The 56,552-nt window shown below is 69.0% G+C and carries 56 protein-coding genes, 1 tRNA gene, 1 other RNA gene and 1 pseudogene (1 of these 59 running past the window's edge); 46 read left to right on the top strand and 13 right to left on the bottom strand.

The window, feature by feature from the left end:
• The first annotated feature begins 174 nt into the window (after positions 1–174).
• From ACQY7V_RS07985 to ACQY7V_RS08075, 19 genes are all read left to right on the top strand, one after another.
• Positions 175–504 carry a hypothetical protein gene (locus ACQY7V_RS07985; RefSeq protein WP_320836348.1) on the top strand — a complete coding sequence of 110 codons (330 nt, stop codon included), beginning with the start codon at positions 175–177 and terminating at the stop codon, positions 502–504.
• A 48-nt stretch (positions 505–552) separates the two neighbouring features.
• Positions 553–1,770 (top strand): signal recognition particle-docking protein FtsY, encoded by a 1,218-nt coding sequence (gene ftsY / locus ACQY7V_RS07990; protein ID WP_320836349.1) that lies wholly within the window; start codon positions 553–555, stop codon positions 1,768–1,770.
• A 47-nt stretch (positions 1,771–1,817) separates the two neighbouring features.
• Entirely contained in the window at positions 1,818–3,113 is a 1,296-nt protein-coding gene (locus tag ACQY7V_RS07995; protein ID WP_320836350.1) for an ammonium transporter, read from the top strand.
• 30 nt (positions 3,114–3,143) lie between these two features.
• Entirely contained in the window at positions 3,144–3,482 is a 339-nt protein-coding gene (locus ACQY7V_RS08000; protein WP_277299451.1) for a P-II family nitrogen regulator, read from the top strand.
• Positions 3,479–5,296, top strand: coding sequence for a nucleotidyltransferase domain-containing protein (locus ACQY7V_RS08005; RefSeq protein ID WP_303777960.1), 1,818 nt, complete (start codon positions 3,479–3,481; stop codon positions 5,294–5,296). The genes ACQY7V_RS08000 and ACQY7V_RS08005 overlap by 4 nt, the downstream gene beginning before the upstream one ends.
• A 57-nt stretch (positions 5,297–5,353) precedes the next feature.
• Complete coding sequence (gene ffh, locus ACQY7V_RS08010) at positions 5,354–6,946, top strand: signal recognition particle protein (protein WP_428639719.1); 1,593 nt, start codon at positions 5,354–5,356, stop codon at positions 6,944–6,946.
• Complete coding sequence (locus ACQY7V_RS08015; protein WP_303775419.1) at positions 6,943–8,019, top strand: amidohydrolase family protein; 1,077 nt, start codon at positions 6,943–6,945, stop codon at positions 8,017–8,019. The genes ffh and ACQY7V_RS08015 overlap by 4 nt, the downstream gene beginning before the upstream one ends.
• A 232-nt stretch (positions 8,020–8,251) precedes the next feature.
• A complete protein-coding gene (gene rpsP, locus ACQY7V_RS08020; protein WP_277299454.1) occupies positions 8,252–8,707 on the top strand; it encodes a 30S ribosomal protein S16 in 456 nt (151 codons plus the stop codon).
• A gap of 2 nt (positions 8,708–8,709) precedes the next feature.
• Entirely contained in the window at positions 8,710–8,949 is a 240-nt protein-coding gene (locus tag ACQY7V_RS08025; RefSeq protein WP_154477396.1) for an RNA-binding protein, read from the top strand.
• Between the two features lie 105 nt (positions 8,950–9,054).
• Positions 9,055–9,576, top strand: a complete 522-nt coding sequence (rimM, locus tag ACQY7V_RS08030; protein WP_303772958.1) for a ribosome maturation factor RimM — start codon at positions 9,055–9,057, stop codon at positions 9,574–9,576.
• A complete protein-coding gene (gene trmD, locus ACQY7V_RS08035) occupies positions 9,573–10,937 on the top strand; it encodes a tRNA (guanosine(37)-N1)-methyltransferase TrmD (protein ID WP_320836351.1) in 1,365 nt (454 codons plus the stop codon). Before rimM ends, trmD begins: the two co-directional genes overlap by 4 nt.
• A 161-nt stretch (positions 10,938–11,098) precedes the next feature.
• Entirely contained in the window at positions 11,099–11,455 is a 357-nt protein-coding gene (rplS, locus tag ACQY7V_RS08040; protein WP_154477404.1) for a 50S ribosomal protein L19, read from the top strand.
• A gap of 126 nt (positions 11,456–11,581) precedes the next feature.
• Positions 11,582–12,265 (top strand): signal peptidase I, encoded by a 684-nt coding sequence (gene lepB, locus ACQY7V_RS08045; protein ID WP_320836437.1) that lies wholly within the window; start codon positions 11,582–11,584, stop codon positions 12,263–12,265.
• Positions 12,262–12,936, top strand: a complete 675-nt coding sequence (locus ACQY7V_RS08050; protein WP_320836352.1) for a ribonuclease HII — start codon at positions 12,262–12,264, stop codon at positions 12,934–12,936. Before lepB ends, ACQY7V_RS08050 begins: the two co-directional genes overlap by 4 nt.
• 34 nt (positions 12,937–12,970) lie before the next feature.
• The gene (locus ACQY7V_RS08055; RefSeq protein WP_115727455.1) at positions 12,971–13,270 is read left to right on the top strand and encodes a DUF2469 domain-containing protein; all 300 of its coding nucleotides are present in this window, start codon (positions 12,971–12,973) and stop codon (positions 13,268–13,270) included.
• Positions 13,271–13,383: 113 nt separating this feature from the next.
• Positions 13,384–13,794 (top strand): YraN family protein, encoded by a 411-nt coding sequence (locus ACQY7V_RS08060; RefSeq protein ID WP_320836353.1) that lies wholly within the window; start codon positions 13,384–13,386, stop codon positions 13,792–13,794.
• Positions 13,791–15,329, top strand: coding sequence for a YifB family Mg chelatase-like AAA ATPase (locus ACQY7V_RS08065; protein WP_428639722.1), 1,539 nt, complete (start codon positions 13,791–13,793; stop codon positions 15,327–15,329). The genes ACQY7V_RS08060 and ACQY7V_RS08065 overlap by 4 nt, the downstream gene beginning before the upstream one ends.
• Positions 15,316–16,458 (top strand): DNA-processing protein DprA, encoded by a 1,143-nt coding sequence (gene dprA, locus ACQY7V_RS08070; protein ID WP_303772962.1) that lies wholly within the window; start codon positions 15,316–15,318, stop codon positions 16,456–16,458. Before ACQY7V_RS08065 ends, dprA begins: the two co-directional genes overlap by 14 nt.
• A gap of 9 nt (positions 16,459–16,467) precedes the next feature.
• Positions 16,468–17,376, top strand: a complete 909-nt coding sequence (locus ACQY7V_RS08075) for a tyrosine recombinase XerC (RefSeq protein WP_320836355.1) — start codon at positions 16,468–16,470, stop codon at positions 17,374–17,376.
• 19 nt (positions 17,377–17,395) lie between these two features.
• On the opposite strand, the gene ACQY7V_RS08080 is transcribed toward ACQY7V_RS08075, so the two are convergent.
• Entirely contained in the window at positions 17,396–17,872 is a 477-nt protein-coding gene (locus tag ACQY7V_RS08080; protein WP_320836356.1) for a M23 family metallopeptidase, read from the bottom strand.
• A gap of 342 nt (positions 17,873–18,214) precedes the next feature.
• Between ACQY7V_RS08080 and rpsB the strand changes: the two genes are divergently transcribed.
• The 10 genes from rpsB to ACQY7V_RS08130 all read left to right on the top strand — a co-directional run bounded on the left by rpsB (position 18,215) and on the right by ACQY7V_RS08130 (position 27,499).
• Complete coding sequence (gene rpsB, locus ACQY7V_RS08085) at positions 18,215–19,063, top strand: 30S ribosomal protein S2 (RefSeq protein WP_277299460.1); 849 nt, start codon at positions 18,215–18,217, stop codon at positions 19,061–19,063.
• 27 nt (positions 19,064–19,090) lie between these two features.
• Positions 19,091–19,918: a translation elongation factor Ts gene (gene tsf, locus ACQY7V_RS08090; RefSeq protein ID WP_154477418.1), complete on the top strand. Its 828-nt coding sequence runs from the start codon at positions 19,091–19,093 to the stop codon at positions 19,916–19,918.
• A gap of 87 nt (positions 19,919–20,005) precedes the next feature.
• Positions 20,006–20,722 carry a UMP kinase gene (pyrH, locus tag ACQY7V_RS08095; RefSeq protein ID WP_154477420.1) on the top strand — a complete coding sequence of 239 codons (717 nt, stop codon included), beginning with the start codon at positions 20,006–20,008 and terminating at the stop codon, positions 20,720–20,722.
• 18 nt (positions 20,723–20,740) lie between these two features.
• Positions 20,741–21,298: a ribosome recycling factor gene (frr, locus tag ACQY7V_RS08100; protein ID WP_184452821.1), complete on the top strand. Its 558-nt coding sequence runs from the start codon at positions 20,741–20,743 to the stop codon at positions 21,296–21,298.
• Between the two features lie 5 nt (positions 21,299–21,303).
• Positions 21,304–22,176 (top strand): phosphatidate cytidylyltransferase, encoded by an 873-nt coding sequence (locus tag ACQY7V_RS08105; protein WP_154477422.1) that lies wholly within the window; start codon positions 21,304–21,306, stop codon positions 22,174–22,176.
• 7 nt (positions 22,177–22,183) lie between these two features.
• A complete protein-coding gene (gene rlmN / locus ACQY7V_RS08110; RefSeq protein ID WP_277299461.1) occupies positions 22,184–23,419 on the top strand; it encodes a 23S rRNA (adenine(2503)-C(2))-methyltransferase RlmN in 1,236 nt (411 codons plus the stop codon).
• Complete coding sequence (locus ACQY7V_RS08115; RefSeq protein ID WP_154477424.1) at positions 23,416–23,967, top strand: DivIVA domain-containing protein; 552 nt, start codon at positions 23,416–23,418, stop codon at positions 23,965–23,967. Before rlmN ends, ACQY7V_RS08115 begins: the two co-directional genes overlap by 4 nt.
• Positions 23,968–23,972: 5 nt before the next feature.
• On the top strand, positions 23,973–25,199 hold the full coding sequence (dxr, locus tag ACQY7V_RS08120; RefSeq protein WP_428639729.1) for a 1-deoxy-D-xylulose-5-phosphate reductoisomerase: 1,227 nt from the start codon (positions 23,973–23,975) through the stop codon (positions 25,197–25,199).
• Positions 25,196–26,437, top strand: a complete 1,242-nt coding sequence (locus tag ACQY7V_RS08125) for a M50 family metallopeptidase (protein WP_428639731.1) — start codon at positions 25,196–25,198, stop codon at positions 26,435–26,437. Before dxr ends, ACQY7V_RS08125 begins: the two co-directional genes overlap by 4 nt.
• Positions 26,438–26,446: 9 nt before the next feature.
• Positions 26,447–27,499: a threonine aldolase family protein gene (locus ACQY7V_RS08130; protein ID WP_428639733.1), complete on the top strand. Its 1,053-nt coding sequence runs from the start codon at positions 26,447–26,449 to the stop codon at positions 27,497–27,499.
• Between the two features lie 37 nt (positions 27,500–27,536).
• Here the strand turns inward: ACQY7V_RS08130 and ACQY7V_RS08135 are convergent, their stop codons facing one another.
• Positions 27,537–28,529 (bottom strand): aldo/keto reductase, encoded by a 993-nt coding sequence (locus ACQY7V_RS08135; protein ID WP_428639735.1) that lies wholly within the window; start codon positions 28,527–28,529, stop codon positions 27,537–27,539.
• A 106-nt stretch (positions 28,530–28,635) separates the two neighbouring features.
• Here ACQY7V_RS08135 and ispG point away from each other — a divergent pair, with 106 nt between their 5' ends.
• From ispG to ACQY7V_RS08195, 12 genes are all read left to right on the top strand, one after another.
• On the top strand, positions 28,636–29,811 hold the full coding sequence (ispG, locus tag ACQY7V_RS08140) for a flavodoxin-dependent (E)-4-hydroxy-3-methylbut-2-enyl-diphosphate synthase (RefSeq protein ID WP_154477432.1): 1,176 nt from the start codon (positions 28,636–28,638) through the stop codon (positions 29,809–29,811).
• A gap of 30 nt (positions 29,812–29,841) precedes the next feature.
• Positions 29,842–30,330 (top strand): hypothetical protein, encoded by a 489-nt coding sequence (locus ACQY7V_RS08145; RefSeq protein ID WP_154477434.1) that lies wholly within the window; start codon positions 29,842–29,844, stop codon positions 30,328–30,330.
• 89 nt (positions 30,331–30,419) lie between these two features.
• Entirely contained in the window at positions 30,420–30,872 is a 453-nt protein-coding gene (locus ACQY7V_RS08150) for a hypothetical protein (RefSeq protein WP_154477436.1), read from the top strand.
• Positions 30,873–30,928: 56 nt separating this feature from the next.
• Positions 30,929–32,743, top strand: a complete 1,815-nt coding sequence (locus tag ACQY7V_RS08155) for a proline--tRNA ligase (RefSeq protein ID WP_428639738.1) — start codon at positions 30,929–30,931, stop codon at positions 32,741–32,743.
• Complete coding sequence (gene def / locus ACQY7V_RS08160) at positions 32,740–33,231, top strand: peptide deformylase (RefSeq protein WP_154477438.1); 492 nt, start codon at positions 32,740–32,742, stop codon at positions 33,229–33,231. The genes ACQY7V_RS08155 and def overlap by 4 nt, the downstream gene beginning before the upstream one ends.
• 140 nt (positions 33,232–33,371) lie before the next feature.
• Complete coding sequence (locus tag ACQY7V_RS08165; protein ID WP_303777785.1) at positions 33,372–33,875, top strand: DUF3145 domain-containing protein; 504 nt, start codon at positions 33,372–33,374, stop codon at positions 33,873–33,875.
• Positions 33,875–34,216: a phosphopantetheine-binding protein gene (locus tag ACQY7V_RS08170; RefSeq protein WP_303773579.1), complete on the top strand. Its 342-nt coding sequence runs from the start codon at positions 33,875–33,877 to the stop codon at positions 34,214–34,216. Before ACQY7V_RS08165 ends, ACQY7V_RS08170 begins: the two co-directional genes overlap by 1 nt.
• Before the next feature lie 72 nt (positions 34,217–34,288).
• Positions 34,289–34,999, top strand: a complete 711-nt coding sequence (locus ACQY7V_RS08175; RefSeq protein WP_428639742.1) for a succinate dehydrogenase — start codon at positions 34,289–34,291, stop codon at positions 34,997–34,999.
• A 152-nt stretch (positions 35,000–35,151) separates the two neighbouring features.
• A complete protein-coding gene (locus ACQY7V_RS08180; protein ID WP_428639781.1) occupies positions 35,152–37,035 on the top strand; it encodes a fumarate reductase/succinate dehydrogenase flavoprotein subunit in 1,884 nt (627 codons plus the stop codon).
• Positions 37,032–37,781 (top strand): succinate dehydrogenase/fumarate reductase iron-sulfur subunit, encoded by a 750-nt coding sequence (locus ACQY7V_RS08185; protein ID WP_428639744.1) that lies wholly within the window; start codon positions 37,032–37,034, stop codon positions 37,779–37,781. The genes ACQY7V_RS08180 and ACQY7V_RS08185 overlap by 4 nt, the downstream gene beginning before the upstream one ends.
• Positions 37,782–37,925: 144 nt before the next feature.
• Positions 37,926–39,395 carry an aspartate ammonia-lyase gene (aspA, locus tag ACQY7V_RS08190; protein WP_303772206.1) on the top strand — a complete coding sequence of 490 codons (1,470 nt, stop codon included), beginning with the start codon at positions 37,926–37,928 and terminating at the stop codon, positions 39,393–39,395.
• Positions 39,396–39,512: 117 nt separating this feature from the next.
• Positions 39,513–40,139 carry a thymidine kinase gene (locus ACQY7V_RS08195; RefSeq protein ID WP_303772207.1) on the top strand — a complete coding sequence of 209 codons (627 nt, stop codon included), beginning with the start codon at positions 39,513–39,515 and terminating at the stop codon, positions 40,137–40,139.
• Positions 40,140–40,209: 70 nt separating this feature from the next.
• On the opposite strand, the gene aceE is transcribed toward ACQY7V_RS08195, so the two are convergent.
• A complete protein-coding gene (gene aceE / locus ACQY7V_RS08200) occupies positions 40,210–42,951 on the bottom strand; it encodes a pyruvate dehydrogenase (acetyl-transferring), homodimeric type (protein ID WP_320836363.1) in 2,742 nt (913 codons plus the stop codon).
• 281 nt (positions 42,952–43,232) lie between these two features.
• Between aceE and ACQY7V_RS08205 the strand changes: the two genes are divergently transcribed.
• The gene (locus tag ACQY7V_RS08205; RefSeq protein WP_320836364.1) at positions 43,233–43,631 is read left to right on the top strand and encodes a DUF3052 domain-containing protein; all 399 of its coding nucleotides are present in this window, start codon (positions 43,233–43,235) and stop codon (positions 43,629–43,631) included.
• Between the two features lie 66 nt (positions 43,632–43,697).
• Positions 43,698–43,771, top strand: a tRNA-Val gene (locus tag ACQY7V_RS08210).
• Positions 43,772–43,959: 188 nt separating this feature from the next.
• Here ACQY7V_RS08210 and ACQY7V_RS08215 read toward each other — a convergent pair.
• The 7 genes and pseudogenes from ACQY7V_RS08215 to lipB all read right to left on the bottom strand — a co-directional run.
• Positions 43,960–44,748 (bottom strand): annotated as a pseudogene (locus tag ACQY7V_RS08215) (LysR substrate-binding domain-containing protein); the annotation flags it as partial.
• Entirely contained in the window at positions 44,745–46,319 is a 1,575-nt protein-coding gene (gene ahpF, locus ACQY7V_RS08220; RefSeq protein WP_428639747.1) for an alkyl hydroperoxide reductase subunit F, read from the bottom strand. The gene ahpF and the pseudogene ACQY7V_RS08215, both read right to left, overlap by 4 nt.
• Before the next feature lie 10 nt (positions 46,320–46,329).
• Positions 46,330–46,893: an alkyl hydroperoxide reductase subunit C gene (gene ahpC, locus ACQY7V_RS08225; RefSeq protein WP_154477456.1), complete on the bottom strand. Its 564-nt coding sequence runs from the start codon at positions 46,891–46,893 to the stop codon at positions 46,330–46,332.
• A 152-nt stretch (positions 46,894–47,045) separates the two neighbouring features.
• Positions 47,046–48,419, bottom strand: a complete 1,374-nt coding sequence (locus ACQY7V_RS08230) for an NAD(P)/FAD-dependent oxidoreductase (RefSeq protein WP_154477458.1) — start codon at positions 48,417–48,419, stop codon at positions 47,046–47,048.
• Between the two features lie 85 nt (positions 48,420–48,504).
• Entirely contained in the window at positions 48,505–50,004 is a 1,500-nt protein-coding gene (locus ACQY7V_RS08235) for a class I adenylate-forming enzyme family protein (RefSeq protein WP_320836368.1), read from the bottom strand.
• Between the two features lies 1 nt (position 50,005).
• Positions 50,006–51,055: a lipoyl synthase gene (lipA, locus tag ACQY7V_RS08240; RefSeq protein WP_320836369.1), complete on the bottom strand. Its 1,050-nt coding sequence runs from the start codon at positions 51,053–51,055 to the stop codon at positions 50,006–50,008.
• On the bottom strand, positions 51,052–51,723 hold the full coding sequence (lipB, locus tag ACQY7V_RS08245; RefSeq protein ID WP_235360987.1) for a lipoyl(octanoyl) transferase LipB: 672 nt from the start codon (positions 51,721–51,723) through the stop codon (positions 51,052–51,054). Before lipB ends, lipA begins: the two co-directional genes overlap by 4 nt.
• A gap of 87 nt (positions 51,724–51,810) precedes the next feature.
• Here lipB and ACQY7V_RS08250 point away from each other — a divergent pair, with 87 nt between their 5' ends.
• A complete protein-coding gene (locus ACQY7V_RS08250) occupies positions 51,811–52,659 on the top strand; it encodes a Nif3-like dinuclear metal center hexameric protein (protein WP_320836370.1) in 849 nt (282 codons plus the stop codon).
• Positions 52,656–53,393, top strand: coding sequence for a zinc ribbon domain-containing protein (locus ACQY7V_RS08255; RefSeq protein WP_235360986.1), 738 nt, complete (start codon positions 52,656–52,658; stop codon positions 53,391–53,393). The genes ACQY7V_RS08250 and ACQY7V_RS08255 overlap by 4 nt, the downstream gene beginning before the upstream one ends.
• Positions 53,394–53,426: 33 nt before the next feature.
• Here ACQY7V_RS08255 and ACQY7V_RS08260 read toward each other — a convergent pair whose 3' ends face one another.
• A complete protein-coding gene (locus ACQY7V_RS08260) occupies positions 53,427–54,242 on the bottom strand; it encodes a YaaA family protein (RefSeq protein ID WP_235360985.1) in 816 nt (271 codons plus the stop codon).
• A gap of 42 nt (positions 54,243–54,284) precedes the next feature.
• Between ACQY7V_RS08260 and rnpB the strand changes: the two genes are divergently transcribed.
• An RNA gene (rnpB, locus tag ACQY7V_RS08265) (RNase P RNA component class A) lies at positions 54,285–54,636 on the top strand.
• A gap of 4 nt (positions 54,637–54,640) precedes the next feature.
• Here the strand turns inward: rnpB and ACQY7V_RS08270 are convergent.
• Together ACQY7V_RS08270 and ACQY7V_RS08275 are read right to left on the bottom strand one after the other, a co-directional pair.
• Positions 54,641–56,437 carry a chloride channel protein gene (locus tag ACQY7V_RS08270; protein ID WP_303843225.1) on the bottom strand — a complete coding sequence of 599 codons (1,797 nt, stop codon included), beginning with the start codon at positions 56,435–56,437 and terminating at the stop codon, positions 54,641–54,643.
• Positions 56,434–56,552, bottom strand: partial view of an alpha/beta hydrolase family protein gene (locus ACQY7V_RS08275; RefSeq protein WP_303772229.1) — the end only. It continues 1,882 nt past the right edge of the window; only the last 119 of its 2,001 coding nucleotides appear in the window; its start codon lies off the right edge, out of view; its stop codon occupies positions 56,434–56,436. Before ACQY7V_RS08275 ends, ACQY7V_RS08270 begins: the two co-directional genes overlap by 4 nt.

A 56,552-nucleotide genomic window follows, 5' to 3' on the forward strand; every position in this document is an offset into this window, starting at 1 on the left:
GACTGCGCCTCGACGGCGCCCCGCCCGAGCCGCGCCCTTGTCCTCGGGTCCGGGCGCTTCCCGGCGCATGCGGGATCGCAACCGTGCGCCGTGGTGAGGCATCTCATTGTCACGAAACGGCAAACGGCGTGTGCCCGACTCGACCTGCGGGGCGGGTGCGAGGACGATGGGGGCATGCTCGAGGGCTTCGCTGTCATCTTCTTCCTGCTCGCCGTCATCGTCATCGCGGCGATCGCGGTGATCGTCGGTCTGGCCCTCGTGCGCCGTCCTGCGCCCGACTGGCAGCGCCATCTGCGCGCGCAGGGGCAGGCGATCTCCGAGGAGCCCCCCTCGGAGGGCGTCGCCGCCCAGGAGACCACCCTGGGCGACATGCTCGATGCGAACAGGGTGCAGAAGAACGGCTACTTCGATCCGGACCGTCTTCCCGGTATCGATCGGATCGAGGGCGTCGCCGATCGGATCGAGCGCATTCAGGAGAACCGGCAGTCCGCGAAGGAGTCCTGACCGCTTCCCGGCTGGAGTCGCTCGCCCCGAATGGGGGATGATGGCCCCATGGACGCTGTTCTCACTTTCCTTTCCACGCCGCTCGGCATCGCGCTGGCGGTCCTCGTCGTCGCGGCGATCACCGCCCTCGTCGTGTTCGTCCTCCGTTCCCGGCCTTCGGCACCGGGTCCGCAGGCCGCGCCTGTCGCCCATCCGGAGGGGGAGGCGCAGCAGTCGCTCGAATCGGCGGAGTCCGGGGAGACTCCCGCGCGCGCCGGACCGGGGGAGATCGGAGATGATGACGCCGCCGCGCAATGCGCGGCCGTTGAGGCGCCTGCGGAGGCCGAGGTCCCCGAGTCGCTGCCCTCGCGCCTGCAGCGCCTGCGTTCGCGCCTGGCCGGCACGGGGGCCCTGGGCCGTGCGATCGTTGAGATCCTCGCCCGCGGCGATCTCAAGGCCACTGATTGGGAGGAGATCGAAGACACCCTCCTCGTCGCCGATCTGGGGCTGGAGGCGACCGATGAGCTCATCTCCTCCTTGCGCTCCAGGGTCGCCGTCGCGGGAACGAGCGACCCCGTGCAGATCCGCTCCCTCCTCGCCGAGGAGCTCCTCGTCCTCGTCGGTCCGGACATGGATCGCTCGCTCCGCCTCGAGCGCAGCGCGGGCGCCGAGGATCGCCCCGCCTCCGTGCTCGTGGTCGGCGTCAACGGGACCGGCAAGACGACGACGGTCGGCAAGCTCGCCCGTGTGCTCCTCGCCGAGGGCAGGAGCGTCCTGCTCGGTGCGGCCGACACCTTCCGCGCCGCCGCCGCCGATCAGCTGCAGACCTGGGGCGATCGCGTCGGCGTCGAGGTCGTGCGTTCGGACCGGGAGGGCGCCGACCCGGCTTCCGTGGCCTTCGATGCGGTGAAGGAGGGCGCGCTGCGGGGAGTCGATGTCGTGCTCGTCGATACCGCCGGCCGCCTTCAGAACAAGTCGGCGCTCATGGATGAGCTCTCCAAGGTCAAGCGCGTCATGGAGAAGCAGGCGCCGGTCTCGGAGGTCCTCCTCGTCCTCGATGCGACGACGGGGCAGAACGGCCTGAAGCAGGCGGAGGTCTTCGCCGAGGCCGCCGGTGTGACGGGCATCGTCCTGACGAAGCTCGACGGCTCGGCCAAGGGCGGGATCGTGGTCTCGGTTCAGCGGGCGCTCGGGGTCCCGGTGAAGTTCGTCGGCCTGGGTGAGGGGCCGGATGATCTCGCCCCCTTCGATCCGCGGGGCTTCGTCGACTCGATCATTAAAGGGTAAAGTCCAAGCCTTGAGAAGGTAAAAGTAAGGCAAAATTCTTGTCTAGAATGGGTCGCGTCGGTATCCCGATCGAAAGGCCCATCATGCAGCTCGATACCGGGGCGACCGCCTGGATGCTCATCTCGTCCTCGCTCGTCCTCCTCATGACAGTGCCCGGACTCGCCCTCTTCTACGGAGGGATGTCGCGGACGAAATCCGTGCTCAACATGTTCATGATGTCCTTCGGGGCCTTCGCCCTCGTCGGCGTGGTGTACCCCCTGTGGGGGTGGTCGATGACCTACGGAGGCCGGGACATCGCAGGCGTCTTCGCGAACCCCTTCAGCCAATTCGGCCTCGGAGGCGGCTTCGAGGGGACTCGCATCGACGACTTCGGAGTGCCCGCGTGGGTCTCGGTCGCCTTCCAGATGACCTTCGCGATCATCGCGGTCGCCCTCATCTCCGGATCCCTGGCCGAACGCGTGAAGTTCTCGACATGGATGGCCTTCACCGCGATCTGGGTCACCCTCGTCTACTTCCCGATGGCGCACATGGTGTGGGGCGGCGGACTCCTCAGCGGCGACGGACTGATCGCGCGCCTCATCGGTGTCGCGCCCATCGACTTCGCGGGCGGCACGGTCGTCCACATCAATGCGGGAGTCGCGGGACTCGTCCTCGCACTCATCATCGGTAAGCGCCCCGGATTCGGCCTCGAAGCAATGCGGCCCCATAACCTCCCCTTCGTCATGGCGGGCGCCGCCCTCCTCCTCTTCGGATGGTTCGGCTTCAACGCGGGCTCGGCCTTCAGCGCCAACGCCCTCGCGGGCATGGCCTGGGTCAACACCGCCGTCGCCGCGGCCGCCGCCTCCCTGGCCTGGATGGCCACCGAGAAGCTCCGCGACGGTTCGGCCACCTCGCTCGGCGCGGCATCGGGGATCGTCGCGGGCCTGGTCGCGATCACCCCGGGTGCGGGCGCCCTCGATCCGTTCGGCTCGATCCTCATCGGATTCATCGTCGGAGTGGCATGCGCCCACGCGGTGTCGCTGAAGCTCCGCTTCGGCTTCGACGACTCGCTCGACGTCGTCGGCGTCCACCTCGTCGGCGGCCTCATCGGAACGATCCTCATCGGCCTCCTCGCCCTCGACGGCGGTCTGCTCCACGGGGGCGGCTTCGGGCTCCTCATCGTCCAGACCCTCGTCGCCCTCATCGCCCTCGCCTTCTCCGGCGCCGTCACCGCGCTCATCGCGCTCGTCCTCGGCGCGACTCTCGGCTGGCGGGTCGCCCCTCAGATCGAATCCGCGGGCATCGACCTCGGCGAGCACTCCGAGTCGGCCTATGAGTCCGCGCCCGCGTTGAGGCTCTCCTGAAACACCGAGGCGCTCTGGGAAGGAACCATCATGAAGCTCATCACTGCGATCATCCAGCCCTACCGCCTCGATGCGGTGCGGGAGGCCCTCGACGGCCTCGGCCTGACCGGTGCGACCATTTCCGAGGTCTCGGGCACCGGCCGCCAGAAGGGCCACATCGAGATCTATCGGGGCGCCGAGTACGCGGTGTCCTCCGTTCCGAAGATCAGATTCGAGATCCTCGTCGCCGATCCTTCAGTCGACGCCGCGGTGGATGCGATCATCGAGGGCGCGCGAACGGGCGCGATCGGCGACGGCAAGATCTGGATCACCGCCGTCGAGGACGTGATCCGGGTCCGCACCGGTGAACGCGGAGACGAGGCCCTGTGAACAAGGGTCCTCTCGCCCGGGCCCTCCGCGCAGTCCCGGGTCCCCCGCCCGTCGAAGACGGCGTGTGGAACCCCGTTCCCGGCAGGGCCCGGCGAGCCGAGGCCGCCCGGCGCGTCGAGGACTTCCTCGCCGAGCGCTGGCGCGATGCGCGCCCCGAACGCCTGGAGTGCCGCTCAGCCCTGTGCCTCACCGGCTCCTTCGCCCGCGCCGAGGGCGGCCCGAGGTCGGACCTCGACGTCGTGGTCATCGTCGAGAAGGAGACTCCGGGACTGGCCGGTGTCGTCCGCGAATTGCTCACGGCGCTCTGGGCGAGCGGCCTCGACGTCGATCATTCGGTGCGCACGCCCGCCCAGTGCGAGAAGATCGCGGGCGAGGACCTTCCGGCCCTCGCGGCGCTCATCGACCTCGTGCACGTCGCGGGCGATGCCGCCCTCAGTGAAGGCGTCATCCGCAAGGTGCGGGAAGACCTGCGCAGACACGCGCCGTCGAGGATCGCCGAACTGCTTGTCGACGCTCAGGGGAGATGGGCCCGCTGGGATCTGCTCCATCAGGTGAACGAGCCTCAGCTCAAGGAATGCCGCGGAGGCATCCGCGACCTCGACCTCATGCGGGTGCTCACCGCCGCCTGGCTCGCGGACCGCCCCCACGGCCCCCTCGATGAAGCGCATTGCGCGCTCCTCGACGTCCGTGACGCCCTGCAGGCCGTAACGGGACGACACAGCGCGAAGCTGCTCCGATCGGATCAGCGCGCGGTCGCGCTCGCCCTCGGATTCGAGGGAGATGAGGCAGAGACGCATCTGCGCCGACTCCTCACCGGAGCCGGCATCGAGATCGAGACCGCCGGCCGCAGCGTCATCGACATGGCCAAGCGGCAAGCCGCCTCATGGGGAGCCGGTGCCCTTGCGCGGCGCGCGATCCGAAAGGCCGCTCCCGGCCGTGGCAGGAGCAGGAGGCGCAGCGGACTCGAAGCGATCTCGGCGACGACGGCGCTCGTCGATTCCCGCCTCGACTTCACCGATCCCGTCTTCGCCTCAGAACCGGAGGCGGTCCTCGACCTGGCGATCCGCAGCGCGCTCATGGACCTCGATCCAGCGCCCCGCGCGCTCGACCGGATCGCCGCAGCGGCCTGGCGGGGCGACCATGCGGGTCGAGAATGGGCGCCTCGGGAATCCGCCGCCTTCGAAGCCTTCCTGGCTCTGCCCCGGGGTTTCGTCCGGGCGTGGTCGCATCTGGAACTGAGCGGAGTCATCGAGGAGTGGATCCCCGAGTTCGCCCAGGTGCGATCGCGCCCCCAGAGCGCCGACTTCCACCGGTGGACCGTCGACCGGCACCTCGCGGAGACCGTTGCGCGGAGCAACGCCGCGCGAAACGGCGCGGATCCGTGGGAATGGCCCTTCCCCGTCGAACTCGTGCGCTGGGAGGAACTCCGACTCGCCGCCTTCCTCCACGATCTGGGCAAACGAGAAGGCGTTGCGAGCCGCGATCATCCGGAAGTCGGCGCAGGCCTCGTCGAAGCGGTGCTCCGGCGCCTCGGCCTGGCCCAGAGGAGCGGGGGAGTGCGACTGCTGACCGAACGGCATCTCCTCCTCGCCCGACTCGCGACGGAGGAGGATCCCCGCTCGGCGCGCACGGCCGACAGGCTGCTCGATGCGCTCGAGGGTGACGGCAGGGCATTGGCCGGACTCGCCGTTCTCACCAAAGCGGACTCCCAGGCCGCCGGTCCCAGGGCCTGGACCCGGTGGCGGGCCAGCCTCATCACCACCTGCGTCCGGACCGCCTGGGCCCGACTCAATGAGGACCCGGCCGTGCGATAGTCTTGGACGAGTGATCGGGGCGATGACCCCCGGAAATCGAGCGAACGGGAGCACCAAGTGTTCGGAAACCTCTCCGATCGGTTGACGCAGTCCTTCAAGCAGTTGCGGAGTCGCGGAGTCCTCACCGAGTCCGACGTCGACCAGACGATCTCGGAGATCCGACGCGCGCTGATCGACGCCGACGTCGCCCTTCCCGTCGTGCGGAGCTTCACGAACGCCGTGCGCGAGAAGGCCTACGGCGCCGCCCGTTCGAAGGCCCTCAACCCGGGCCAGCAGGTCATCCGCATCGTCCACGACGAACTCGTCGAAGTCCTCGGCGGACAGACGCGCGAGCTTCGTTTCGCCGAACGCGGGACGACCGTCTTCATGCTCGCGGGCCTGCAGGGCGCCGGTAAGACGACGCTCGCCGGAAAGCTCGGAAAGTGGCTGCGCGAAGAGGGCAAGTCGGTCCTCCTCGTCGCCTCCGACCTTCAGCGCCCCAATGCGGTCACTCAGCTGCAAGTCGTCGGCGAACGGGCGGGGGTCGAGGTGTGGGCGCCCGAACCGGGCAACGGCGTCGGGGATCCCGTCCGCGTCGCCCGCTCCGGACTCGATCACGCGATCCAGTCCGGCATCGACGTGGTGATCGTCGATACGGCGGGCCGCCTCGGCGTCGACGAGGAGCTGATGGATCAGGCGCGCCGGATCCGGGACGCCGTTCAGCCCCACGAGATCATGTTCGTCCTCGACGCCATGGTCGGTCAGGACGCGGTCCGCACCTCGACGGCCTTCCGCGACGGCGTGGGCTTCACCGGCGTCGTCCTGTCCAAACTGGACGGCGACGCACGCGGCGGTGCTGCCCTGTCCGTCCGCGGGGTCGCCGGCGCCCCGATCCTCTTCGCCTCCACTGGCGAGGGGCTCGATGACTTCGAGCGATTCCACGCCGACCGCATGGCCGGGCGCATCCTCGACATGGGCGACGTCCTCACCCTCATCGAACAGGCCGAGAAGCGCCTCGACGCCGAGGAGGCCGAGCGCATGGCCGCTAAGGCCATGTCCGGTGAGCTCACCCTCGGCGACTTCCTCTCCCAGCTTCAGCAGATCAAGAAGCTCGGGTCGATGAAGAAGATGCTCGGAATGATTCCGGGAGCCGCTCAGATGCGCGAGCAGATCGAGAACTTCGACGAGAAGGAGATCGATCGGATCGAGGCGATCGTCCGCTCGATGACCCCCGCGGAGCGCGAGGACGTGTCGATTCTCAACGGTTCGCGGCGCGCCCGTATCGCCAGGGGCTCAGGGACGAGCGTCGCCGAGGTCAACGGGCTCGTCAAGCGTTTCGAAGCCGCGAAGGCGATGATGGGCCAGATGGGCGCCATGGGGGGCATGGGCCCGGGCGGCTTCGGCTCCCTGCCCGGCCGGGGCGGCAAGGCCAAGCAGAAGGCGAATGCCCGGAAGGCTCAGGCCGAGCGGCAGAGGGTGAAGAAGAAAGCGCGTTCGGGCAACCCCGCCAAGCGCCGCGCTCAGGAACTCGAAGCGCTCCTCCCGCCCGAGCAGCGCAAATCCGGCAAGCAGGGCTCGGCCTTCGGCGCCCCCTCGGCGGAGCCCGCGCCGCGTCCGACGATGGACGACCTGCCCGAAGACGTGCGCCGCATGCTGAACGGCCTCAAGTGATCTTTTCCGGGACCCTCCTGACCGAGGGCGGGGACGGCCTGCGCGAGGAACGGGGGACCTTCCGGGTCACCCGCGAGGGCGTCGCGCGAGTCGGGGAGGGCCTCGAGCCCGATCGCATCGGCTTCGCGCTCCCCGGATTCGTCGATTCGCACGCCCACATCGGAATCGGATCCGCGGGGCCGTCGACGCGTGAGGAGCAGGAGGCCCAGATCCTGGCGCAGCGCAGCGCCGGCGTCCTCGCGATGAGGGATTGCGGCTCCCCCGTGGATACGAGGTGGATCGACGACAGGGCGGACCTGCCCCGCCTGAAGCGGGCGGGCCGCCACATCGCCAGGCCGAAGCGCTACATCCGTTCGCTCCCCGTCGAGCTCGACGACCCTCGTGACCTGCCCGCCGAGGCCGCGCGCCAAGCGGCGGCGGGGGACGGGTGGGTCAAGCTCGTCGGCGACTGGATCGATCGCTCCATGGGCGCCGACGCCGATCTCGCGCCCTTGTGGGATCGGCGGATCCTCATCGACGCGGTCGCCGCGGTCCACGACCTCGGCGCGAAGGTCGCCGTCCACGCCTTCGCCCGCGAGACGATCGACGATCTTCTCGAAGCCGGAGTGGACGACATCGAGCACGCTTCGGGAATGGATGAGGACCAGGCGCGCGAGATCGCGGCGAGGGGCGTACTCGTCACGCCGACCCTCCTCCAGATCGAGCTCTTCGCAGACTTCGCCGAGCAGGCCGGTTCCAAATACCCCGTCTACGGCCGTCGCATGCTCCGGATGTTCGAAGAACGCCACGAGCGCTTCGCGATGATGCGCGAGGAGGGGGTGCGCCTCGTCATGGGGACCGATTCCGGCGGGTACCAGGAGCACGGCACGATCGCGGCGGAATTCGCGATGTGGGAGGCCGAGGGCGTTGCGCGTGAGGAGCTCCTGCGCATCGCCTCGATCCGATCCCGCGCCGACCTCGGCTTCGGCGCCCCCTACGAGGGCGGCGATCTCATCGTCTTCGCCGAGGACCCGCGCACCCTGCCCGTCCTCGGTGCTCCCGATGCCGTGGTCGTGCGCGGCGAACTCTGCTGACCGCGGAAGCGGGACGCGCCGCGACGTGATCGATCGCACGCGTCCGAAGCGCGATGCCTGGGCCCAATGTTTGGGGAGCGCCGTTCAGGCATGGCACAATGGTTCGCTGTACCCGGTCATTTGAGGACCCTCTCACCTCACGTGATCGTGTCCCGGAGCAATCGCGAGGCCGTGTTCCCTGCCGGACGAGCATGCGCTCCACCCCTTTTGAGAAACAGGAGTGACCACACCAGTGGCAGTTCGAATCCGCTTGAAGCGCGTGGGCAAGATCCACGCCGCCGCATACCGCGTCGTCGTCGTCGATTCGCGCAAGAAGCGCGACGGCCGCGTCATCGAGGAGATCGGCATCTACGATCCTCAGCCGAACCCCTCGAAGATCCGCATCGACTCCGATCGTGCGCAGTACTGGCTCGGCGTGGGCGCGCAGCCCTCCGACCAGGTCCGCAACCTGCTCGTCCTCACGGGCGACATCGCGAAGTTCAACGGCAAGAAGGACGCCGTCTCGCGCGTTCTCGTCTCCGAGGCCGATAAGGCCGCGCAGGCCGCCGAGGCCGTGAAGGCCGCCGAGGCCGAGGCCGAGAAGTCGAAGGCCGCCCAGGCCGCCGCCAAGGCCGAAGAGGCCAAGGCCGCCGAGGCTGAGAAGGCCGCTGAGGAAGCGCCCGAGGCCGAATCCGGTGAGGAAGCCTGAGCATGCTCGCCGATGCCTTGGAGCACCTCGTCGGGGGGATCGTTGATCACCCCGAGGACGTCCAGGTCTCCTCGCGCTCGATGCGCCGGGGCCGCCTGCTCGAGGTCCGGGTCAACCCGGACGACCTCGGACGGGTGATCGGGCGCGGAGGTCGGACCGCTCGGGCGCTGCGCACCGTGATCGGTGCGCTCTCCACCCACGGTCCGGTTCGGGTCGACGTCGTCGACACCGATCGCGAGTGATCGAAGGAAAGCAACGCCACGGAGGGGTCCGGTTCGCCGGGCCCCTCCGTGGCGTCACCGTCCGCCAGTCCGGGCCGGGCGGATCGGATGAATGAGGAGGAACCCATGCTGTTGACCGCCGGAATCGTCGGCCCCGCGCACGGATTGCGCGGGGAGGCCATCATCGACGTGCGCACCGACGACCTGTCGGTCTTCGCTCCCGGATCCCTCCTCGAGGTCGATGGGGATGAAGGCGCGGAACTCACCGTGCGCGCTTCGCGGACGCACAAGGGCAGACTCCTCGTCTCCTTCGAGGAGCTCAGGAGCCGGGAGGATGCGGAGGCCCTGCGCGGACGCGCCCTCCTCGTCGAGGAACGCGCGGAGGAAGACGCCTGGTACCCCCACGAGCTCGTGGGATTCAGCGCCGTGACCCCGAGGGACGATGAACTCGGGACGGTGTCGGGATTCCGTTTCGGCTCCGCCCAGGACCTGCTCCTCGTCAAGACCCCTCGGGGCGAGGTGATGGTCCCCTTCGTCAAAGCGCTCGTGCCCGAGGTGGACCTCGAAGGCCGCACCGTGCTCATCGACCCGCCGCCGGGGCTCTTCGACGACGACGCCGTCGATGCGGGGGACCGGGACGCGCGATGAGGATCGACCTCGTTTCCATCTTCCCCGACTATTTCGCCCCACTCGGACTGTCCCTCCTGGGGAAGGCCGGAGAAGCGGGCCTCGTCGAGGCGCACGTGCACGACCTGCGCCAGTGGACGCACGACCGGCACCGAAGCGTCGACGACACCCCGTACGGCGGAGGAGCCGGGATGGTGATGATGCCGACCGTGTGGGGGGAGGCCATCGATGAGCTCCTCGAAGGCGCGCCGTACGCCCTCGAGGGCGCCCGATCCGGGCCGTCGCGCACCGTGCTCGCGATCCCCGCCCCCTCGGGGACTCCGCTCACGCAGGCGATGGCCGCGGACCTCGCCGCTGCGGGGCACCTCATCATCGCCTGCGGACGCTACGAGGGCATCGATCAGCGCGTCGCCGACCATTACCGGGAGCGCGGACTCGAAGTCCTCGAATACTCGATCGGCGACTACGTGCTCAACGGCGGCGAGGCCGCCGCGCTCGTCCTCGTCGAGGCGGTCACCCGCCTGCTCGACGGATTCATGGGCAATCCCGAGTCCATCGTCGAAGAATCGCATTCCGACGGGCTCCTCGAATACCCGGCGTACACGAAGCCCCGCACCTGGAGGGAACTCGAGGTGCCCGCGGTCCTCCTGGGCGGCGATCACGCCGCGATCGCCAGGTGGCGGCGGGACCGGGCCCTCGAACGGACCGCGAAGCGGCGGCCGGACATGGTCGGCGGCCTCGTCCTCGACGCCCTCGACTCGGCCGATCGGACGACACTCGCCAGAGCCGGGGTCCTCCTCACCGATGAGGGACCGCATCATCTCGAAATCCGACCGGCCCGCGCCGACGAAGCCGGAATCATCGCCGAACTCGCCGCACGGACCTTCCCCGACGCCTGCCCGCCCGGCCTCCCCGCCGAGGCGATCGAGGCCTTCATGGCGGACGAGCTCAGTGAAGAGGCCTTCGCCGAGCATCTGGCGAATCCGGAGGACCGGATCCTCCTGGCATTCGTCGACGGCCGGGCCGGCGGCTATTCCCTCGTCCGCACCGGAGACGACGCGATCGGCGCCGATATGCTCCGCCCCGGCAAGATCGAAGCCGGGGACGCCTATCTGTCCAAGTGCTACGCGGACGCCCCCTGGCGCGGAACGGGACTCGCGGGGGCCCTCCTCGAAAGCGCCGTCGAAGACGCGGCCGGGCACTCCCGGGCTGCACGGATCGTCTTGGGGACCAACAGCGTCAACACCAGAGCCCAGAGGTTCTACCGCAAGCACGGCTTCGTGAAGAAAGGACGGCGGACCTTCACCGTCGGAGGAGTGCGCAACCACGATGTCGTCCTCGTGCGCGATCTCACGAAGCTCAGGGCCCCTTTCGCGACGTGAGTCACGAGCTTCGACCGCGATTTGTGGCACACTGATCGGGTCGCATTCGGACGCAGCCTGCCGCGGGGGGACGTCCGCACGAATGCGGCGCTCGAAAAACGCAGGCCCGACCTGCCGAATCTGACGCGAACGACCTGCGGCGCGCGCGTTGAGGAGTACACATGCAGAAGCTGGACGCAGTCGACGCCGCTTCCCTCCGCACCGATCTTCCGGCCTTCCGCGCCGGTGACACCGTCAAGGTGCACGTGAAGGTCATCGAGGGCAGCCGTTCCCGTATCCAGGTCTTCCAGGGCGTCGTGCTCGCCCGCCGCGGACACGGAGTCTCTGAGACCTTCACCGTCCGCAAGGTCTCCTTCGGTGTCGGCGTCGAGCGCACCTTCCCGCTCCACGCCCCCACGATCGACCGCCTCGAAGTCGTCACCAAGGGTGACGTCCGTCGTGCGAAGCTCTACTACCTGCGTGAGCGCCACGGCAAGGCTGCCAAGATCAAGGAGCACCGTTCGGGAAGCGCGGAGTGATCGCGTAAGAACGAACCGCGGCGCCCGGTTCCCGGAAGGGGTGCCGGGCGCCGCGCATGAGCGACAGGACTAAGGAGCTGAATGAACGCCACACACAGGGATCCCGCATCCTCGCGCATGGACGCGATGCACAGGGCTGCGCCCCCGAAGAAACGTGCGGCCTCAGGACCGCTCGCCCTCCTCCGCGAGCTCGGCCTCGTCCTCGTCATCGCCCTCGTCATCTCCACCCTGCTCAGGGCCTTCGTCGTTCAAGTCTTCTGGATCCCCTCGCCCTCGATGAATGACACGCTCAAAGTCGATGACAAGATCGCCGTGTCGCGCATCGACGGCCTCCGGGGCACGATCGAACGGGGCGATGTGGTCGTCTTCCACGATTCACTCGGCTGGATCTCGGCCCCCGCGCAATCGCGAACGGCGCTCCAGACCATCGGGGAATTCGTCGGCCTCGTACCGAGCGGCGGCGAGCAGACCCTGGTCAAGCGCGTCATCGGCATCGGCGGAGACCGCGTGAGCTGCGGGGACGACGGGGTCCTGAAGGTCAACGGCGTCGCGATCGATGAACCCTACCTCGCACCCGGCCAGGTCCCCTCCGCCTTCCCCTTCGACGTGGTCGTCCCCGAAGGCACCCTGTGGGTCATGGGCGACAACCGCGGCAATTCGGCGGACTCGCGCTACCACCAGGGCGGGGGGCAGAGCCCCTTCGTCCCCGTCTCCTCGGTCGTCGGCACTGTCCAGGCCGTCATCTGGCCCATCTCGAACTGGAAGTGGGGCCTGAGCGAGCCCGGCCCCTTCGCCGGTGCGAGTCGGTGACCCGCGCATTCGCGACGCGTGAGACGGAACTCGAGCTCCTCGCTCAGGGCGCCCCGCTCGTCGCCATGGACGAAGTCGGGCGGGGAGCGCTCGCAGGGCCGGTCGCCGTCGGCGCATGCGCCCTGCTGGGCGGCGAGCCAGAGCCCCCGCAGGGACTGGCCGATTCCAAGCTCCTCTCGCCCCGCAGGCGCGCGGACCTCGTCGAACCCCTTCGCGAGTGGGCGGCGGCCCATGCGGTGGGCTGGGCCTCGAATGAGGAGATCGATCATTTCGGGATCATTCCCGCTCTGCGTCTCGCGGGCATGCGCGCCCTCGAGGACCTCACCCGGCTCATCGGCGCCCCCGCCCTCGTCCTCCTCGACGGATCCCACGACTGGCTCACGCCCCCGGACGATCTCCTCGCAGAACTCGACGGGCCCGTCCTGGAGCAGATCGGGACACCCCCGGTGGTGACGAAAGTCAAAGCAGATGCGAGCTGCACGATCGTAGCGGCGGCTTCGATCCTCGCGAAGGTCGCCCGGGATGAGTTCATGTGCGGACTCGATGATCCCGGATACGCCTGGGAGCGGAACAAGGGCTACGCGTCCCCGGCGCATGTCGAGGGCCTTCGGCGCCACGGCCCTTCGCAGTTGCACCGGCGCTCATGGCGGCTCCCCGGCGCGTCGCGATGATGCTCTTCGCGCCTCAGCAAGGCATCATTGAGGAGTGAGTGAGGACATCGAAGGATACGAGAACGCGCTGGAGCTCGAGCTGTTCCGCGAGTACCGCGACGTCATCGGCCTGTTCAAGTACGTAGTCGAGACCGAGCGCCGCTTCTACCTGTGCAATCAGGTGGATGTGCAGGCCCGCCCCGTGGGCGGGGACGTCTTCTTCGAACTCACGCTCACGGACGCATGGGTGTGGGACATCTACCGCTCGTCCCGCTTCGTCCGCTCAGTGAGAGTCATCACCTACAAGGACGTCAACGTCGAGGAGCTGTCGAAGCCCGAGCTCGACATCCCCTGAAGACCTCGAGCCCGCCGTCCACAACCCGGACCCGGCCCCGCCCATCCACACTCCGAGCGGCGCCGACCGGCGCCGGAGCGCCTTCCCGACGAGGATCGCCTCGGAGGTGGCGCATGGGAATCGATCATCGACGCGCGCTCGGAGCGCTCGGAGAATGCACGGCGGCCCGCATCCTCGACGAGGAGGGCTTGGAGATCCTCGACCGGAACTGGCGCGACGGGCCGCGCGGAGAACTCGACCTCGTGGCCCGCGATGCGCGCGAGCTCGTCATCGTCGAAGTCCGCACGCGGATCGGGGACTCCTTCGGATCCGCACTCGAATCCGTCGATCCGGTCAAGGTCGCCAAGCTCCGCCGTCTTGCGATCGCCTGGGCCAGGGCGCATGCGACCCGCCGGCCGATACGGATAGACGTCATCGCGTTCACCGTGCCGCGAGGCCGCCGTCACGAGGTGATCGCCGCTCCCGTCGCCGCTGACCTGCGCGCCTTCGGCGCGACGACCGAATGGGTCCGGTCGATCTCATGAACGTCCGCACCGCTTCGGTCACCTCGCTCGCACTCATCGGACTCGAGGGGCACCTCGTCGACGTCGAGGCGCACATCGGGCGCGGCCTCGTCGGATTCACGCTCGTCGGGCTGCCCGATGCGGCCCTCAGAGAGGCCAAGGACAGGGTCCGCTCCGCATTGCAATCCTCCGATCTTGAAGTCCTCGACCGGCGCATCACGGTCAACCTCTCACCCGCGGGACTCGCGAAGTCCGGGTCGGGATTCGACCTGGCGATCGCGATGTCGGTCCTCCTGGCCTCCGGAAGGATCTCGCCGGCCCTCTTCGAGGGCGCCGTCCTCATCGGCGAGCTCGGACTCGACGGCGGCCTGCGCCCCGTCCGCGGCATCCTGCCCGGAGTCGCGGCGGCGAAGGGCCTGGGCGCGCGACGCGTGATCGTGCCCGCGCCTTCGGCCCACGAAGCGGGGCTCATCTCAGGCATCGAGGTCCTCGCCTTCGAGCATCTCGCCGACCTCGTCGGCGCGGCCGGGGGAGCGGCGCGCAGGGCCGTGAGAACGGGGGCCCCTCATGCCGCGCCGCAGCCGCGCACGCCCCCTCATCCCGAGCTCGACCTTTTCGACGTACGCGGTCAGGACCAAGCGATCGACGCCCTCGAGGTGGCCGCCGCCGGAGGCCACCACCTGCTCCTCATCGGCGAACCGGGATCGGGCAAGACCATGCTGGCATCGCGTCTTCCCTCAGTCCTGCCCGACCTCGATGACGCGCTCGCGCTCGAGGTGACGGCGCTCCATTCCCTGGCGGGGGCCCTCGGCGAAGAGGGGGCGCTGCTGCGCAGGCCCCCGTTCCAAGCGCCGCATCATTCGGCCTCCACGCCCTCGCTCATCGGCGGAGGATCGGGGGTCGCACTGCCGGGCGCGGTCTCCCTCGCGCACGGCGGCGTCCTCTTCCTCGACGAGGCCGCCGAATTCGCCCCCTCGGTGCTCGACGCCCTGAGGCAGCCCCTCGAAGAACGCGCGATCACGATCCACCGCTCCAAAGGGCGGGCCCGCTATCCGGCGGGATTCCAACTGGTGCTCGCCTCGAATCCGTGCCCGTGCGGCGGCGCGGGACGGGCATGCAGGTGCTCCTCGCTCCAGCGCCGCCGCTACATGTCGCGCCTGTCCGGGCCCCTGCTCGATCGGATCGACATCACCGTCGAGATGCGCCAGCCCACCAGGGCGGACCTGCGCATGAGCCGGGCGCGGGGCTCAGCCGAGGTCCGCCTGCGAGTGGAGGAGGCGCGTCGGCGGATGAGGGATCGCCTCGCGGGCAGCGGCTACTCGCTCAACGCGGAACTGCCGGGGGCCTGGTTGAGAAGGCACGGCCGGATGCCCGCGGCTCTCATCGAACGCCTCGACCGGGCGGTGGACGAGCGGCACCTCACGATGCGCGGAGCGGACCGGGTCCTGCGGCTCATGCGCACCCTGGCCGACCTGGAGGGCCGGGACCGCCCGGGCGAAGCGGACCTCGTCCGGGCGCTCAGCCTGAGGAATGGAGGACGCGATGTCGACGACTGATGAGGAGCGCCTGCGGGCGGCCTGGTGGACCTGCATCGTCGAACCCGAGGATCCGCATGCGGCGGCCCTGCGCAGCGCCCTCGGAGACGAGGAGGCGATCCGCTGGGCGCGCGCGGCGCGCCCCGGAGCGCTTCCCGGCCCATTGCGCGCCCTGAGCCCGAAGTGGCGGGAGGCGCACGAACGATGGCGGGCGAGGATCGCGGTCGCCGATGCCGGGCGCGAACTCGATGCCGTGCACCGGCTCGGGGGAGACTTCCTCATCCCCGGTGATCCCGAATGGCCGGCGCCCCTCGAGGACCTGGGGGAGCGCGCGCCGATCGGCATCTGGGTGCTCGGCGCCCTTCCCGGAGAGCGCGCCGTCGCCCTCGTCGGTTCGCGCGCCGCCACGGCCGCCGGCTCCAGGACGGCGACGGACATCGCCGCGCAGCTCGCCGAGGAGGGGATCGCGGTGGTGTCCGGGGGCGCCTTCGGCATCGACATCGCCGCGCACCGGGGAGCCCTCGCCCTCCACGGGCGCACGGCGGCGATCATGGCCGGAGGCCTTGAACAACCCTATCCGCAGGCCCATATCGAGGACTTCCGCAAGATCCTCTCCGAGGGCGGCGCACTCGTGAGCGAGTGCCCTCCGTCGTGGAGACCCGCGAAGTGGAGATTCCTCTCGAGGAACCGCCTCATCGCCGCCCTGAGCCGGGCCACCGTCGTCGTCGAAGCGGGAGCGCGCTCCGGAGCCCTGGCCACCGCCAGGCGCGCGATGGAGATGGGGCGCCCGGTCGGAGCGGTGCCGGGACCGGTGAGCTCGGCTTCATCGAGCGGGTGCCATGAGCTCATCCGCAACGGGGCGACCCTGGTCCGGGACGGACATGATGCGCACGAGCTCGCCTTCCCCTTCGAGTCCCTCGAACAGGGCGCGCTCTTCGGCGAGCCGGTGGAGGAGGACCGGGGGATCGCCGCCCTTGCCCCGAACACGCGGCGCGTGTACGAAGCCCTGCCGAAGGCCTCGAGGACGACGCTTGCCAGGGTGACGCGCGCATCGGGCCTGTCCGAGCGCGAGGTCGTCGCCGCTCTCGCCGAGCTCGAACTGTGCGGGCTCGTCGCTTCATCGACGAGGGGGTGGGGGCGCCGGCGTTAGGCTGGGCCCATGAGCGGCGGAGCGATCGAGCAGTGGAGCGACCACCTGGCTCACACCAGGGGGCTCGCGGCGAATACGATCCGCGCCTACTCGGGGGATCTCGGCGCGCTGTGGAGTGCGCTCGGCCTCGCTGAGGACGCCCCGTGGGAGCAGATCGCCCTGCGTCTGACCACCCGGCGCATCCGCCTGTGGCTGGGGGGCCAGGCCGAGCAGGGGGCGTCGCGCTCGACCCTCTCGCGCCGCACCGCCGCCGTGCGCAACTTCTGCGCGTGGGCCGCCGAACGGGGCTTCTTGAAGGCGGATCCCTCGGCGGGCCTCCAGAGCGCGCGTCCCGATCAGAGGCTGCCGCGCATCCTGTCGGCGGGGGATGCGGATCGTCTCCTGGAGGATGCCAGGAGCAGGGCCGACGAGGGGTCGAAGGACCTGCGCGATTGGGCGATCCTCGAGACGATCTACGCCTCGGGGATGCGGGTGAGCGAGCTGAGCGGACTCGACCTCGATTCGGTGGACGTCCTCGCGAAGACGGCCCGCGTCATCGGGAAGGGCGACAAGGAACGGATCGTTCCGCTGTCACTCCTGGCGGCGCAGGCCATCGGGGAGTGGATTGATCGGGGTCGGCCCGAGTTCGCGAATGCGCGATCCGGCCGAGCCCTGTTCCTCGGCGAGCGCGGGGGCCGGATCGATCCTCGGGTCGTGCGCAAGATGCTTCACGTCGAAACCGGTCGCGCCGGCGTATCGGATCTGGCCCCCCATGCGCTCCGGCATTCGGCGGCGACGCACCTCCTGCAGGGCGGGGCGGACCTGCGCACGGTCCAGGAGATCCTCGGTCATTCCTCCCTGCAGACCACTCAGCGCTACACGCACGTCGATTCTGCGCGCCTCGCGGCGATCTACCGGCAGGCGCACCCGCGGGCCTGAGGCCCGCGCCGCATCCTCGTCACTGCCAGGGCTTGAGCCCGAGGGGGCCCTGCAGCATCCGGAGCGGATCGATGTAGTGATCGCCCTCGACTTTCGCGCCCCAATGCAGTCCCGAGGGTTCGTGCCCATCGACGAGGACGGCGACCGCCTGGCCCGCTCGGACCTGCTCGCCGACCTCGACGAGCGCGACGACGGGCTCGTAGGTGGAGCGGATCCGGCCGTGCGAGAGCGCCAGGACCGGCTTGCCGGCCACGAGCCCCGCGAAGGCGACGCGCCCCGGTGCGGGGGCGAGGATCACCGCCCCTGCGTCGAGATCGAGGTCGACTCCGCGGTGCCCTCTCAACCAGGGCTGCGGCGGCGGGTCGAAGGGCCGTGCGACCGCGACCCGTTGAGTTGCGGGCCACCGCCACGGCGCAGGCGCCTCGAGCCCTTGTGAAGGCTGGACGAGGAGCATCGGCGCCATGAGGGGGACGAGGAGGGCGAGCATGCGGTGCATGCCTCCATGATCGACGGCAGGGATGCGCCCGGCTCGGCCGCCGCTTCACGATTGTGGACGAGGGCGGTCGGGATGCGGCTGTGGATGCGGCGAGCGACGAGGGTCACAAGCCGGGCCCCGAGAGGGGCATCGCGCATGGTCTAGACTGGACGGGCACCTGCGTGCAGGTGACTTCGCGCGCCGTTTCCGCACCGCATCGTCCGATCGGTCGGGACGCGTCGATCCGGTCCTCTTCGGAGGCTCTCGACGGTCACGGCGCTAGGGCCCCGGCGACACCGCCGGGGCGGCAACCGAATCGGGAGTCCGCTCCCACGATCCCGCACGAGCGGGGGAAGGACGATCATGGCAGTCGTTACCATGCGTCAGCTCCTCGAGTCCGGCGTCCACTTCGGGCACCAGACCCGCCGTTGGAACCCGAAGATGAAGCGCTTCATCCTCACCGAGCGCAACGGCATCTACATCATCGATCTCCAGCAGACGATCGCCGATATCGACATCGCCTACGACTTCGTCAAGCAGACGGTCGCCCACGGCGGTTCGATCCTCTTCGTCGGCACGAAGAAGCAGGCCCAGGAGGCCGTCGCGGAGCAGGCGCAGCGCGTGGGCATGCCCTACGTGAACCACCGTTGGCTCGGCGGCATGCTCACCAACTTCTCGACCGTCTCCAAGCGCCTCCAGCGCCTCAAGGAGCTCGAGCAGATCGACTTCGACGACGTCGCCTCCTCAGGCCGCACCAAGAAGGAACTCCTCATGATGCGCCGCGAGAAGGACAAGCTCTCGCGCACGCTCGGCGGCATCCGCGACATGGCGAAGGTCCCCTCCGCCGTGTGGATCGTGGACCCCAAGAAGGAGCACCTCGCGGTCTCCGAGGCCCGCAAGCTCAACATCCCGATCGTCGCGATCCTCGACACGAACGCGGATCCGGACGAGGTCGACTACCGCATTCCGGGCAACGATGACGCCATCCGCGCCGTCGCCCTCCTCACCCGCGTGATCGCCGACGCCGTCGCCGAGGGCCTCCTCGCGCGCTCCGAGACCCGCAAGTCGGCCGACTCGGCCGAGACCGTCGCAGAGCCCCTCGCCGAGTGGGAGCGCGAGCTCCTTGAGGGGGAGGCCGCTGAGGCCCCCGCAGCTGAGGCCCCCGCTGCCGAGGAACCGGCCGCCGCGGCCGAGACCCCCGCCCAGGACTGAGCCCCACCGGAACGAAAGGAAACGTCAATGGCGAATTTCACCGCTGCCGACGTGAAGGCGCTGCGCGAGCAGACCGGCGCCGGAATGATGGACGTCAAGAAGGCTCTCACCGAGGCCGACGGCGACGCCGAGAAGGCGCTTGAGATCATCCGCCTGAAGGGCCTGAAGTCCCTCTCCAAGCGCGAGGGCCGTCAGGCCTCCGCGGGCCTTCTCGCCGCCCAGGTCGAGGGGGGCGTCGGCGTCCTCGTCGAGGTGAACTCCGAGACCGACTTCGTCGCGAAGAACCAGAAGTTCATCGATTTCGCGAACGAGGTCCTCGCGGCCGCGGTCGCCTCGAAGGCGGCCGACCTCGAGTCCCTGCTCGCCGCCCCCATGGGTGACGAGACCGTCCAGGACAAGCTCAACGGCATGGCCGCCGTCATCGGCGAGAAGCTCGAGATCCGCCGCGTGGTCCGCGTCGAGGGCGAGAACGTCGACCTCTACCTCCACCAGACCAGCCCGGACCTGCCCCCGCAGGTCGGCGTCTTCGTCGTGACCGATGCCGCCGGCGCGGCCGTCGCCCACGACATCGCGATGCACGTCGCGGCCTACATGCCCGCTTACCTCGATCGTGACCACGTCCCGGCCGACGTCCTCGAGAAGGAGCGTCAGACCCTCGTGAAGATCACCCTCGAGGAGGGCAAGCCGGAGAACATCGTCGACAAGATCGTCACCGGCCGCCTCGAGGCCTACTTCAAGGACAACTGCCTGGTCGATCAGGCCTTCGCGCGCGATCCTTCGAAGTCGGTCGGCAAGGTGCTCGCCGAGGCGGGCGCGACCGTGACGGAGTTCGTCCGCGTTCACGTCGGAGCCTGAGCCAAGGTCGATGGCCCCGCCCTTCGGGCGGGGCCATCGCGGTGCATGAGCCCCTTTCCGGAATTTTCACCACAAGGAGATCCAGTCATGGCAAAGCCCCGTAGGGTCCTTCTCAAGCTCTCGGGAGAGGCGTTCGGCGGCGGCGCCGTCGGCCTCGACCCGACGATCGTCAGGGACATCGCCCGTCAGATCGCCACCGCCGTCCGGCGCGGCGTCGAGGTCGCGGTCGTCGTCGGCGGCGGCAACTTCTTCCGCGGGGCCGAGCTCGCCCGCGCGGGGATGGACCGCTCGCGCGCCGACTACATGGGCATGCTCGGTACGGTCATGAACGCGCTGGCGCTCCAGGACTTCATCGAGCAGTCGGGCGTTCCCGCGCGCGTGCAGTCCGCGATCACGATGACCCAGGTGGCCGAGCCCTACATCCCCCTGCGCGCGATCCGTCACTTGGACAAGGGGCGCGTGGTGATCTTCGGAGCCGGGGCGGGCATGCCCTTCTTCTCCACGGACACCGTTTCGGCGCAGCGCGCTCTTGAGACGCACTGCGATGAGATCCTCGTCGCGAAGAACGGCGTGGACGGGGTCTACGACGCGGATCCCCGGACGAATCCCGAGGCCCGAAAACTCGACCACGTCACCTACTCCGAGGCCCTCGCACGCGAACTCAAGGTCGTCGATGCGACGGCATTGGCCCTGTGCAGGGACAATGGACTGACGATGCGGATCTTCGGAATGTCCGAACCCGGAAACGTGACCGCGGCCCTCCTCGGCGAGGGAATCGGTACTCTTGTCAATGCCGAAGACTGAAAGACATAGGAGCCACCAGTGATCGATGACATTCTCCTCGAGGCTGAGGACAAGATGGATCGCGCCGTTGAGGCGGCGTCGGGCGAGTTCGGGAACATCCGGACAGGCCGTGCGAATTCGGGGATGTTCGACAAGATCCTCGTCGACTACTACGGCGCGCCGACGCCCATGCAGCAGCTCGCCTCCTTCCAGATCCCGGAGGCGCGCACCGTCCTCATCTCGCCCTTCGACCGGACCGCCACCGCCGAGATCCTCAAGGCCCTGCGCGAGTCCGATCTCGGTGTGAACCCGACGGACGATGGGAACGTGATCCGCGTGGTCCTGCCCGCCCTCACCGAGGAGCGCCGCCGGGAGTACGTGAAGCTGGCGAAGACGAAGGCCGAGGACGCGCGCGTTTCCGTGCGCAACGTCCGCCGTAAGGCGAAGGAGTCCCTCGATCGTCTGAAGAAGGACGGCGAGGCCGGGGAGGACGAGGTCGATCGCGCCGAGAAGAGCCTCGAAGCGACGACGAAGAGCCACGTCGATCAGATCGACAAGCTCCTCGCCTCGAAGGAAAGCGAACTCCTGACCCTGTGAGCCCGATGAATCCCCCCTCGCTCCCGAGTCGGATCCTGCGTCCGCTTCCGACTCGGGAGGGGGAGCCTCTCGCGGCGACCGGTCGCGCCGGCCGTAATCTGCCCGCCGCCATCACGACGGGGGTCGTGCTGATCGCCGCGGTGGGCGTCCCCCTCTTCTTCGCGCCCGCCGTGTTCGTCGGCGTCATCTGCCTTCTCATCCTCGGCGCCCTGTGGGAGCTCGGCGGCGCGTTCGCGCGCCTGGGCACGCATCTCACCATGGCTCCGCTCTACGTGGGCGCGATCGGCATGGCGGTGTGCGCGTGGACCCTCGGTGCCGAGGCGCTCCTCTTCGCCCTCTATGCGACGGTGTTCGCCTGCGTCGCGTGGCGGATCCTCGATCCCGAAGCGAACGGGCGGGTCAGCGATGTCGTCTCCTCGGTCTTCGCCGCGGTGTACGTGCCTTTCCTCGCGTCCTTCGTCCTCTTGATGCTGAGGGATTCCAACCCCCGGCTCATCCTCGTCTACGTCGCTCTCGTGGTGGCGAGCGACACGGGCGGTTGGGCCGCTGGCGTGATGCTCGGGAAGCATCCCATGGCGCCCCGCCTCTCGCCGAAGAAGTCATGGGAGGGGTTCATCGGCTCCGCCCTCGCGACGATCGCCGTGGGAGTGGGATGCTTCATCGCCTTCGACGCCCACTGGGCCTTCGGATTGCTCGCAGGCATCGGCGCATGCGTGATCGGCACGATCGGGGACCTCACCGAGTCGCTCATCAAGCGCGAAACGGGCCTCAAGGACATGTCGAGCTTGCTGCCCGGGCACGGCGGACTGCTCGATCGTCTCGACGCCCTTCTGATGGTCGCCCCCTTCATGCACCTCGTCTACACCCTCGCCTTCTAGGAGCCCCGTGACTGCCCCTGCTGGTACGCCCCGTCATGAGGTGCGTCCGACCGATCAGCCGCCCGAGGGTGCCTCGAGCCCGGACGCCAAGCCGATTCTCTCCTTCGCCCCGCGGCGACGGGGGAAGGCTCCGGCGCATCTTGTGGACCTCGATCTGTCGGCCCGGAAGAGCGCCCTCAAGGACCTGGGCCTGCCCGCGTTCCGCGCCGATCAGCTGTCACGGCACTACTTCGACCGTTTCACCGCGGATCCCGAGCGAATGACGGACATCCCCGCCTCCATGCGCGAGGCCGTCGCCTCACTGCTGCCGCCCGTCGTCGAGCGGGTCGTCACTCAACGGGCCGACAGGGGGACGACCCTCAAGGACCTGTGGAGGCTCTTCGACGGCGCCACGGTCGAATCGGTCCTCATGCGCTATCCTCAGCGGACGACGCTGTGCGTCTCGTCCCAGGCGGGCTGCGGAATGGCCTGCCCTTTCTGCGCGACCGGGCAGATGGGCCTGACGCGCAATCTCTCGACCGCCGAGATCATCGATCAGGTGCGTCATGCTCAGCTCGCATGCCGCGACGGCGAGCTCGCGGGCGGGCCGGGCCGCCTCTCGAACGTCGTGTTCATGGGCATGGGGGAGCCCCTGGCGAATTACAAGTCCGTCATCGGGGCCTTGCACCGGCTCATCGACCCGAGCCCCGAGGGCTTCGGGATGTCGGCCCGCTCCATCACGGTGTCGACGGTCGGCCTCGTCCCCGCGATCGACAAGCTCGCCGGGGAGGGGCTTGCGGTCACCCTCGCCGTCTCGCTCCACGCCCCCGACGACGATCTGCGCGACGACCTCATCCCGGTGAACTCGCGCTGGAAGGTGGCGGAGCTGCTCGATGCGGCGCGCCGCTACTTCCTCGCCACGGGCAGGCGCGTGTCGATCGAATACGCGCTCATCAAGGACATGAACGATCAGGTGAGGCGCGCGAAGCTCCTCGCCGATGAACTCAATGCGCGCGGCAGGGGCTGGGCGCATGTCAATCCGATCCCGTTGAATCCGACGCCGGGCACGATCTGGACGGCCTCGACACGGCGAGCGCAGGACGCATTTGTCGCGACTCTGCGCGACAATGGGATCTCAACCTCGATCCGCGACACTCGCGGATCCGACATCGACGGCGCGTGCGGCCAGCTCGCCACGGCGGTGAAGGACTCCTTGAGAACCGCGGAGCCGAACACTTCGGGAAGGAAGCAAGGGACTCGATGAGTGACGCATTCCCCATGACGGGTTTTTGGAAGCATGGTTACGCGCCGGACCGCGTGGATGCCTTCTTCGAGGATGCGCGCCGTGCGTACGAGGGCGGGGTCCCCGCTGAGCAGTTCTCGGCCCAGCAGGTCCGTCAGGCGACCTTCCCCCTCAAGCGCCGGGGATATCGAGTCGACGCCGTCGACGCGGCGATGAATCGCCTCGAAGCCGCCTTCGTGCAGCGCGATCGCGCCGACCACGTCGCGGTGAACGGCGAGTCGGCGTGGCTGGAGAAGGTCGCCGATCGGGCGACGACGCTCTATGAGCGGCTCCTGCGCCCTCGCGGCGAGCGCTTCGCGAACCCGGAATCGGGTCGGGGCTACGACAAAGCCGCAGTCGACGACCTCCTCGACCGCCTCGCCGCCTATTTCGATGCGGGCGAGCCGCTCGGCGTCGATGAGGTTCGCTTCTCGGTGTTCCGTCCCGCTCGGGGGAAGAAAGCCTACGCCGAGGGCCCGGTCGACGCCTACCTCGGTCGCGCCGTCGAAATCCTGCTCGCCGTCGAATGAGCACCATGCTCACCGTTGACGCCCCCCGTCGGATCGTCATCCTGGGATCGACCGGGTCGATCGGCACGCAGGCGCTGGACGTGGTGCGTCAGCACCCCCACCGCTTCGAGGTCGTCGCCCTGGCCGCAGGGGGAGGTGACCTCGAACTCCTGGCCCGCCAAGCGGTGGAGTTCGCCGTTCCCCTCGTCGGGGTCGCCGCTCCTCGCGCAGCCGAACTCGCAGAGCTGATCCGGACCCTCGATCCGAATGCCGCCCCCGATATCCGCGAGGGCGATGAGGCTGCGAGCGAGCTTGCCGCCCTCGTGCCCGAGGGAACGGTGCTCAACGGCATCACCGGGGGAGTCGGCCTCGAGCCGACCCTCGCCGCGCTGCGATCGGGGGCGCGCCTCGCGCTCGCGAACAAGGAATCCCTCGTCGTCGGCGGTCACCTCGTCAAGAGGGCGTGTCGGCGCCCCGGTCAGATCGTCCCGGTCGATTCCGAGCACTCGGCCATCGCGCAGGCCCTCGCCTCGGGGGTGCACGAGAGGGGCTTGTGCTCGCCCGTGCTCTCGGGGCGCAGCGAGGTCGCCGATCTCATCCTGACCGCATCCGGGGGCCCATTCCGCGGCAAACGGCGGGCGGAGCTCCGCGGCGTGACGGCTGAGCAGGCGCTCGCGCATCCGACGTGGAACATGGGGCCGGTCGTCACGATCAACTCCTCCACGCTCGTGAACAAGGGCCTCGAACTCATCGAGGCGCATCTCCTCTTCGACGTCGCCCCCGAGCACGTCCTCACCACCGTGCACCCGCAGTCCATCGTGCACTCGATGGTGACCTGGATCGACGGCGCGACGACCCTCCAGGCCTCTCCACCGGACATGCGCCTGCCGATCGCCCTCGGACTGACCTGGCCGGAACGACTCCCCGGGATCGAACGCCCGCTCACGTGGTCCGATCCCCAGGGATGGACTTTCGAGGCGATCGACGAGGAGACCTTCGCAGCGGTGGGGCTGGCCCGCGCGGCCGTTGCGGCTTCTGCGACGCATCCGGCGGTCTATAACGCGGCGAACGAGGTCTTCGTCGACGCCTTCTTGAAGGGGCGACTCGAATGGCTCGAGATCGTCGACTCCCTCGAGGAGGTCCTCCTCGCCCACGAGGGGATCGCGGATCCGACCCTCGACGACGTCATGGGCGTCCAGGAATGGGCGCGCTCTCGCGCGCGCGAATACGCATCGCGAGGACGCCGGGCGTGAGCGGGTCGCTTTGGGGGATCGGGGCGATCCTCGTGGGCCTGGTCCTGTCCGTCGCCCTTCACGAATTGGGCCACCTCCTGCCGGCCAAGCGCTTCGGAGCGCTCGTCCCCGAGTTCGCGGTGGGCTTCGGGCCCGCGCTGTGGAAGCGGGAGCGCGCTTCGACGGTGTACGCGATCCGGGCGCTCCCGCTCGGCGGATACGTCCGGATCCTGGGGATGTTCGGGCCGGGCTCGCCGACCCGGAAACGGACGCGGCGCGATGGGAGGCCCACTCTCGCCGAGGAGGCACGAATCGCCTCCCGCGAGGAGGTTCCGCTCGGCTGCGAGCACAGGGCCTTCCACCGCCTGTCGTGGTGGCGCAAGGCGATCGTCATGGTCTGCGGCCCGCTCGTCAATCTCGTCCTCGCCCTCGTCTTCCTGATGGGCGCGATGATCGGGATCGGTTCACCGGCGCCGAGCCTCACCCTGGAGTCCGTGTCGCCGAGCGTCTCCTCCTCGCTCGGAGAGCTTCCCGGGCCCGCGCACGAGGCGGGCCTTCAGGCGGGAGACACGATCGTGGCGGTCGACGGGCGGGCGGTCGAGGACTGGAGGCGCTTCCAGGAACTCGTGGCGGCGAGCGGCGGCGAGGAGATGGAGGTCTCCTACAGTCGTGAGGGGCGAAATGCGAGCGTGCGCCTCCGCGCGGTCGAGACGCCCCAGGGGGCTCATGTCCTCGGCGTCGCCTCCGCTCTCGAGCGCCGCCGGGCGGGTCTGCCCGAGACCCTTGCGGCGTATGCGCGCCTCGCGGGAGGGACCGCCTCGGCCATCGTGAGGCTGCCCGCGGCCGCATGGGACGTGGGGGCGGCGCTGGTGACCGGCACGGAGCGCGACGGCTCGGGTCTCATGTCGATCGTCGGCGTCGGACGGATCGCGGGCGAGGTCACCGGCGGCACGAGCGCTTTCGGCATCGACGGCGCCCTCCAGAAGCTCGCGGTCATCCTGTCGCTGCTCGCCTCGCTCAACATGGCGCTCGGCATCTTCAACCTCATCCCCCTGCCCCCTCTTGACGGCGGCCACATCGCCGGTGCGCTGGTCGAGGGCGCGCGGGGGCTATACTCGCGGCTTCGGGGACGCGATGCGCCCGCTTGCGTGGACACGGCGAGGCTCATGCCGCTGACGTGGTGCGTGGCGGCCGCGCTCATCGCTCTGACGGCGCTTCTCGTCCTCGCCGATATCATCTCGCCACTGACGCTCCGATAGGACACGGCCGTGACCATCGCTCATCCCTTCACGAACGATTACTCGCGTTCCGCCCACCCGCGGATCCTCGAAGACCTCGCCTCCCTGGGGGCGCGCGCCTTCGACGGCTACGGGTGCGATGGGCTCACGGCCCGGGCGTCGGAACTCATCCTCGAGGCGTGCGCCGCACCCGGGGGAGCGGTGCACCTCGTCCATGGCGGCACGCAGGTGAATGCCCTCTACGTCGACTTCGCGGTGCGCCCCTGGCAGTCGGTCGTGTGCGTCGAATCCGGTCATATCGCGACGCATGAGGCCGGTGCCGTCGAGCACCTCGGGCATCGTCTCGTCACCCTGCCGGCCGACGAGGGGAGGATGGACGCCGCGGTCTTGGAGGACTACCTACGCGGATGGAGGGATTCGCAGCTGCGGGAGCATATGACGGAGCCGGGGCTCGTCTACATCTCGCAGCCGACGGAACTGGGGACGCTCTACTCGCTCGAGCAGCTCGAGGCCCTGTCGTCCGTGTGCCGCTCCTTCGGCGTCGGCCTGTACGTCGACGGGGCGCGCATGGGCTACGGCCTGGCATCTGAGGCGAACGACGTCTCACTCGCCGACCTGTCCCGGCTGACCGACGCCTTCACGATCGGCGGAACGAAGTGCGGGATGCTCTTCGGTGAAGCGCTCGTCATCCCGGATGCGGCCCATGCGGGTTCGATGCGGACGCTCATCAAGGCGCACGGGGCGCTTCTCGCGAAGGGCTGGCTCCTCGGCGTTCAGTTCCTCACGATGTTCCGCGACGGCCTCTACACCTCGATCACGAGGACTGCGAATGAGCGGGCGGCGCGCCTGTCGCGGGCCTTCGCCGAGGCAGGCTTCGACATGCTCATCGCCTCGCCGACCAACCAGATCTTCCCCGTGCTCCCCCTCGGGCTCGCGCGCGAGCTCATCGAGGAGTTCGGGGTGTACGAGTGGGAGCCGGTCGGCGATTCGTGCCTGTGCGTGCGCGTCGTCGTCTCGTGGGCGACCACCGACGAGGACGAGGCCGCCCTGATCGCCTGGATCGCCTCTCACGCTCTGCGCTGAGGGGCGGGGCGGGCCTTGAAGGGGGCCCGCCCCGCGCTCACCAGCGGTCGTGCACGTGAGCGCGGATCCGCTCCTCGTACAGGGCCTCGAGGGCCCCGTTCAATGCGGGGGCGAGCCGTGGGAGGCGGGCGGCTGAGGCGTTGGCGATGGCCTGTTCGCGCGAGCGTGCCCCGGGGATGACAGTCGTGATCCCCGGACGCTCGATGAGCCACTTGAGGGCGACCTGAGCGGGGGTGGCGCCTTCGGGCCCGAACTCGGCGCAAAGGGCGGCGAACTCCCGGGCCGCCTCGACTCCGACCTCGAAGGGGACGCCCGCGAAAGTCTCGCCCACGTCGAAGGCGGAGCCGTCCCGGTTGTAGCTGCGATGGTCCTTGGCGTCGAAGCGCGTTTCGCGCGTGTACTTGCCGGAAAGGAGCCCGGAGGCGAGGGGGACGCGCACGATGACGCCGACGCCCTGCTCGAGGGCGCGGGGCAGGACTTCATCGAGCGGCTTTCGGCGGAACACGTTGCAGATGATCTGAATGGTGGAGGCGCCGTGGTCCATCGCGATGAGGGCCTGCTCGCAGGTCTCGACCGAAGCGCCGAAGGCCGCGATCCTCCCTTCGTCCCGCATGCGCTTCAGCGCGTCCCAGGTGCGGGGCGAGGCGAGGACCTCGGTGGGAGGGCAGTGGAGTTGGACGAGGTCCAGGGTGTCGACGCCGAGGAGGCGGCGCGAGCGGTCGTTCCACTCGAGCATCGCCTCGGGCGTGTAGTTCTCGGGCGCTTGGGGCACGCGGCGTCCCATCTTGGTCGCGACGAAGGGGCGCGCCTCCCCGAGATCCTCCAATGCGCCTCGGATGATCGACTCCGAGCGGCCGTCGCCGTAGACATCGGCGGTGTCGAGGAAGGTCACGCCGGACTCGAGCGAGGAGGCGATGACGCGCCCGGCCTCATCGGCCGTCACCTCGCCCCAGTCCGCTCCGAGTTGCCACGTGCCGAGACCGATGACCGAGACGTCTCTTCCGGTCGATCCGAGCGGGCGGTTTTCCATTTCTCTCCTTCGAGTCGGCTGCGCCCCCATTCTAAGTGAACGTTCACCGAGGTGAGGGCCGCATCACCCTCCCGCTCCGCTCCCGGGGCCGTCCCTTCATGATCGAATGCGCGATAATGTCCGGGTGACTGAGATTTCCCTGGGGATGCCCCACGTCAAGCCCACGCCGTTCCCGCGTAGGAGGACCCGCCGGATCTCGGTGGGTTCGGTGCCCGTCGGCGGAGGCGCTCCCGTTTCCGTCCAGTCGATGACGACGACGAAGACGCATGACATCGGCGCCACCCTTCAGCAGATCGCCGAGCTCACCGCCGCCGGATGCGACATCGTCCGCGTCGCCTGCCCGACGGACAAGGACGCCGAGGCGCTGCCGATCATCGCGAAGCAGTCGCGGATCCCCGTCATCGCCGACATCCACTTCAATCCCAAGTACGTCTTCGCCGCGATCGATGCGGGCTGCGGGGCCGTGCGCGTGAATCCGGGCAACATCCGCAAATTCGACGATCAGGTGAAGGAGATCTGCAAGGCGGCCTCGGACGCGGGGGTCTCCCTGCGCATCGGCGTGAACGCCGGCTCGCTCGACCCGCGTCTGCTCAAGAAGCACGGCAGGGCCACTCCGGAGGCGCTCGTCGAGTCGGCCGTGTGGGAGGCCTCCCTCTTCGAGGAGAACGACTTCCACGACTTCAAGATCTCCGTCAAGCATCACGACGTCCTCACGATGATCGAGGCCTACCGCATGCTGTCGGAGAAGGGCGATTGGCCCCTGCACCTCGGCGTCACCGAGGCCGGTCCCGCCTTCCAGGGGACGATCAAGTCCGTTTCGGCCTTCTCGGTCCTGCTCTCCGAGGGGATCGGGGACACGATCCGCGTCTCCCTGTCCGCGCCGCCGGTCGAAGAGATCAAAGTCGGCACGAAGCTCCTCGAGTGCATGGGCCTGCGCGAGCGGACGCTCGAGATCGTCTCGTGCCCCTCGTGCGGCCGCGCCCAGGTGGATGTGTGGACCCTCGCGGAAGAGGTGACCGAGGGGCTCAAGGACCTCAAGGTTCCGCTTCGCGTCGCCGTCATGGGATGCGTCGTGAACGGTCCGGGCGAGGCCCGTGAAGCGGATCTCGGCGTCGCCTCGGGCAACGGCAAGGGGCAGATCTTCATCCGCGGCGAGGTCGTCGAGACGGTTCCCGAGGATCGGATCGTCGAGACCCTCATCCGAATGGCGAACGCCCTCGCCGAGGAGATGGGGTTGGAAGAGGGAGAGGGCTCGGTCGAAGTCCTTCCCGTGATCCGCTGAATCGAAGCCCGTACGAGCTAAGGAGACAAGATGAAGAAGCGACACGCCCTCGCCCTCGGGCTCGCCGGGGCCGCCTTGGGCGCCTGGGCCACCGGATTCCCGAAACGGATCGGCCTGACCGCCTCAGAGGCGTCCGTCTCGCTTCCCGGCGATCTGCTCGTGCCCTCCCCGGGCGTCGTCGTGGATCGGGGCATCCGCATCGATGCACCGGCCGAAGCGGTGTGGCGCGTCGTGGAGGCCGCGTACGAGGGCGATGAGGCGCGGGTCGTGGCTCGGGAGGAGAACTCCTGCCTCATCTTGCGGGTGCCCGCTCCGGGTCTCGGCGACGAGGATGAGCTCTCGGGCACCTGCGTCTTCGCCCTCCTGCCCCTGCCCAATGGGCGTACGCTCCTCCACCTGCGGGAGCGTCATGCCTCAAGGGACGACGCCCCCGACGGGTTCCTCCTCGCGATCCTGGCCCTCGAGTCGGTGTCGACGATGCGCATGCTCTGCGACATCCGCTCGGCCGCCTGCGCCTGATCGGCGTCGGCTCGCCCGTCCCGCGCGCCGAGTAGACTGGGCCGGGTCCCGCGCATCGGTGAGCGGGCGACAGCCGAAGGAGGTGCGCGATGGCGCATTGGGGCGCGATTGCGATGCTCGTCGGTACGGGCATCGCGATCCTCGTCGCCTGGGGCTGGATCTGGCTCGGCCTGACCCGTTCCATGCGCCGCATCGCCCTGGAACGGCTCTACCCCTGGTCGTCGACCGCCGCGATTCCGAAGGTGCAGGCGGTGATCTGGCCCGCGATGCCCATGGTCGGATTCGCCTGGATCGGCGTCGGGGGGATGACCGTGCGCATCGCATCGGGCCATGATCCGATGCCCGCAGCCGTCCTCGTGGCCCTGCTCTTCGGCGCGATCCTGGTCCTCGGCGTGCTCGCCTTGCTCGATCAGGAGCTTCCCGGCTACTGCTATCCCGGGTGGAGGGCGAAGCGGTACTACCTCAAGCACCCTGAGCGCGCTCAGGAGGAACTGGATGCGCGCGTCGGCCGACGCCTCCTCGAGACCTCGCGGGCCGCGTAGTGCGCCGCGGGCGGGCGGAGTCGCAGTGCTTCGGCCCGGTGGACTAATCTGGAGCGGTGCTGAGAACTCTGTCTACTTACTTCCTGCGAACACTGCGTGAAGATCCGGCCGATGCCGAGGTCGATTCCCACAAGCTGCTCGTGAGAGCGGGCTACGTGCGCCGCACGGCGCCCGGCATCTACACCTGGCTGCCGCTGGGCCTTCGCGTCCTGCGCAAGATCGAGGACGTCGTGCGCGAGGAGATGGATCGGATGGGCGCCCAGGAGGTGCTCTTCCCGGCCCTCCTGCCCGCGGATCCCTACAAGGCGACGAATCGCTGGGAGGAGTACGGTCCGACCCTCTTCAAGGTCGTGGACCGCAAGGGCGGCGACTACCTCCTCGCCCCGACCCATGAGGAGATGTTCACCCTTCTCGTCAAGGACCTGTACTCCTCCTACAAGGATCTGCCGACGACCCTGTACCAGATCCAGACGAAGCACCGCGACGAGGCCCGTCCTCGTGCCGGCCTGATCCGCGGCCGCGACTTCGTCATGAAGGACGCCTACTCCTTCGACATCGACGATGAGGGTCTGGAGGCCTCCTACCTGGCCGAGCGCGAGACCTACGAGCGGATCTTCACCCGTCTCGGCCTCGAATACGTCATCGTCTCGGCGATGTCGGGTGCGATGGGCGGCTCCCGATCGGAGGAGTTCCTCCATCCGAGCCCCATCGGCGAGGACACCTTCGTCCGTTCGCCGGGCGGATACGCGGCGAACGCCGAGGCCGTGACCACTCCTGCGCCCGCCCCCGTGGACGCCTCGGGCGTCGGCCCGGCGAGGGTCGTCCCGACCCCCGACGCCCCGACGATCGAGTCCCTGGTCGACCTCCTCAATTCCGAGTACCCGCGCGAGGACGGGAGGGCGTGGACCGCGGCGGACACGCTGAAGAACGTCGTCGTGCGCCTCACGCACCCGGACGGCAGCGCCGAGCTGCTCGTCGTGGGCGTCCCCGGCGATCGGGAGGTGGACATGAAGCGCCTCGAGGCCGCGGTCGCCCCCGCAGAGGTCGACATGGCCGTCGATGAGGACTTCGAGGCGCATCCCGAACTCGTCCGCGGCTACATCGGTCCGCAGGCGATCGGCCCGAACTCCCCGGCCCGCACCGTCGATGAGAACGGGGCGGCGAGCGGCTCGGTCCGTTACCTCGTCGACCCGCGCATCGTCGAGGGAACGAGTTGGGTGACCGGTGCGAACCTCGACCGTCACCACGTCCTCGACCTCGTGATGGGCCGCGACTTCGGGGTCGACGGCACGATCGAGGCCGCCGAGGTCCGCGAGGGCGATGAGGCGCCCGACGGATCGGGGCCGCTCCACCTGGAGCGCGGCATCGAAATCGGACACATCTTCGCCCTCGGACGCAAGTACTCCCAGGCCCTGGGGCTCAACGTCCTCGATGAGAACGGCAAGTCGCGCGTCGTCACGATGGGCTCCTACGGGATCGGCGTCTCCCGCGTGCTCGCGGCTCTTGCGGAGTCGAATCACGACGATGCGGGCCTGGCCTGGCCGGCGCGGATCGCCCCCTTCGACGTTCATGTGCTCGCCACCGGCAAGGACGACGAGGTCTTCAACACGGCGCGCGAGCTCGCCGAGCGGCTCGACGCCTCGGGCCTCGATGTCATCTTCGACGATCGGCGGAAGGTTTCCGCGGGCGTGAAGTTCGCGGATGCGGAGCTCATCGGCATGCCCCTCGCCCTGGTCGTCGGTCGCGGATTGGCCTCGGGCGTGGTCGAGCTGCGTGAACGCGCCTCAGGAGAACGCGCGGAGGTGCCGCTCGCCGGAGCCCTTGATGCGGTCCGCGCGGCGCATGAGCGTCTGATGGGAGGTCGGCGATGACTCACCGCGAGATCCGCGTGATCGGCGATCCGGTGCTGCGCACGCCCTGCGAGGAGATCCGGGAGATCGATCAGTCGGTCAAGTCCCTCGTCGAGGATCTGCTCGAGAACGTCGACATGGAGGGGCGGGCGGGCCTCGCCGCGAACCAGATCGGCGTGGGCTTAAGGGCCTTCTCCTACAACATCGACGGCGAGATCGGCTACGTCCTCAATCCGAGGATCGTCGCCCTGTCCGAGGACGAGTACCAGGACGGTGACGAGGGCTGCCTTTCGGTTCCCGATCTCTGGTACCCGACTCAGCGCGCCTGGTACGCCAGAGTCGAGGGCATCGATCTGGACGGGAAGCCGATCACGGTCGAGGGCGAGGAGCTCATGGCCCGCTGCCTCCAGCACGAGACCGATCACCTCAACGGCATGATCTACATCGATCGCCTGGACCGGAAGACCCGGAAGAAGGCGCTGCGCGACATCCGCAATTCGAATTTCTGAGCCGCGATCCCGATCCTTCGGCCGCGCCGTCCCCGGATGGCGCGGCCGAAGGTCTATAGTGGAGCCGACGCCGTGATTCGAAGCGACGGGTTGTGGAGGACGTAGGGGAAGACGCTCCTCAACGACAACCGGAGGTCACTTTGAGAGGGACATACACCCGCGGTGTACTTTTCGTGCACTCGACTCCGCCCGCATTGTGCCCGCACATCGAGTGGGCGGTCGGCGCGGCCCTGGGGCAAGAGGTCCATCTCCAGTGGACGAACCAGGAGGCCGCTCAGGGCCTCGTGCGCTCCGAATTCTCCTGGGTGGGCCCGAGCGGCTCGGGCGCGCGCCTGGCATCGGCGCTGCGCGGATGGGAGCACCTGCGTTACGAGGTGACGGAGGAGGCGACGGCCTCCACCGACGGCGGTCGCTGGTCGCACACTCCCGCCCTCGGGATCTTCCACTCGCAGATGGATTCCGCGGGGAACATCGTGGTGCCCGAGGACCGCATCCGCGCCGCCCTCGAACGCGCGAGCACTCTTGAGGAGTTGCAGGAGGGCCTCGATCTGGCCCTCGGTCAGGCGTGGGACGATGAACTCGAGCCCTTCCGCCATGCGGGCGCCGGCGCGCCCGTCCGCTGGCTGAACAACCGGGTCGGCTGATGGGCTCGATCGCGGAGCTGCTCGGGTACTCGCTCCTGCCCGAGCCCGATGCCGCCCCCGATGACGAGGCCCCTCGGGGGGCGCCCGCCGCGTCGAAGGCGGATCTGGCGCGCGAGGCCGCCATGGCGGCCGTTCTCGAGGAGACCGGCCTGGATCCGGACGAAGCCCGGGCGGATCTGACCCTCAGGGGGGACTTGGACCTCGACGATCTGGGGCTGTACGCCATCGTCGCGAGGATCGAGCACGACCTGTCGCTGGTCCTTCCCGACGAGCTCGTCGACTCGTGGGGGACTTTGGGCTCGATCCTGGACGATACTGCGAGGCTTGCAGCGGGGGAGTAGCGCTCCCCGGATCGCGAATCCTGGATACGGCGATGCGCGCCTCCTACTCTTGGAGTGGGAGGTGCGTCACATATGCCGAGAGCTTTCGCCGAGCTGCAAGCGCCCGAACGCCGTCCGCCCTCCTGGGTGCTGCGCAGCATCCTCGCGCTCAGCGGACTCGTGATGGCCGCCTTCGTCTTCGTCCACATGCTCGGGAACCTCAAGCTGCTCATCGATCCCGGATCCATGGACGCCTACGCCGCCTGGCTCCGGGACCTCCTCGTCCCCCTCCTGCCGCGAGAAGGCGCCCTCTGGATCGCCCGCATCCTGCTCGCCTCATGCCTGATCGCGCATGCATGGTCCGCCCTCGTCCTCAAGGCGCGCGCTGCGGCGACGCGGACCCGGGGCGTGCGGCGCAAAGGGCCCACCGGCCTTCTCGCCGCCCTCATGCTGCCCAGCGGCCTCATCCTCCTCGCCTTCGTCGCCGTTCACCTGCTCGACCTCACCCTCGGCCGCATCGTGCAATCCGAGGCATTCGCCCCGCCCGATCCGCAGTTCCACGCAGCGGCCAATGTCATCGCCTCGCTCGCCCGCCCGGCGATGGCCGCCTTCTACGCGCTGAGCCTGCTCGCCCTCGCAGCGCATCTCCTCCACGGCATCGGGCTGGCCGCCAAGGACCTGGGCGCCGTCTCCCGGGACTCCTTCGCCCGCTGGCGGATCGCGGGCGCCCTCGTGGCGGCGATGATCCTCCTCGGCGACGGAGCGATCGTGATCCTCTCACTCATGACAGGGGGTCCGGCATGACGATCCTTGCGCCGCTCCCGCGCGCGACGGAACCCCCGGTCCCGCGCGCGACGACCCCTTCGTCCCCCGAGGATGCTCGGCGATCCCGGGGAGCGCCGATCATCGAGGGCGAAGCGCTCGACCCCGGGGAGCCGGACGCCTCCCCCCGGGACATGTGGTCCGACTTCGTCGCCGGAGCCCGGCTCGTCGGGCCCTCGAATCGCAGGCGTTTCACGGTGCTCGTCGTCGGCACCGGCCTCGCCGGAGCGGGCGCGGCCGTCGCCCTCGCCGAACTCGGATACCGGGTCGAGGTCATCACCGTTCACGATTCGCCCCGGCGCGCCCACTCGGTCGCGGCTCAGGGCGGCATCAACGCGGTCCGGGGCGGGGGCGTCGACGGGGACTCCCTGACCCGATTCGTCAAGGACACACTCAAAGGCGGGGACTTCCGCGCCCGCGAGTCGGAGGTGTTCCGACTCGCAGAGCAGTCGGCCCGGGTCATCGACTACATGGCGGCACTCGGAGTCCCCTTCGCCAGGGAGTACGGCGGATCCCTGGCGACGCGCTCCTTCGGGGGCGTCCAGGTCTCCCGCACCTTCTACTCGCGGGGCCAGACGGGCCTCCAGCTCGAGATCGCCGCGGCGTCCGCACTCGTGCGCGAAGCCAGGGCGGGCCGGATCGTCCTGAGGACGCGCACGGAGATGCTCGAGCTCGTGGTCTGCGAGGGCAGGGCCGCAGGAGTGGTCGCCCGCGACCTCGTCACAGGGGAGCATCTCCTCCTCAGAGCCCACGCCGTCGTTCTGGCCAGCGGGGGCTACGGGAATCTCTACTTCCATTCGACGCTCGCGAAGAACTCGAATGCGACCGCCGCCTGGCGGGCGCATCGCGCCGGCGCCGCATTCGCCTCCCCCTCCTTCATCCAATTCCACCCGACGGCGCTGCCGGTCTCTTCCGACTGGCAGGCGAAGACGACTCTCATGTCGGAGTCCCTGCGCAACGACGGGCGCATCTGGGTGCCGAGGGATCCGCAGGATCCGCGCCCGCCCGGGGACATCCCCGAGGCCGAACGCGACTACTACCTCGAGCGCAGGTACCCGGCATTCGGCAACCTCACGCCCCGCGACATCGCTTCGCGGGCGGCGACCGCCGAGATCCGCGCGGGCCGCGGGGTCGGGCCGGGGAGGAACTCCGTCTACCTCGACTTCGCCGACGCCCTCGCCGCCCAGGGGCGCGAAGCGATCGCCGGCAAGTACGCGAACCTCTTCACGATGTACCGCGACGCCACGGGCGAGGACCCCTACACGCGGCCGATGCGGATCGCTCCGGGCGCGCATTTCACGATGGGCGGCCTCTGGGTGGACTACCGCCTCCAATCGACGATCCCCGGCCTCTTCGTCGCCGGGGAGGCGAACGCGGCCTATCACGGGGCGAACCGCCTGGGCGCGAATTCCCTGCTCGCCGCCTGCGCCGACGGGTCCTTCACCATTCCGCACGTCGTCGCGGACTATCTCGCCCCGCGCCTCGACGAGCCCCTGATCGACAGGGAGGACGCGACGTGCCGGACTGCCCTGGAGCGCGTCGAGTCGCGCATCGACGCGCTCTTGTCGAACCCGGGCTCGACGCCCGTGAAGCGCTTCCACCGCGAGCTGGGCGCGATCATGTACGAGGCCTGCGGCGTGACGAGGACGGCCGAATCCACCTCGACGGGTGCGCGGAGGATCCGCTCCCTGCGGGCGGCATTCGACGAGGAGGCGCGCGTCACCGGTCAAGCGGGGGAGTTCAACCCGGATCTCGTCGAGGCGATGAGGATCGGCGACTATCTCGAACTGGGGGAGCTCGCATGCATCGACGCCCTCAACCGCGAGGAGTCCTGCGGCGCGCACTTCCGAGCCGAGCACGTCTCGCCCGATGGCGAGGCCCGACGCGATGATGAGCAGTGGATGTGCGTGTCGGCATGGCACAGCTCCGCATGGGATTCGGGGAGTCCGAACTTCGTTCACCGCCGCGAGGAGCTCCGCTACCGCCTTGTCGAACCGGGAACGAGGGACTACCGATGAAACTCACGATCCGGGTCTGGCGACAGCCCTCGAGCGATCGGGCGGGATTCTTCGAGGAGCACGTCCTGGAGGGCGCCGATGCGAAGATGTCGGTTCTCGAACTCCTCGATGCGCTCAATGAGCGGCTGTCGGAGCAGGGGCTCGCCCCGGTCGCCTTCGACTCGGACTGCCGTGAAGGCGTGTGCGGCGCCTGCGGTCTGCTCGTCGACGGCCGGCCCAACGGGAGCGGGGACAATCTGCCCGCCTGCCATCAGCGGATCGGGACTCGGCGCGAGGGCGGGACCGTGACGATCGAGCCCTTCCGCTCCGCCGTGATGCCCGTGGTCAAGGACCTCGTCGTCGATCGTTGCGCCCTCGATCTCCTCCAGGGGGAGGCGGGGGCCTCTGCGGCGACGACAGGCAGGAGCCCCGATGCCGACGCCGTGCCGGTTGCCCGCGATGCCGCGGAGAGGGCGCTCGACTTGGGCGCGTGCATCGGCTGCGGCTCATGCGTGGCCGCCTGCCCCAATGGATCGGCGGCCCTGTACGCGGGCGCCCGTCTCGCCTCCCTCGCCCTCGCCCCCGTTCCTGCGAAGCAGCGCCGGGAGCGGGCGCGGGCCATGGCGCGGGCCCTTGAGATCTTCGGCCCGTGCTCCGGGTACGGCGAGTGCGCCCTGGCATGTCCGGCGAAGATCCCGCTCGCGGTCACCGGCTTCGTGGCGCGTGAGCGCTGGGGGGCTCTCTTCGCGGGTGAGGACGGCCGATAGGTCATGACGAGGTCAAAGATCCATCGACTCCCGTTCAGAACTTGCTGAATTTTTGACAAGGGGCGGACTTTCGTCCCTCATGCGTGCATGATCGTTGTGCGGCCGCGAATCGAAGGCCGCAAGCGCTGTGTACGAGGAGTTGACGTGGGACGAGCCTTTCGGACGGAAGAGGACCTCTTGGGAACCCGTGAGGTCCCGCTCGAGGCGTACTGGGGGATCCATACGCTCAGGGCGATCGAGAACTACAGGATCTCCGGCCTGACGATCGGTGATGAGCCCGCATTCATCCGAGGCATGGTGACGGTCAAGAAGGCCAGCGCGCTCGCGAACCTCGAGCACGGCATCCTCCCGGCTCAGATCGCAGAGGCGATCATCTGGGCGTGCGATCAGATCCTCGAGGACGGCCGCTGTCTCGATCAGTTCCCGATCGACGCCTTCCAAGGCGGTGCGGGCACGAGCGTCAATATGAACACGAACGAGGTCGTCGCGAACCTCGCGCTCGAGCACCTCGGCTTTGCCAAGGGGCGCTACTCGCACGTCAACCCGAACGATCACGTCAACAAGTCGCAATCGACCAATGACGCCTATCCGAGCGGCTTCCGCCTCGGGCTCCACGAGAAGGTCGAAGGGCTCATCGCCGAGCTCGCGCGCCTCATCGATTCACTCGACTCCAAGGGGCGCCAGTTCGCGAACGTCTTGAAGATGGGGCGCACCCAGCTCCAGGACGCGGTCCCCATGAGCCTCGGCAAGGAGTTCGAGGCCTTCGGCGTCCTCCTGGGGGAGGAGATCCCGAGGCTGCGGAACAACTCCGCCCTCCTCCTGGAGGTCAACCTCGGGGCGACGGCGATCGGCACGGGGCTCAACACCCCCGAGGGCTATCAGGAGACCGTGGTCCGCCATCTCAGGGCGATCACGGGCCTGGACATCCGCGGCGCGGAGAATCTGCTCGAGGCGACGAGCGACACCGGCGCCTACGTCTCCATGCACGCCGCGATCAAGCGCCTCGCCGTCAAACTGTCGAAGATCTGCAATGATCTGCGCCTCCTCTCCTCGGGACCGAGGGCGGGGCTCGGTGAGATCCGCCTGCCCGAGCGCGCCGCGGGCTCGTCGATCATGCCCGCGAAGGTGAACCCGGTCATCCCCGAGGTCGTCAACCAGGTCTGCTTCAAGGTCATGGGCAACGACGTCGCCCTCACCTTCGCGGCCGAGGCCGGACAGCTCCAGCTCAATGTCATGGAGCCGGTGATCGCGCTGTCGCTCTTCGAATCGATCAACCTGCTCACCAACTCGATGAGGACCCTGCGCGAATTCTGCATCATCGGGATCGAGGCGAACGAGGACGTCTGCCGGAACAATGTGCTCGATTCGATCGGCATCGTCACCTACCTCAATGAGGTGATCGGCCATGCGAACGGGGACCTCGTCGGCCGCGAGTGCGCCAGGAGCGGACGGAACGTCCGCGAGGTCGTTCTGGAGATGGGCCTGCTCGACGAGGCGACTCTCGACGAACTGCTCTCCGTCGAGAACCTCCTGCGGCCCAAGTACCGCGATGCCCGCTACTACTCCGGCGCTGATCCCTCGGTCGTCGAGATCGTGGAGGAGCAGGAGGGGTGAGCGGCGAAGGCGGAGACGAGGACCTCGTCGTCCTCGTCATGCCCGCGGTCGCGCTCCGGCTCGTCCTCACCTGATGCCCTCGTCCCGCTAGGATCGAGGGGGCAGAAAGGAACCCTCGTGGCGAAACTCTATTACCGGTACGGGGCGATGAACTCGGGCAAGTCGACGGCCCTGCTCCAAGCGGCGTACAACTACGAGGAGCGCGGCCAGCGCGTCCTCCTGGCCAAACCGCTCATCGACACCAAGGGGGACCGCACGATCGTCTCTCGCCTGGGGGTCGCCCGAGAGGTGGATCTGCTCGTCGAGCCGGAGGTCGACCTCTACGCCCTCGTGAGCGGGATCGCCGAGGAGGGCGCCGCCCGCGATGAGCCGGTCGCCTGCCTCCTCGTCGATGAGGCTCAGTTCCTCGAGGAGTCCCAGGTCGATGACCTTCTCGAACTGGCGGTGCGCGCTTCCATCCCGGTTCTCGCCTACGGGATCAGGACCGACTTCCGCACGCATTCCTTCCCGGGGTCCCGTCGGCTCCTCGAAGTGGCCCACTCCTTGGAGGAACTCAAGACCATCTGCCGCTGCGGGCGCAAGGCCATGTTCAACGGGCGCAAGGTCGGCGAGCGCTTCGTCTTCGACGGCGCGCAGGTGGCGATCGACGGCGTCGAGGTCGCCTACGAGTCGCTCTGCCCCTCCTGCTATCTCGAGGCCGGGGGAGTCCTGCCCTATCGCGCCGCGAGGAATGCGCGCCGATGATGCGCCGCGCTTGAAATGACGGTGCCCTCGTCCTTGAGGACGAGGGCACCGTTCTATGCGGCGGCAAGTCTCATTGCGCGCCGGGGCGGGCAGCCGCGTCGACGGCGTTGTTGAAGAGCTCGTACTTGGCGATCGCCTGGGCGACGAGCGCGCGGTCGATCCGCCCCTGGTCGGCGAGGGCCTGGAGCGTGCGGACCGCGAGGGACTCGGCGTCGATGTGGAAATAACGGCGGGCGGCGCGTCGGGTGTCCGAGATGCCGAAGCCGTCGGCTCCGAGCACGCGGTACTCGCCGGGGATCCACGGCCGGATCATGTCCTGGGTGAGCGAATCGAAGTCCGAGGTCGCGAGGAAGGGGCCCTCGGCTCCGGACAGCTGGCTCGTGAGGAAGGCGGTGCGCGGCGCTTCCTCGGGGTGGAGGAAGTTGTGCTCGTCGGCTTCGAGGCCGTCGCGGCGCAGCTCGTTCCACGAGGTCACCGACCACACGGCGGCGTCGACGCCCCAATCCTCGGCGAGGAGCCTGCGGGCTTCGCGCGCCCACGGCACGCCCACGCCCGAAGCGAGGAGCTGGGCCTTGGGGCCGCCGAAGCCCTGATGGTCGTCGAGCTTGTAGATGCCGCGCTTGACGCCTTCGACGTCGAGGCCCTCCGGCTCGGCGGGCTGATGGATCGGCTCGTTGTAGACGGTGAGGTAGTACATGACGTTGGGATCGCGGCCGTCGTTGCCGTACATCCGCTTGAGGCCGTCCTCGACGATGTAGCGGATCTCGTAGGCGTAGGCCGGATCGTAGGAGACGAAGGCCCGGTTCGTCGATGCGAGGACCTGGGAGTTGCCGTCCATGTGCTGGAGCCCCTCGCCGGCCAGCGTGGTGCGCCCTGCGGTCGCGCCGATGACGAAGCCCCTGGCCAGCTGGTCGGCGGCCGCCCAGAACTGGTCGCCGGTGCGCTGGAAGCCGAACATCGAGTAGAAGATGTAGATCGGCACCATCGGCAGATCGTGGGTCGCGTAGGCGGTGCCCGCGACCTGGAAGGCGGCGGCGGATCCGGCCTCGGTGATGCCCGTGTGGAGCACGTGGCCCTGCTCGGACTCCTTGTAGGAGAGCATCATGTCGGCGTCGACGGCCGTGTAGTTCTGGCCGTGGGTGTTGAAGATCTTCGCCGAGGGGAAGATCGCGTCCAGGCCGAAGGTGCGCGCCTCATCGGGGATGATCGGCACGAAGTACTTGCCGACGGTCTTGTCCTTGAGAAGGTCCTTGAGGAGGCGCACGAGCGCCATGGTCGATGCGACTTCGAGCGATCCGGAGCCCTTGGAGAGCGATTCGAAGGGCTTGGAGGGCAGCGGCGGGAGGACCGGGTTGCGGTCGGCGCGGCGCTCGGGGACCCACCCGCCAAGCTTCTCGCGGCGCTCCTTCATGTAGAGGAGAGCCGGGTCGTCCTCGGCCGGACGGTAGTAGGGAGGCAGGTAGGGATTCGCTTCGAGCTGCTCGTCCGTGATCGGGATCTGCAGGCGGTCGCGCAGCTGCTTGGCGTCCTCGAGGGTGAGCTTCTTCATCTGGTGCGTCGCATTGCGGCCGGCGAAGTGGGTGCCGAGGGCGTAGCCCTTGATCGTGTGGGCGAGGATGACGGTCGGCTGGCCGGTGTGCTCCATCGCCGCCTTGTAGGCCGCGTACACCTTGCGGTAGTCGTGGCCGCCGCGCTGGAGGGCCCAGATCTGATCGTCGGTCCAGTTCTGGACCATCGCCTTCGTGCGGGGATCGCGGCCGAAGAAGTGCTCGCGCACGTAGGCCCCGTCGTTCGCCTTGAAAGTCTGGTAGTCGCCGTCGAGGGTGTCGTTCATGAGATGGACGAGGGCGTCATCCTTGTCCGAGGCGAGCAGCTGGTCCCAGCCGCGGCCCCAGATCACCTTGATGACGTTCCAGCCCGCCCCCTTGAAGAAGGCCTCGAGCTCCTGGATGATCTTGCCGTTGCCGCGGACCGGGCCGTCGAGGCGCTGGAGGTTGCAGTTGACGACGAAGGTGAGGTTGTCGAGGCCCTGCTGGGCGGCGAGCTGGAGCATGCCGCGCGATTCGGGCTCGTCCATCTCTCCGTCGCCGATGAAGGCCCAGGTGTGCTGCTGGGAGGTGTCCTTGATGCCGCGCAGGTGGATGTAGCGGTCGAACCACGCCTGGTAGATCGCTTCGGCGGGCCCCAGGCCGAGGGAGACGGTCGGGTACTCCCAGAACTCGGGGAGCTGGCGCGGGTGGGGGTAGGAGGGGAGGCCGTTCGGCGTGGAGGCCTGCTGACGGAAGCCGTCCATCTGCTCCTCGGTCAGGCGGCCCTCGAGGAAGGCGCGCGCGTAGGGGCCCGGGGAGGCGTGCCCCTGGAAGAAGACGTGGTCGCCGCCGCCGGGGTGGTCCTTGCCGCGGAAGAAGTGATTGAGGCCGACCTCGTACAGCGTCGCGACGGAGGCGTAGGAGGAGATGTGCCCGCCGACCTTGACTCCGGGGCGCTGCGCGCGGGTCACCTGAACGGCGGCGTTCCAGCGGATCCAGCGGCGGTACTGGCGCTCCATCGCCTCATCGCCGGGGAAGTAGGGCTCCTGCTCGACCGGGATCGTATTGACGTAGGGGGTGGTGTACTCCTGCGGCATCTGCACGCCCTGGCGCCGGGCCTGGGCGAGCATGTGGAGCAGGATGTATCGGGCACGGGGCCCGCCCTTGTCGTCGATGAGCCCTTCGAGGGACTCGATCCATTCTGAGGTCTCTGCCGGATCGTTGTCGGGGACCTGGCTGAGCAGGCCGTTGACGACCGGGTGGTTCTCACTCGCGTGACTCACGGATTGCCTCTTCTTCCGGGTATTTCGGCTCTCGCGCACTGCTGCGTGCGCACCCCACCATTGTCCCCCGAACCCTGTGCATATGCGAGCGAATATGGGACCTCAGACCCATGATTCATGCCTCATTCGGCGGTTACGCGTCTTGAGACGACGCCCTCGGACCGGGGAGTTCGCGCGCGTCCGTCCCGAAATCGTCGAGGAGCGCCGGGAGTGCTCTACGATGAGCGCGTGTTTGAAACAGCAGCGCGCCAGGCGCTCTTCCCGAAGGGTGGTTGTTCGTCGTGGCGGTGAGCCTCGGATTCGCACCGGGACAGATCGTGCAGGAGTTCTACGTCGACGATGACGCCGATCAGGGCCTTCGCTCGCTCATCGAGGAGGAGACCGGCTCTGAGCTCGTCGATCCCGATTACGGGGACGTGGTGGACGGCGCCGTCGTGTGGTGGCGCGCGGATGACGCGGAGGAGGAGGATCTTGCGGATCTCCTCGTCGACGCCTTGACCAATCTTGATGACGGGGGCCTGATCTGGGTCTTCCTCCCCAAACCCGGGCGGCCCGGAACGGTCGCCGTCGCGGATGTGGAGGATGCGGCCAAGACCGCGGGACTGCATTCGACCTCCGCGGCGTCGGTCGGATCCGATTGGGCGGGCATTCGTCTGACCGCCCGCCCCCGGAGTCGCTGATTCGGCGGATCGGGACGCCGTCCTCCATAATGGGACGGTCCCGCTCACGATGTCGGCGCGGGCGCGGGGCCTGTAGCTCAGCTGGTCAGAGCGCTGCGTTTACACCGCAGAAGTCGTCGGTTCGAACCCGGCCGGGCCCACATCCCGGAGTCGGCGCCCCCGCGGGCGCCGACTCCTCTTCGCGCAGCGGCGATATGGCGTTGGACGCCTCCCCTGCGTCGAGGAGGAGGGAGGGATCGGTGGACGGTATCAGCGAGGCGCTCAGCCCGGCGAGTCGGCGTCCCCTCGGCGAGGTCGTTCTCCACACGAGCCGGACGTCCCTGTGCGGCGCATCCGGGCCCAGGCGCTTGAGGGCGATTCCGGGGAAGCGCGGAACGGGATCGATGACGGACAGGGCCGGCAGGAGGGCGATCCCCTGCTCGAGCGCCACGGCGTGGCGGAGGGTTTCGAGGCTGGTGGCCCGGTAGTCGTCGAGGACGGGGACGCCTTCGGCGAGGGCCCAGCGCTCGATCTGCTCTCCGAGGCAGTGCCCCTCGGTAAGGAGCAGGACTCGGCGGTCGGCGAGGTCTCGCGCGGTGACCGCGGGGGCCTGGGCGAGGGGGTCGGTCTGCGGGAGTGCGAGGACGAATTCCTCCCGGAAGAGGGGGCGCTCCTCGAAGGGGGGAACGGGCAGGTCCGAGGCGACGAGCGCGCCGTCGATTTCGCCCGCGTCGAGCATGTCGATGAGGCGGGGGGTCTTCTCCTCGACGAAGAGGGGGCGCAGATCGGGGCGCTCGTCCTTGAAGCGGGGGAGGATCCGGGGGATGAGATAGGGGCCGAGCGTCGGGAAGACCCCGATGCGCAGGGGCGAGGCGCTCCCCTTGGCCTCGCGCGCGATCTGCTCGATCTGGGCGGCGCACTCGATCGCCGTGCGGGCACGCTCGGCGATATCGCGGCCGATCGGGGTCAGTCCGATCGGGGAAGCGCAGCGGTCGACGAGGTCGACCCCGAGTTCGTCCTCCAGGCGCCGGATCTGCACCGACAGGGTCGGCTGCGAGACGCCGCAGGCGGTGGCCGCGGCGCGGAAACTGCGCCCTTCGGCCACCGCCACGAGGTATTCGAGACTCCTCAGGTTCATGCGTCGATGGTAGCGGGAGCGGCGGCCCCCTCCCGCATGAGGTGGTCGAATGCCGTCAGGGCGGCCGTGGCCCCCGATCCCAGCGCGGTGAGGATCTGCTTGTAGGGGGTCGTCGCGCAGTCGCCGGCGGCGAAGAGGCCGGGAACAGCGGTCGCTCCGCGCGGATCGACGAGGATCTCACCGCGGGAGTTGGTGAGCGCGGGGGCTTCGAGCCATCCGGTGTTCGGCACGAGGCCGATCTGGACGAAGACGCCCGCAACGGGGATCTCCTCGCGAGTCCCCTCCGAACGGTTCTCGACCTCGAGCGCGGTGACCGCCTTCCCGTCGCCGAGGACGCTGAGCACGCGCACGCCGGTGCGCACGGTGACGTTCGGCAGGGAGTTCAGCGTCTTGACGAGGACCGCGTCCGCCTTGAGCTCATCGAGGAACTCGACGACGGTGACCCGGGAGGCGATGGCGGCCAAGTCGATGGCGGCCTCGATCCCGGAATTGCCCCCGCCGATGACGGCGACCTCCCGCCCGGAGAAGAGGGGGCCGTCGCAGTGCGGGCAGAAGGTCACGCCCTTGTTGCGGTACTCCTGCTCCCCGGGCACTCCCATGAGGCGGTAGCTCGCCCCCGTGGCGAGGATGACGCTGCGCGAGCGCAGGCGCGCCCCGTCCGCCGTGAGGGTGAAGAGGGGATCCGCCTCGGAGGGGGCGGCGAGTGCGCTGACGCGGTGCCCCGTCATGATCTCGACCTCGTAGGAGCGCACGTGCTCCTCCAGGGAGGAGGCGAGGGCGGGGCCCTCGGTGCGCGGGATCGAGCTGAAATTCTCAATCGAGGCGGTGTCGAGGATCTGGCCGCCGAATCGCTCCGCGATGATCCCCGTGCGCAGGGCCTTGCGGGCCGCGTAGATCGCCGCAGTGGCGCCGGCCGGTCCGGCGCCGACGATGAGGACGTCGAAGGGCTCGAGGGAGTCGAGGGCCTTCGAACGGGTCTGGGCTGAGGAGGGGTCGAGCTTGTCGAGGATGTCCCCGATCTCCATGCGCCCGTGGGCGAAGACTTCCGAGTCCTTGTAGACCGCGGGGACGGCCGTGATGCCGAGTTCTGCGACCTCCGCTTCGAAGGCGCCCCCTTCGACTGCGGTGTGCCGGATCTTCGGGTTGATGACGCTCATGGTGTTGAGCGCCTGGACGACCGTCGGGCAGTTCTGGCAGGTCAGGGACATGTAGGTGACGAATTCGCCCCCGTCGAGGTCGCGGATCGCCTCGATGAGGTCCTCGTCGAGCTTCGGCGGATGTCCGCCGACTTGGATGAGGGCCAGGACGAGGGAGGCGAACTCGTGGCCCATCGGCAGGCCCGCGAAACGGACCCCGATGTCGCTTCCGATGCGCCGGATCACAAAGGACGGGGTGCGCGCATCGGCTTCTTCGACGAGGGTGATCATGTCGCTGAGCGATGCGATCTCCTCGAGGAGTTCGCGCACGCGCCGCGAATGAGTCGAGTCGTCGAGTGATGCTGCGAGTTCGATCGGCTCCCGGATCAGGGTGAGGTACTCGGAGAGCTGGGAGAGCGCTGCGGTGTCGAGCATCGAGCGGTCCTCAGATCTTCCCCACGAGGTCGAAGGAGGGCTTGAGGGTCTCCTGGCCCTCCTCCCACTTGGCGGGGCAGACCTCACCGGGGTGGGAGCGCACGTACTGGGCGGCCTTCACCTTGCGGACGAGTTCGGCGGCGTTGCGGCCGACGCCCTCGGGCGTGGTCTCGATGTACTGGATGATCCCGTCGGGATCGATGAGGAAGGTGGAGCGGTCGGCGAGCCCGGACTCGGGCCTCATGGTGTCGAAGTTCGCGGTGATGACGCCGTTGACGTCGCCGAGCATCGGATAGGTGAGGGTGCCGACCTCGGGCGAGGTCTCGTGCCACGCCTTGTGCACGAAGTGGGAGTCGCGGGAGACGGAGTAGACCTCGACTCCGAGGGACTGGAGCTCGGGGTAGACCTTCTCGAGGTCGGCGAGCTCGGTCGGGCAGACGAAGGTGAAGTCCGCCGGGTAGAAGAAGACGATGCCCCACTTGCCCTGGAGATCGTCGGAGGAGACGTGGATGAAGGAGCCGTTGTGGTAGGCCTCCGTCTCGAAGGGCTTGATTCGCGTGTTGATCAACGACATGAGCTGGCCTTTCGTCCGAGCGTGAACTGACGATAGAAAATCTATATCGATTCTGGTCCGAATGAGGCATTGAGGCTATCAAATCCAGGGGGTCCCTGATTCCCGAGGAAGTCTTTCGCTCCGCTGAACGAAGAAGCAGACGTCCTCCCGACTCACTCCTGCCGGGAATCGCCGGGGCGGCCTGCGGGGCCGGTCGGATCCTGGCCCGCGACGAGCCTTCCGGAGGAGTGCGCGCCCAGGTGCTCGAGCGCGAGACGGGCGACGAGCTGCTGGTTCGTCGTCGTCCTCTGCGAGCGCGCTGCGGAGGCGAAGCTGAAGAACCAGTGGACGAGCGTGCCGATCTGCGACTTGAAGCCGACGATGTAGAGCAGGTGGAGGAAGCACCACGCCGCCCAGGCGAGGAAGCCGGTGAGGCGGAATCGGCCGATCTTCACGACGGCCTTGAAGCGGGCGATCGTCGCCATCGAGCCCTTGTCGCGGTAGGCGAACTCCGCCGGCGCACCGCCCCCGCTGAGGCGGGCGAGGATCGTCTTCGCCGCGAAACGGGCGGACTGGATCGCGCCCTGCGCGACGCCGGGCACGCCCGGCACGGACATCATGTCGCCGAGGACGAAGATCTCCGGATGCTCCGGGAGGGTGAGGTCCGGGCCCACGATGACGCGGCCCGCCCGGTCGAGCTCGGCGCCCGCGCGCTCGGCGAGCACCCGGCCGAGTTCGCTCGCCTGGACTCCGGCTGCCCACACCTTGCAGTTCGAGCGGATCGTCTCGCTCGAGCCGTCCCGGTGGCGCAGCGTGACCGTGTCGTGATCGAGTCCGGTGACGAGGGCACCCGTGCGCACCTCGACGCCGAGCCTTTCGAGCTCGCGTCGCGTGACGTCGCCGAGCTTCTCGCCGAAGGCGGGCAGGGGCAGGTCGGCGCCGTCGACGAGGAGGACGCGCGCCGTGCGCGGTTCGATGGCGCGGAATTCGTTCGCCAGGGTGTGCGAGGCGAGTTCGCGGATCTGCCCGGCCATCTCGACGCCGGTCGGGCCGGCGCCGATGACGACGAAGGTGAGCAGGCGCTCGATCTCGTCCGGGTCCTCGGCGATCTCGGCCTTCTCGAAGGAGTCGAAGATGCGGGCCCTCAGTTCGAGGGCGTCGTCGATGGTCTTCAACCCCGGCGCGAAGACGGCGTAGTGGTCGTTTCCGAAGTAGGACTGACCCGCACCGGCGGCGACGATGAGCGTGTCGTAGGGGGTTTCGCGGACCTCGTTGTGATTGCGCCAGGTGACGATGCGCTTGTCGACGTCGATGTCCTCGACGAGGGCCTGGAGCACCCGCGCGTTCTTCTGCCTCTTGAGGATCTCGCGCGTCGTCGGCGCGATGTCGCCCTCGGAGAGGATCCCGGTCGCCACCTGGTAGAGGAGCGGCTGGAAGAGGTGATGGCCCGTCCTCGCGAGGACCGTGATCTCGGCGTCGGCGCGCTTGAGGCCCTTGGCTGCGGCGAGGCCGGCGAAGCCGGATCCGATGATGACGATGCGGTGCATGGAAGACCCCTTCTCGGAAATTACGTCACGAGAAGATTACCGAATTCATTCGCGCGATCATGCGCGGTGTTCACCACATTCGGCGCTACTCCGCCCCCGTCAGCATCCGCTCTGCGGCCCGGGCATCCGGCTTGCCGTTGGGCAGCTGGGGCAGAGCCTCGACCCAGGAGGCCTTGCGGATCCGCTCCCAGGGCGCGAGGCGGTGATCGAGGACCGCCACGGTGGCGCGCGCCGAACCCGAGCGGAGCCCGGAGCGGTCGACGAGCAGGGCCGAGACGACTTGGCCCCAGCGCTCATCGGGGACGCCCACGACGATGACGTCGTCGACCCCGTCCAAGCCCCGGATGAGCTCCTCCAGGCGCGCGGGGGCGACGAGCTCGCCGCCGGTGTTGATCATCCGCGAGGCGCGACCGACGATGGTGTACCAGCCCTCCTCGTCGCAGGTCGCCAAATCCCCGGTGGCGAGCCAGCCGTCACGCACGCGCGCCGGGCCGCGCTCGCCCGCCGAGATGAAGCTCGTCGCCACGCCCGGCCCCCGCACTTCGATCTCCCCGATCTCGCCCGGCTTCGCGGGCGTGCCATCGGCGAGGACGAGGCGCGCATCGACATAGGGGAAGGGCGCGCCGAGGGCGCCCGCGGGAGCCGTCGAATCGGGGGAGGCCATCATGCCCGCACCCGCCGTCTCCGTCATGCCCCACACGTGGATGGGCCTCAAGCCGGCCGAGCGGAGGCGCCGGGCGAGCGCCGGCCCCATGGCATCGCCCCCCACCAAGGGGCGGTGCCAGGACGACAGGTCCGCGCCGAGCGAGGCGTTCGCATCGAGCAGCAGATGGCACATGACCGGGACGACGAACATCATCGTGATCCGATCAGCTTCGATGGAGCTCAAGACCTCCACGGGGTCGAAAGCGGGGAAGACGCGGATCGCGCCGCCGTGACTGAAGACGTCGAGGGAGGTGCCGTTGAAGCCGCCGATGTGCGACACCGGTGCGCAGACGCCGACGACCTCCTCGTAGGGCGCGTATTCGAAACCATCGCGGAAGCACATCGAGCCCCACCACAATTGGGCGTGCGAGAGCTCGACACCGCGAGTCCTGCCCGCAGAACCCGAGGTGTAGACGATCGCCGCGGGCTCCGATCCCAGCGCCCGGGGGTCATCCTGCGCGGGCGCGGACGCGAGGCTGAGCGAAGCGAAGCCGTCCAGGTCGAGGACCCGCATCCCCCTGCGCTCGGCCAGGGCCGAATCGGGATCGCTCAGGACCAGTCGCGGCCGAATCGAATCGATGATCCCCTCGATGACGTCGAGCGGAAGACGCTCGGAAACCGGCACGGTGACCGCGCCGATCCATGCGCAGGCCACGTGGACGAGGAAGACCCACGCGCTGTTCGCCGCTGCGAAGACGACGCGATCGCCCTCGGCGACGCCGAGATTGCGCAGGGCGCTGACGGTCCGTGAAACGACGTCGGCGCTGCGCCCGACCGTCCAGGGGTCCTGCGGGCCCGGCCAGATGATCGACCTGCGGTCCGGGTGCTGCTTGGCCGCGCGCAGGAGGGCGCGGGCGGGGGAGTAGTCCGGAGCGATCACCTCAGGCCGACACTCCCGCGGCCCGCCGATCGGCCCGCTCGCGCATCTTGCGCAGAACCGTGCGGGCCTCCTGAAGGGTGGACCCGGAATCGTCGAGGTGGGACAGCCTCTCGGGGATCTCGAAGCCCCGGGCGCGCATCCCCTTCGCCCACAGGAGGCCGGCGCGATACGAGGAGCGCACGAGCGGCCCCGCCATGACCCCGGCGAAGCCGATCTCCTCGGCCTCCGCGGCGATCTCGACGAACTCCTCGGGATGCACCCAGCGATCGATCGGGTGATGCAGGGGCGAAGGGCGCAGGTACTGGGTGATCGTCAGGAGGTCGCAACCCGCGGAGTGCAAGTCGCGCATGGCCTCCGAGATCTCCTCGCGGCTCTCGCCCATGCCCAGGATGAGATTCGACTTCGTCACCATCCGCCCGTCGTGCGCGCGCCGGATCATATCGAGGGAGCGCTCGTAGCGGAAGGCCGGTCGGATCTTCTTGAAGATGCGGGACACGGTCTCCAGGTTGTGCGCGAAGACCTGCGGACCCGCTTCGATGACCATGTCGATCGACTCGGCCTGCCCCCGGAAATCGTCGACGAGGAGCTCGACGCCGGTCGACGGGCTCAACTCGTGGATGAGGCGGCAGGTCTCGGCGTAGAGCCACGCCGCCCCGTCGGGCAGGTCGTCACGGGTGACCCCCGTGATCGTGGCGTAGCGCAGCTCCAATTCGGCGACGGATTCGGCGATGCGGCGGGGCTCGTCCCGGTCGTACTCGCTCGGACGGCCCGTCGCGATGTCGCAGAAGTCGCAGCGGCGCGTGCACAGGGCGCCGCCGAGGAGGAAGGTCGCCTCGCGGTCCTGCCAGCACTCGTAGATGTTCGGGCACCCGGCCTCCGCGCACACGGTGTGCAGCCCCCTCGAATGCGACAGGCTCCGCATGTCCTGGTAATTCGCTCCGGCCTTCGCCGTCGTGCGGATCCACTCCGGTTTCGACTCGATGGGGGTCTGGGAGTTCCTCACCTCCACGCGAAGAAGCTTGCGGCCTTCGGGATCGGGCAGGGTGCTCATGAAGCGCTCCAGTTCTCGAGAATCGGGTCGGGGTCCGCCAGTTGCGGGCGGATCGAGTCGAAGAGGCCGAGGACGAGGGCGTTCGCGGCCTCGCGAACGGTGGTGCGCACGCCCTCCCACGAAAGCGACGCCACATCGGCGTCGGCGAGACCGCAGGGGATGATGCCCGAGAAGGCCGCAGCCGGATCGATATCGACATTGAGGGCGACCCCGTGAAGGGTCGCGCCGCGCGCGACTTTCAACCCGATCGCGCAGATCTTCCGGTCCCTGCGCCCCTCCTCGGTGAGCCATACGCCCGCGCGGCCGTCGATCCTGCGGGCGTCGAGCCCCCACTCCTCGCGGACGGTGCTGATGACCCCCGCTTCGACCGAGCGGATCCAGGCGTACAGGTCGACGGGCTCCTTGAGCTTGACGACGGGATAGCAGACCACCTGCCCGGGGCCGTGCCAGGTGGCCGAGCCGGCGCGGTCGGTGCGGATGATGGGAAGAGTCGTGTCGGGGACGTCCTCGGGTTTCGTGTGGCGCCCCGCCGTCCACGTGGGCGTGAATTCGGCGAGGATGAGGGAATCGCCCTCACCGGCTGCGGCTTTCCCGTGGAGCTCCCTTTGAAGGCGGTCCACTTCCGCGTAGTCCGTGAGGCCCGAGTCGATGAGATCGATGACGCGCACGGATCGAATCATAGCCCTGGGACATTGGCCCTACCCGCTGAGCGCCGAGGGCGCCACGAGCGCGAGGAGGCCCGATATCCTTGCCGGGTGAGCAGTTCATGGAGCGCGGGTGACATCGTCACTCGTATGAATACGTGGTATCCGCCCGAGCGCGCGCAGGCCTGGGACAGGGTGGGGCTCATCCTCGGCGATCCCCGGCGCAGGGCCGGAAAAGTCCTCCTCGCCCTCGATCCCGTGGCGGACACCGTTGAGGAGGCCCTCGACGAGAAGGCCGACATGATGCTCGTCCACCACCCCCTCTACCTGCGGGGCACGAGCTTCCTGCCGGAGTCGGATCCGAAGGGCCGGCTCGTGGCGAAGCTCATTCGTTCCGGGATCGCCCTCTTCGCCGCTCACACGAACGCCGACTGCTCGCCCGAGGGCACCGGTGACGCCCTCGCCGCCCTCCTCGGCATCCGCGACGCCGCGCCGCTCGTCGAATCCGGACGGGACGAGGAGGGGCGCCCCTACGGCCACGGGCGGATCGGTGCGATCACCCCCGTGCGTTTGGGCGACTTCGCCGATCTCGTGGCGAGCAGGCTCCCCGCGGGGCCGACGGGCCTCTTCTGCGGCGGCGACGAGAACGCCCTCATTGAGAGGGTCGCGGTGTGCCCGGGCGCCGGCGACTCCTTCCTCGAGGCGGCCAGGGCTTCGGGGGCCGATGCCGTCCTCACCGCCGACCTGCGCCATCACCCGGCCTCGGAGCATCGCGAAGGGGGAGCGCCGGCCCTGCTGTGCGCGAGCCACTGGGCGACCGAATCCGTGTGGCTGCCGCGCCTCGCCGAGCGGCTGAGGGCGAGCGCGCAGGAGGCGGATGTGGATCTCGACGTGAAAGTCTCTACGATTGCGACGGAGCCGTGGACGAGCCACCGGCCGACTCTAGGAGGACTCTTGTGAAGGCGACCTATCTCGATCAGTCGAGCCTGCTCGAACTCCTCGCGCTCGATCAACGCGAATCGGTTCTCCGCCACAAGCGGGACACCCACCCCGCCTTCGACACCGTGCGCGAGCTCGCGGGCCGGGCCGAGGACCTCCAGCGGGCGGCCGTCACCCAGTCGGCGGTCATCTCGGACATCGCGCGCGAAGCGGCGCGCATCGAGAAGGAGATCGAAGCGGTTTCGGCCCGCTACGAGCGCCAAAGCGAGCGCCTGAAGAAGAACCAGGTGCCCCTTCGCGACATCTCGGCTCTGGAGCACGAGATCGACCAGGTGAAGGCCCGCCGCTCCAAGCTCGAGGACGATCTCATCGCCACGGAGGTCAAGCGCGAGGCCGCGGTTTCGGCGCGCGAGGCCATGCTCGCGGAGGCGCGAGCCATCAAGGAGGACGTCGAGACCACCAAGGCGGCGTTCAACGAGGACGTCAAGGAACTCGACGCGGAGCTGCGCGAGGTCATCAAGAAGCGCAGGGACCTGGCCGCCTCGCTTCCCGCTGAACTCCTCGACGCCTACGAGCGCTCCCGGACCCTCAACGGCGCATTCGCCGTGCTCGAGTTGCGCAACGGGATCGCGGTCGGCACGGCGACTGAGCTCGCCCCGGCCGAACTGCAAAGGATCCGTCTCGCCCCCGAGGACGAGGTGTGCTGGACGGAGGAGACCCGAGCGATCGTCGTGCGGACGAGGCGCGAATCCTGAAACCGGGCCGGTCGGTGACGATCCTGAATCCGGCTAGTCGGTGACGAGGACGAGTTCCCGGGAGCTCCCTCCCTGCGATGCGGGGCGAGGATCGCCGATCTCGACGGCCCTGATCGCATGCGGAACCCCCTTCGCATCCGTGAAGGCGACCCGCCCCGCCATGCGCGACACGGCGCCGAGCACCTCGTCGGCGCCGGCTTTCGGGTCGAGGCCCGCGAGCGCGCGTACGACGAGGCCCCGCCAGCGCTTCGCATCGTGCGAGACCGAAGCCCGTGCGCCCGCGCGCTCCCGCACCGCCTGAATCCTGATGATGTGGGCCCAGGGTGCCGGACATGCGGCGGCGTAGGGCCCCGAGCGCGCATCGACGACGATCTCGCCCTCGCCCCGGCCCCGCAGCTCCCCATCGAGCGCGGAGCGCCAGAATGCGGCGAGCCCTCCGATGCCGGGAAGACGAACCCCCATTGCGAGGCGATGATCGGGGAGGGCGTCATCGAGGGCGGCGACTCCGAAGAGGCCGGAGAAGACGAGCGTGCACCTGCGCAGCCGGGACTGCTCCTGGTCGGTGAGCGAGGCGAAATCGAGGGCGTCGAAGAGAACGCCGGTGAAGAGCGCGGACGCGGGGGCGCACGCGGATGTGAGAAGGGCCTCGTTCGCCCGCGCCGAAGCCGCGGACGCGGGTCCCAGGCCGAGGACTTCGGCGGCGCGGGGCCCGCCGCCGAGCTCCGTGAGGGCCTCGATGAGCTTCGCGCGGGGCGCGCGCAAGCCGGGGAAACTGAGGGAATCGAGATCGAGGAAGGGCCCCCGGTCCGGGGCGAGCTTCGATTCCGAGGGAGGGAGCCAGATCAACACAGGGGGAATCGTAGCGGGAGGGGCTATGATCGAGGGCGCGGATGAGTCGGTCGGGCGGCCGCGTGGGGGAACCCACGAGGAACGTCCGGGCTCCACAGGGCAGGGTGATGGCTAACGGCCACCCGGGGCGACCCGAGGGACAGTGCCACAGAGAACAGACCGCCGCGGGAGACCGCGGTAAGGGTGAAACGGTGGGGTAAGAGCCCACCAGCGATTCGGGTGACCGGATCGGCTCGGCAAACCCCACCCGGAGCAAGACCGAGCAGCAGGCAGTGGGCGGCCCGTCCCCGTCCTGCGGGTAGGTTGCTGGAGGCTCGCGGCAACGCGGGTCCTAGAGAGATGGTCGCCGCCGTCGTCGACGGAACAGAACCCGGCGTACAGACCGGCTCATCCGCGCTCTACCGGGCGTGCCGCTGCTTCCACCGCGAGCCCCACGAGGACTCCGCGCGCGCGGCGAGGGCCCGCTTCTGCTCCTCCTCGAGCCGGGCGACCAGACCGCGTTCGGAGACCCAGCCGACGGGACGGCCTTCGGCGTCGAGGACGGGGACCCCGGAGGTTCCCGATGTCAACAGGCGGGACAGGACGAGGTGAGGGGAGTCCTCGGCGTTGACGCTGACCGTCAGGGAGACGAGCTCTGAGAGCGCACGGCCCTTAGCGGGGTGGACCTCGAGGAGGTCGAGCGCCGACACGAGGCCCGTGAAACGCCCCTCGGCGTCGACGAGGGGCAGCTCCGCGCTCCCGCTCGCGCGCATGAGCGCAGCCGCCTCGGCCGGCTCCGTCGCGGGAGTGAGCAGGGCGGGCAGCTCCTCCATCCACTGCTTCACCGGCTTGGAGCCGACGAGGGTCGCTTCGACGGGGTCGGCGAGCACATCGCCGCGCCTGCGGAGCTTCTCCGTGTAGATCGTGCCGCGCGTGAGGAAGCGCGAAACCCCCGTCGCCAGGACGACTGCGAGCATCATGGGCAGGATGAGGCTGTAGGTCCCGGTCATCTCCACGATGATGAGGACGGCGGTCATCGGCGCGCGAGCGGCGCCGGAGAAGGCCGCGCCCATCGCGATCACGCCGAAGACGCCCGGCGCCGACGCCGTCAGGGGATCGATGAGGGTGCCGAAGGCCGTTCCCGCCATGGCGCCGATGAAGAGGGTCGGGGCGAAGACGCCGCCGGATCCGCCCATGCCGATCGTGAACGAGGTGTAGAGGGCGCGTCCGAGCATCGCGAGGACGAGGAAGCCGAGGGCGTAGCGCCCGTCGAGAGCGGCCTCTTCGATCGGGGTGCCCGAACCGTACATCTGCGGGAAGCAGATGAGCCCGAGTCCCAGGAGCGGTGCGAAAACGATCGGGCGCGCCCACTCGGGGGCGGGGATCTTGGACCAGACGGCGTCGAGCGCGTCCTCGATCAGGTAGAGCAGCTTGGAGAAGCCCAGGCCGACGAGTCCGGCGAGGACCCCGAGGAGCGCCACCCACCACATATCGGTCAGGGTCCACGCTTCGAGGTCGGCGGCGACCCGTACGACGGAGGAATCGCCCTGGAGGGCGCGCGCGACGATCGAAGCCGCGACCGAGGAGATGACGACGTATCCGAAGGTCTCGGCCGTGAAGCGCGTGAGGATGACCTCGAGGGCGAAGACCGCGCCGGCCAGGGGCGCGTGGAAGGTCGCGGCGATCCCGCCGGCGGCGCCGCAGGCCGCCAGGAGCACGACGCGGCGCGCATCCAGCCCGAGGAAGCGGGCCATCGACGAGCCGAGTGCGGCGCCCACCTGCACGATGGGCCCCTCGCGCCCGGCCGAACCGCCCGAGCCGATCGTGAGGGAGGAGGCGATGAGCTTGACGACCGCGACCCTGCCGGGAATCGCCCCTTCCTTGCGGCGCACGGCGAGCATGACTTCCGGGATGCCGTGCCCCCGCGCCGAAGGGGCGAAACGATGCACCAGCGGTCCGTAGAGCGCCGCGGCGACGAGCGGGGCTGCGAGGAGGAGAGCCCACGAGGGGATGGGGAGCACCCCGTGCGGGGCACCGCCGCGCGTCGAGTACTCCTCATAGCCCGTCGACACCCAGGTCCACCCCTCGATCATCAGGGTGAACAGGACCGAGGCGAGTCCGACGAGCACGCCGATGGCTGCGGCGACGAGGCCGATGAGCGAGCGGTGCCCGCCGATCCGCGCGCCGATGCGCCGCCTGGAGTCCGCGGCGCTCACAGGTTGGTGATGACGAGATCGGACTCGACCTCGGAATCGATGCCCCACACCTGAGAGTAGAAGGACAGCTCGGCATCCCAGGCGTCCCGGATCGTCGACGCCTTCGTGAATCCGT

The sequence above is a fragment of the Schaalia sp. genome (assembly GCF_050312375.1).
GTDB classification, from domain to species: domain Bacteria; phylum Actinomycetota; class Actinomycetes; order Actinomycetales; family Actinomycetaceae; genus Pauljensenia; species Pauljensenia hyovaginalis.

Coding starts and splice junctions, on each gene's coding strand:
- ACQY7V_RS08150 (WP_154477436.1), top strand. CDS start 30,420: ATGGCGCATTGGGGCGCGATTGCGATGCTCGTCGGTACGGGCATCGCG.
- ACQY7V_RS08060 (WP_320836353.1), top strand. CDS start 13,384: ATGGGAATCGATCATCGACGCGCGCTCGGAGCGCTCGGAGAATGCACG.
- ACQY7V_RS08135 (WP_428639735.1), bottom strand. CDS start 28,529: ATGGAAAACCGCCCGCTCGGATCGACCGGAAGAGACGTCTCGGTCATC.
- ACQY7V_RS08065 (WP_428639722.1), top strand. CDS start 13,791: ATGAACGTCCGCACCGCTTCGGTCACCTCGCTCGCACTCATCGGACTC.
- ACQY7V_RS08075 (WP_320836355.1), top strand. CDS start 16,468: ATGAGCGGCGGAGCGATCGAGCAGTGGAGCGACCACCTGGCTCACACC.
- ACQY7V_RS08185 (WP_428639744.1), top strand. CDS start 37,032: ATGAAACTCACGATCCGGGTCTGGCGACAGCCCTCGAGCGATCGGGCG.
- rpsB (WP_277299460.1), top strand. CDS start 18,215: ATGGCAGTCGTTACCATGCGTCAGCTCCTCGAGTCCGGCGTCCACTTC.
- dprA (WP_303772962.1), top strand. CDS start 15,316: ATGTCGACGACTGATGAGGAGCGCCTGCGGGCGGCCTGGTGGACCTGC.
- ACQY7V_RS07985 (WP_320836348.1), top strand. CDS start 175: ATGCTCGAGGGCTTCGCTGTCATCTTCTTCCTGCTCGCCGTCATCGTC.
- ACQY7V_RS08000 (WP_277299451.1), top strand. CDS start 3,144: ATGAAGCTCATCACTGCGATCATCCAGCCCTACCGCCTCGATGCGGTG.
- dxr (WP_428639729.1), top strand. CDS start 23,973: ATGCTCACCGTTGACGCCCCCCGTCGGATCGTCATCCTGGGATCGACC.
- ispG (WP_154477432.1), top strand. CDS start 28,636: ATGCGCGATAATGTCCGGGTGACTGAGATTTCCCTGGGGATGCCCCAC.
- ACQY7V_RS08115 (WP_154477424.1), top strand. CDS start 23,416: ATGAGTGACGCATTCCCCATGACGGGTTTTTGGAAGCATGGTTACGCG.
- def (WP_154477438.1), top strand. CDS start 32,740: ATGACTCACCGCGAGATCCGCGTGATCGGCGATCCGGTGCTGCGCACG.
- rplS (WP_154477404.1), top strand. CDS start 11,099: ATGCAGAAGCTGGACGCAGTCGACGCCGCTTCCCTCCGCACCGATCTT.
- ahpC (WP_154477456.1), bottom strand. CDS start 46,893: ATGTCGTTGATCAACACGCGAATCAAGCCCTTCGAGACGGAGGCCTAC.
- ACQY7V_RS08175 (WP_428639742.1), top strand. CDS start 34,289: ATGCCGAGAGCTTTCGCCGAGCTGCAAGCGCCCGAACGCCGTCCGCCC.
- ACQY7V_RS08230 (WP_154477458.1), bottom strand. CDS start 48,419: ATGCACCGCATCGTCATCATCGGATCCGGCTTCGCCGGCCTCGCCGCA.
- lipA (WP_320836369.1), bottom strand. CDS start 51,055: ATGAGCACCCTGCCCGATCCCGAAGGCCGCAAGCTTCTTCGCGTGGAG.
- trmD (WP_320836351.1), top strand. CDS start 9,573: ATGAGGATCGACCTCGTTTCCATCTTCCCCGACTATTTCGCCCCACTC.
- ACQY7V_RS08145 (WP_154477434.1), top strand. CDS start 29,842: ATGAAGAAGCGACACGCCCTCGCCCTCGGGCTCGCCGGGGCCGCCTTG.
- ACQY7V_RS08080 (WP_320836356.1), bottom strand. CDS start 17,872: ATGCACCGCATGCTCGCCCTCCTCGTCCCCCTCATGGCGCCGATGCTC.
- rimM (WP_303772958.1), top strand. CDS start 9,055: ATGCTGTTGACCGCCGGAATCGTCGGCCCCGCGCACGGATTGCGCGGG.
- ACQY7V_RS08025 (WP_154477396.1), top strand. CDS start 8,710: ATGCTCGCCGATGCCTTGGAGCACCTCGTCGGGGGGATCGTTGATCAC.
- ACQY7V_RS08170 (WP_303773579.1), top strand. CDS start 33,875: ATGGGCTCGATCGCGGAGCTGCTCGGGTACTCGCTCCTGCCCGAGCCC.
- lepB (WP_320836437.1), top strand. CDS start 11,582: ATGCACAGGGCTGCGCCCCCGAAGAAACGTGCGGCCTCAGGACCGCTC.
- ftsY (WP_320836349.1), top strand. CDS start 553: ATGGACGCTGTTCTCACTTTCCTTTCCACGCCGCTCGGCATCGCGCTG.
- ACQY7V_RS08180 (WP_428639781.1), top strand. CDS start 35,152: ATGTGGTCCGACTTCGTCGCCGGAGCCCGGCTCGTCGGGCCCTCGAAT.
- tsf (WP_154477418.1), top strand. CDS start 19,091: ATGGCGAATTTCACCGCTGCCGACGTGAAGGCGCTGCGCGAGCAGACC.
- ACQY7V_RS07995 (WP_320836350.1), top strand. CDS start 1,818: ATGGGTCGCGTCGGTATCCCGATCGAAAGGCCCATCATGCAGCTCGAT.
- ahpF (WP_428639747.1), bottom strand. CDS start 46,319: ATGCTCGACACCGCAGCGCTCTCCCAGCTCTCCGAGTACCTCACCCTG.
- pyrH (WP_154477420.1), top strand. CDS start 20,006: ATGGCAAAGCCCCGTAGGGTCCTTCTCAAGCTCTCGGGAGAGGCGTTC.
- ACQY7V_RS08105 (WP_154477422.1), top strand. CDS start 21,304: ATGAATCCCCCCTCGCTCCCGAGTCGGATCCTGCGTCCGCTTCCGACT.